We start from the raw sequence: 57,547 nt of genomic DNA, 5'->3' as shown, positions 1-57,547 counted from the left end.
TATCTCACCACCCTGCTGTATGCCGTCGGCCTGGCCCTGCGCGCCGAACCGGTGGCATTCCGCCGATACCCGGTCGACCATCGTGGCACGCTCGACGCAGCCGCCGCCGATGGCCTGGCATTCGTGCGTGCGCGGTTGGACAACGATCAGTTCAACGAAGCCGCTGAAACCGCAGGCCTGGAACAGCTGCTCAACGAAGCCCGGTAGATCCACGCCATGCGTGGATGGGCGGTACACGCGGTTGCCGGCCAGCGGCCGGCACTACCTATCGTCTGGTAGCGCCGGGCCATGCCCGGCGACCAGCCCTCAGCCCTTGTAGCCGTTGCTGATCGGGTAGCGGCGCTCACGCCCGAACGCGCGGCGCGAGACCTTCGGGCCCGGCGCGGCCTGGTGGCGCTTCCACTCGCTGATGCGCACCAGCCGCAGCACACGATCCACCACCGCTGGGTCATAGCCGGCAGCGACGATCTCCGTGCGCGATTGCTCCTGGTCGATGTAGCGATACAGGATGCCGTCCAGCACATCGTAGGCCGGCAGCGAGTCCTGGTCAGTCTGGTTCTCACGCAGTTCGGCCGATGGCGGGCGGCTGATCACCGCCGGCGGAATCACCGGCGCGCCGCCCACGGTATTGCGCCACTTGGACAGGCCAAACACTTCCGTCTTGTACAGATCCTTCAGCGGCGCGTAGCCGCCACACATGTCGCCGTAGATCGTGGCGTAGCCGACCGCGTACTCGCTCTTGTTGCCGGTGGTCAGCAGCAGGCCACCGAACTTGTTGGCCAGCGCCATCAGGATCACGCCACGGCTGCGCGACTGCAGGTTCTCCTCGGTCACATCCGGCGTGGTGCCCTCGAACATCGGTGCCAGCGCCTGCATCAGGCCCTGGAATGCCGGCTCGATGGAAACAGCTTCCAGCTTCACGCCCAGCGCTTCGCACTGCTCAGCGGCCAGGTCGTTGGACATGCCGGCGGTGTAGCGCGAAGGCAGGCGCACCGCGGTGACGTTCTCCGCACCCAGCGCATCAACCGCCATCGCCAGCACGATCGCCGAGTCGATGCCGCCGGACAGACCCAGCCACACCTTCTTGAAGCCGTTCTTGCTGCAGTAGTCCTGGATGCCGCGGGTCACCGCGCGCCAGGCCAGCGCGTCCATGCTCTCGTCGCCGTCGTCCAACCACACGTGCGGCATGAAGCGGCGCGTCGCGCCGTCGTACTCCACCACCAGCCACTGGTCGACGAAGGCAGCCGCGGCCGGATGCACCGTGCCATCGCCGTCGGCCACCACCGATGCACCATCGAACACCAGGGCATCCTGGCCGCCCACCACGTTGAGGTAGGCGATGGCCGCGCCACTTTCGCGGGTGCGTGCAGCCAGCACCGCATCGCGCTGGGCATGCTTGCCGCGCTCGTAGGGCGAAGCGTTGGGCACCACCACCAGCTGCGCACCGGCACGTACCGTATCGGCCAGCGGCTCGGCGAACCAGAGGTCTTCGCAGATCAGCAGGCCCACCGGAATGCCATCAACCTCGAATACGCAGCTGCCACCGTCGGGATCGACATCGAAGTAGCGACGCTCGTCGAACACCGCGTAATTGGGCAGCTCGCGCTTGCGGTAGGTCTGCTCCACCAGGCCATCGCGCAGCACGCTGGCCGCGTTGTAGACCACCGCACCGGCCGCCTGCGGCCAACCGACCACGGCGGTGATGCCACGGCACGCAGCCGCAATACGGGTCATCGCCTGCTCGCACTCGTACAGGAAGCCCGGGCGCAACAGCAGGTCTTCCGGCGGATAGCCGCTGACTGCCAGCTCGGGGAACATCACCAGCCCGGCGCCGTACTCGTCGCGCGCCTGGCCGATCATCTCGATGATGCGCTCGGTGTTGCCGGCGACGTCGCCAACCGGGAAGTCGAACTGCGCCATCGCGATGCGGATCGAAGCCATGAGGGTCCAGCCTGTGGTTGCAATGCCGCCATTGTAACGCCGGGGTCAGATCCCTTTTGCAGGGCAAAAGGGATCTGACCCCATTGCAGACGCAGAAAGGCCGCCCGGAGGCGGCCTTTCTGTTTGAAGCAGCCGAGCGTGGGCTCGGCTCTACAGAATCGTCTGCCAGAGGCAGTCGATCTTATTTCACCAGCTTGGCGATGGCAGCGCCCAGGTCGCCCGGCGAACGCACGGTGACGACGCCAGCAGCTTCCATGGCAGCAAACTTGCCTTCGGCAGTGCCCTTGCCGCCCGATGCGATCGCACCGGCGTGGCCCATGCGCTTGCCGGCCGGAGCCGAAGCACCGGCGATGAAACCGACGACCGGCTTCTTCACGTGGTTCTTGATGTACTCGGCACCGGCTTCTTCAGCGTCGCCGCCGATTTCGCCGACCATGATGATGCCTTCGGTCTGCGGGTCTTCGTTGAACAGCTTCAGGCAGTCGACGAAGTTCAGGCCGTTGATCGGGTCACCACCGATGCCGATGCAGGTGGACTGGCCCAGGCCGACTTCGGTGGTCTGCTTGACCGCTTCATAGGTCAGGGTGCCCGAACGCGACACGATGCCGATCTTGCCCGGCTTGTGGATGTGGCCCGGCATGATGCCGATCTTGCACTCGCCCGGGGTGATGACGCCCGGGCAGTTCGGCCCGATCAGCACGGTGTCCGGATGCGAACGGGTCAGCACGTTCTTGACGCGCAGCATGTCCAGCACCGGGATGCCTTCGGTGATGCAGACGATGACCTTGATGCCGGCAGCAGCGGCTTCCAGGATCGCGTCAGCCGCGTACGGCGGCGGCACGTAGATGACCGAAGCGTTGGCGCCGGTGCTCTGCACGGCGTCGGCAACGGTGTTGAAGACCGGCAGGTCGATGTGGGTGGTGCCACCCTTGCCCGGGGTCACGCCGCCAACAACCTGAGTGCCGTACTCGATCATCTGAGTGGCGTGGAAGGTGCCCTGCTGGCCGGTGAAGCCCTGCACGATCACCTTGGTGTTCTTATTGATCAAAACTGACATTGGATTTCCTTCGGTGTCGGATCAGGCGGCGTTCTTGACAGCTTCGACGACCTTCTTGGCACCGTCGTTGATGTTGTCGGCCGGGATGATGGCCATGCCGCTGTCACGCAGCAGCTGCTTGCCTTCTTCCACGTTGGTGCCTTCCAGACGCACCACGACCGGAACCTTGACGCCCACTTCCTTCACAGCGGCGATGATGCCTTCGGCAATCATGTCGCAGCGGACGATGCCGCCGAAGATGTTGACGAAGATGCCTTCGACCTTGTCCGAGGACAGGATCAGCTTGAACGCTTCGATGACGCGCTGCTTGTTGGCACCGCCGCCCACGTCCAGGAAGTTCGCCGGCTCGCCGCCGTTGAGCTTGATGACGTCCATGGTGGCCATGGCCAGGCCTGCGCCGTTGACCATGCAGCCGATGTTGCCGTCCATGGTGACGTAGTTGATGTCCAGCTCCGAAGCGATCACTTCGGTCGGATCTTCCTGGGTCTTGTCGCGCATGGCGACCAGCGCCTTCTGACGGAATGCGGCGTTGTCGTCGCTGTCGAACTTGCCGTCCAGCGCGTACAGGTTGCCGTCGTCCAGGATGGCCAGCGGGTTGATTTCAACCAGCGCCAGGTCCTTTTCATTGAACAAGCGGTACAGGTTCACCATGATGTTGGCGAACTGGCCGGCCTGCTTGGCGGTCAGGCCCAGCTTGAAGCCGAAATCACGACCGTGGTAACCCTGCACGCCTTCGACGAAGTCGACGTTCAGCGAGTGGATCAGCTCCGGGGTTTCAGCGGCGACCTGCTCGATCTCCACGCCGCCTTCCGAAGAAGCGATGTAGGTGATGGTCTTGGTGCCACGGTCAACCAGCACCGACAGGTACAGTTCCTTGACGATCTCGCCAGCGGTGGTCACCAGCACCAGGTTGACCGGCAGTTCAACGCCAGCGGTCTGGTAGGTGGCCATCTTGGTGCCGAGCATCTTGGCCGCAGCGGCCTTCACGTCGTCGGTGGTCTTGCAGAACTTGACGCCGCCAGCCTTGCCGCGGCCGCCAGCGTGGATCTGCGCCTTGACCATCCAGGGGCCCTGGCCCAGGGAGTTGGCAGCGGCAACAGCTTCGTCCGGGGTCGCAGCGACCTTGCCGGCCGGGACCGGGATGCCGTACTCGGCAAGCAGTTGTTTTGACTGGTATTCGTGGAAATTCATGCGTCACCGTGGGAATAGGAACGACCGCACGCAATTCCTCAGGGCCCCGGCGGGGCGCCGGCATGGACCGCGGCGGGCCCACTATTGTGGCCGAGCCAGCGCCGGGGCGCAAAGAAGTATGGACAAAAGGCCGGGACCGGCCAGATTTCCACGGTCATTCAGGCAGTTGCGGCACGGCCCGGCTCGCCGCCCCAAGGCGGGCACGGCCCGACTGCGCAGCCCAGCCCGCTACAGGCGCCCTATACTGGCCCCGTAAATTCGAGCCCACGGTGCCGGTAACCGGGCAGCGAGCAGATCCGACGATCGGGGGACGTCGGGCAGGTTCGGCCCACCGCCGTCATGATCCAGTTCCAGGCAGCCAGAAGGGGAGTTCCGGCGTGTCACCCAGTGCTTCATTGATCGACCGCATCGAATCGATACCGCGGCGAGAGCTGTATTTCTTCGCCCTGTACCGGGTGCTGATCGCCTCGGTCATCGCCGCGCTGCTGTACAGCCCGCTGTCGTCCATGGTCGGCGAAGCCCACCACCCTCGCCTGGCCTACAGCGTGGGGGCCGCCTACCTGCTGCTGTCCCTGTTGTGGCTGGTCATCGGCCGCAACGAGCGCTGGCTGCGGCAGATCGTGGTCGGCGGCGTGCTGCTGGACATCGTCGCCGCCAGCCTGCTGGCGCACGCCCTGCCCGGTGCGAGCGCCGGCATCTCGATGTCGCTGCTGTTCAACATCGCCGCCGCCGCCACCCTGCTGCCGCTGAGCTGGGGCCTGGTACTGGCGCTGGCCGCCAGCGTCGCCACGGCCGCCGAATACCTGTGGAAAGTGCTGGAAGGCGGCGATCCCACCCGCACCCTGGCCGAACTGGCGATGTTCGCCACCAGCTATCTGGCGCTGGCCTTCATCAGCTACCAGGTTGGCAACCGCGCACGCCGCAACCAGCAGCTGGCCAACCAGCGCGGCGACGAAGTGGCCAACCTGTTCCAGATCAACGAACTGATCATCCGCCGCATGCGCACCGGCGTGGTGGTGGTGGACGCCGACAACCGCATCACCCTGGCCAACGAAGCGGCCTCGATCCTGCTCGGCGACAGCGATGGCAACAGTGATTCGGGCCGCCTCGACCTGGCCAGTGTCGCCCCCGAACTTGCCCGCCGCCTGCAACGCTGGCGCAACGGCTGGGCACAGGATGAAATGCCGCTGCAGCTCAACCCCGACCAGCCGGAAGTGCAGCCACGCTTCGCCCGCCTGCTGGCCGGCAGCGACCTGGTGCTGGTGTTCCTGGATGACTCCAGCGTGGTCTCGCGTCGCGCCGAATCGCTCACCCTGTCGGCGATGGGGCGCTTCTCGGCCAGCCTCGCCCACGAGATCCGCAACCCGCTGGCGGCCATCAACTACGCCGTGCAGCTGCTCGAGGAAGGCACCGGCTTCAACGAGAGCGACCGCCGCCTGCTGCAGATCATCCACCAGCAGTGCCAACGCACCAACGGCATCGTTGAGAGCGTGCTGGGCCTGGCCCGGCGCGAACGCGCCAATCCGGAAAACGTCGACCTCGCCGCCTTCGTGCGCCGCTTCGTGCTGGAGTACAAGCAGGGGCAGACGCTGGAAACGGACAGCATCGAACCGATCATCAACGACACCTCGGTACCGGCCCAGGTCGACCCGCGCCACCTGTACCAGGTGCTGACCGTGCTGGTACACAACGCCCTGAAGTACGGCCGCATCGGCGAGCAGCCCGCGCGCGTGCGGCTGCGGGTCGCCCAGCACGAACGCAGTGCGGTGATCGACGTGATGGACCGTGGCCCCGGCATTCCCGAGACCGTCGCCGCACAGCTGTTCCGCCCCTTCTTCACCACCTCAGAGCACGGCACCGGCCTGGGCCTGTATATCGCCCGCGAGCTGTGTCGGGCCAACCAGGCCCGGCTGGATTACATCCCCGTCCCCGCCGGCGGCTCCTGCTTCCGCCTGGTTCTGCCTGGCCCGCACACCCTGCTTCCGCACTGATTCCACGCGCCAAACATTTGTCGCATCCCACCCCCTCGGCTATCTTTCCCTCCCATGAACGAAACCCGCAGCGCCCTCGTCGTCGACGATGAACGCGATATCCGCGAACTGCTGGTGTTGACCCTCGGCCGCATGGGCCTGCGCATCAGCACCGCCGCCAACCTCGCCGAAGCCCGCGAACTGCTGGCCAGCAACCCGTACGACCTGTGCATCACCGACATGCGCCTGCCCGACGGCAACGGCATCGAACTGGTCAGCGAGATCGCCCAGCACTACCCGCACACGCCGGTGGCGATGATCACCGCCTTCGGCAGCATGGACCTGGCCGTGGAAGCGCTGAAAGCCGGTGCCTTCGATTTCGTCAGCAAGCCGGTGGACATCACCGTGCTGCGCGGTCTGGTCAAGCATGCGCTGGAACTCAACAACAGCGAACGCCCCGTTGCCGGACCCGCCGCAGAACAGGCCGCGCGCCTGCTCGGCGAATCACCGGCCATGGACGTGCTGCGCGCCACCATCGGCAAGGTCGCGCGCAGCCAGGCGCCGGTCTACATCCTGGGCGAGTCCGGGGTGGGCAAGGAGCTGGTCGCACGCACCATCCATGCACAGGGCGCACGCGCGGCCGGGCCGTTCGTGCCGGTCAACTGTGGCGCCATCCCCACCGAGTTGATGGAGAGCGAGTTCTTCGGCCACCGCAAGGGCAGCTTCACCGGTGCCCATGCCGACAAGCCGGGGCTGTTCCAGGCCGCGCACGGCGGCACCTTGTTCCTGGATGAAGTGGCCGAACTGCCGCTGCAGATGCAGGTGAAGCTGCTGCGCGCGATCCAGGAGAAATCGGTGCGCGCGGTTGGCGCGCCCAGCGAAGAACCGGTGGACGTGCGCATCCTTTCGGCCACCCACAAGGACCTGGCCGAGCTGGTCGAAGACGGGCGTTTCCGCCACGACCTGTACTACCGCATCAACGTGATCGAACTGCGCGTGCCGCCGCTGCGCGAGCGCCGCCAGGACCTGCCGGCGCTGGCCGCATCGATCCTGGCACGGCTGGCCCGCAGCCACGGCCGCGCCACCCCGCTGCTGGCGCCCTCGGCGCTGGACGCGCTGGCCCAGTACGGCTTCCCCGGCAACGTGCGCGAGCTGGAGAACATCCTGGAACGCGCGCTGGCGCTGGCGGAAGAAGACCGTATCGGTGCCGACGACCTGCGCCTGCCGCAGCACGCGCCGCGTTCACCGGGCAGTGCTGCCCACGCTGAAGCCGTGGTGGATCTGCATCCGGGCAGTGCCGCCCTGCCCTCGTACATCGAGCAGCTCGAGCGCAGCGCCATCCAGCGCGCGCTGGAAGAAAACCGCTGGAACAAGACCCGTACCGCCGCGCAGCTGGGCATCACCTTCCGCGCACTGCGTTACAAGCTGAAGAAGCTGGGGATGGAGTAGGTAGTGCCGGCCGCTGGCCGGCAACCTCATGCGCCGTGCATCCACGCATGGCGTGGATCTACTGGACGTTGACCGCCATCCACGCACGGCGTGGATCTACTGCATCAATCCTTGGTGACGCGGTTGATCTCGGCCAGGCTGGTCACACCTGCAGCCGCCTTCTTCAACGCCGACTGCCGCAGATCGTTCACACCAATCGCCTGTGCAGCCTCGGCAATCTGCAGCGCGTTGCCACCCGCCAGCACGATGGTCGCGATCTCGTCGGTCATCGGCATCACCTGGTAGAGACCGGTACGGCCCTTGTAGCCCCCGGTGCATTCATCGCAGCCCACCGCTTCGTGCAACTGGATGCCCGCATCCAGCTGTGCCTGGGTGAAGCCTTCAGCCAGCAGCGCATGCGCCGGCAGATCTGTCGGCCGCTTGCAGTTCGAACACAGGCGACGCGCCAGGCGCTGGGCGATCACCAGCGTCACCGAACTGGTGATGTTGTACGGCGCGATGCCCATGTTCATCAGGCGCGCGATGGTCTGCGGTGCATCGTTGGTATGCAGCGTGGACAGCACCATGTGACCGGTCTGTGCGGCCTTGATGGCAATTTCCGCCGTTTCCAGGTCGCGGATTTCGCCGACCATGATGATGTCCGGATCCTGTCGCAGGAACGAGCGCAGGGCTGCGGCGAAGGTCATGCCGCGCTTGTTGTTCTGCTGCACCTGGTTGACGCCGGGCAGGCGGATTTCCACCGGATCTTCGGCGGTGGAAATGTTGCGGGTCTCGTCATTGAGGATGCCCAGCGCGGTGTACAGCGACACCGTCTTGCCCGAGCCAGTCGGGCCGGTCACCAGCACCATGCCGTAGGGCTTGTGGATCGCGTCCAGGAACAGCTTCTGCTGGTCCGGCTCGTAACCCAGCTTGTCGATGCCCAGCTTGGCCGCACTGCCATCGAGAATACGCAGCACCACCTTCTCGCCGAACAGCGTCGGAAGCGTGCTGACGCGGAAATCGATCTGCTTGGTCTTTGAAAGATTGAGCTTGATGCGGCCATCCTGCGGCACGCGCTTTTCCGCGATATCGAGCTGCGCCATCACCTTCAGGCGCGCGGCGATGCGCTGGTTGAGCTTGTTCGGCGCACGGGCGACCAACTTCAGCAGGCCGTCGATACGCAGGCGCACGCGGTAGTCGTCTTCGTAGGGCTCGAAGTGGATGTCCGAGGCGCCCTTGCGGATGGCGTCGATCAACACCTTGTTGATGAACTTGACCACCGGGGTGTCGTCGCCCTTGGCGTCGATGCCGCTATCGCCGCCGGCCATGTCCTCGTCGCCGCCGGACACGTCCAGATTGGCCAGCGCCTCGTCGTCGCCACCGAGCGAGTCGCCCAGCGTGTCGTGGCTGGAGTGCCACTGCTCCAGCGTGCGGCGGATCTGGTCTTCATCGACCAGGATCGGCTCGACCACCAGGTTGGTGTGGAACTTGATCTCGTCCAGCGAATGGGTCGGGTTGCTGGTGCCAACGAACAGCCGGCCACCGCGCTTGAACAGCGGCAGCACGTTGTGCTTGCGCAGCAGTTCCTCGCTGACCAGGCTCATCGCGTTCTGGCTGGCATCGAACACTGACGCGTCGAACAGCGGCATGCCGAATTCCACCGCATTGGCGGCGGCCAGCTGTGGCGGCGAGACCACCTTGTTCTGGGCGAACCAGGTGGGCAGCGGCTGACGGGCAGCGGCGGCCTTGGCCATGGCGTCGCGGGCACCTGCTTCATCCAGCGCGCCGTCCTGGACCAGGCGACGGGCCAGACCGGTGATGCCGACGAGATTGGCGGAGGTGACTGCGTTCATGGCGGCGGGCTTTGGAAGGGGTGATCAGTTTATAGACGCCCGAAGCGGGCATTACAAATGCAGATGCCCGCGATCTCTCGCGGGCATCTGTGGGAACCGCGTCCAGCACGTGGTGCTGGACGCTATGCCGCGATTACGGGGCAGCGGTCGACAGATCGTCGCACTTCTTGTTCTTGTAAGTAGCGGCGCTCGAGGCAGTGACCTTGCAGCTCCAGGTGATCGGAGTTGCGCCATCAGCATTGATGGTCGGGGTCAGCACCACGGTAGCAGTACCGTCGTTCGAGGTACCGGTCAGGATGCCGCCAGCAGCACACTTGCCCGGAGCCGCGCCGGTGCAGAGGTCTGCGATTTCAGAGGACTGGTTTTCACCAACCTTGATCTTCTCCCCAGCAACGCTGCCGACAGCCTGAGCGATCTTGGCGCGAGCGGTGTAGTTCTTGTACTGCGGCAGCGCGATGGCGGCCAGGATCGCGATGATCGCAACGACGATCATCAGTTCGATCAAGGTGAAGCCCTTCTGGTTCTTCATGATTACATCCCCAAGATAAGTGGTGGTTGAGTCAGCGCGCAGGAGCGGTCCGGCCATCGGCCGGTTGAGCGGGTCCTGCACCCTGCGGGTGGATCTACGCAGGTTGCGTGCCAACCCCGGCACGCCTCCCCCTGGATTTCCCCGCGCCCATGATGGCAGCAATTTCCATGATGTGAAGCCCCCGGTCATCATTCTGCGACGGACCCAGCAATGTGACGCAGTGCGTCACCTTTGGCCGGCAGCAGGCACGAATTCGCACTCCCGCCCCTCCCGGCTCTGCCAAGACGGCGGTGAACCCGCTACCATCGGCAGATGCCCGTCTGGGGATGGCGGGCCGGGGAGCCAAACATGTCTGTCAGTCGCAGTGCGATCAAGAAAGAGCCCGTGGCGCGAAGCACCATGGAGTTGCAGCCGTTTGTCTGGCAGGGGACCGACAAGCGGGGCGTGAAGATGAAGGGCGAGCAGCTGGCGAAGAACGCCAACCTGCTGCGCGCCGAGCTACGCCGGCAGGGGATCAACCCCGACCAGGTCAAGCCCAAGCCAAAGCCGCTGTTCGGTGCCGCCGGCAAGGCGATCAGCACCAAGGACATCTCGTTCTTCAGCCGGCAGATGGCCACGATGATGAAGTCCGGCGTGCCTATCGTGTCGGCGCTGGAGATCATCGGCAGCGGGCACAAGAACCCGCGCATGAAGAAGATGGTCGACGGCGTCCGCACCGACATCGAGGGCGGCTCGTCGCTGTACGAGTCAGTCAGCAAGTACCCGGTGCAGTTCGACGAGCTGTACCGCAACCTGGTACGTGCCGGCGAAGGCGCCGGCGTGCTGGAAACCGTGCTGGACACGGTGGCCACCTACAAGGAAAACATCGAAGCGCTGAAGGGCAAGATCAAGAAGGCCCTGTTCTACCCGGCAATGGTGGTTGCAGTGGCGCTGCTGGTCAGCGCGATTCTGCTGATCTACGTGGTGCCGCAGTTCGAGGACGTGTTCCAGAGCTTCGGCGCTGACCTGCCGGCCTTCACCCAGATCATCGTGAACTGTTCGCGCTTCATGGTGTCGTGGTGGTGGCTGATCGCCATCATCGTGATCGGCAGCATCGTCGGCTTCGTCATGGCCTACAAGCGTTCGCCCTCGATGCAGCATGCGATGGACCGCTTCATCCTGAAGGTGCCGGTGATCGGCCAGATCATGCACAACAGCGCGATCGCCCGCTTCGCCCGTACCACGGCGGTGACCTTCAAGGCAGGCGTGCCGCTGGTGGAGGCGCTGGGAATCGTCGCCGGCGCTACCGGCAACAAGGTCTACGAAGAGGCCGTGCTGCGCATGCGCGATGACGTGTCGGTCGGCTACCCGGTCAACATGGCGATGAAGCAGGCCAACCTGTTCCCGCACATGGTCATCCAGATGACCGGCATCGGCGAAGAGGCCGGTGCGCTGGATACCATGCTGTTCAAGGTGGCCGAGTATTATGAGCAGGAGGTCAACAATGCCGTTGACGCCTTGAGCAGCCTGCTCGAACCGATGATCATGGTGTTCATCGGTGTGGTCGTGGGCGGCATGGTCGTCGGCATGTACCTGCCGATCTTCAAGCTCGCCTCCGTCGTCGGATAACACATACATGGCTTTTCTCGACCAGCATCCCGGCCTCGGCTATCCCGCCGCGGCCGGCCTGGGACTGCTTCTGGGCAGCTTCCTGAACGTTGTCATCCTGCGCCTGCCCAAGCGGCTGGAATGGCAGTGGAAGCGCGATGCGCGCGAGGTTCTGGAAGAGCCGGACTTCTACGAGCCGCCCCCGCCGGGCATCGTGGTGGAGCCTTCGCACTGCCCGCACTGCAAGCACAAGCTGGCCTGGTACGAGAACATCCCGCTGTTCAGCTGGATGATCCAGGGCGGCAAGTGCCGCCACTGCAAGGCGCCCATCTCCATCCAGTACCCACTGGTGGAAGCGCTGACCGCGGTGATGGTGCTGGCCTGCGTGTGGCAGTTCGGCTTCGGCTGGCAGGGCTTCGGCGCGATCGTGCTGACCTGCTTCCTGATCGCCCTGTCCGGCATCGACCTGCGCACTCAGCTGCTACCGGATCAATTGACCCTGCCCCTGATGTGGCTGGGGCTGATAGGCAGCATCGACAACCTGTACATGCCCGCCAAACCGGCCCTGCTCGGCGCCCTGCTGGGCTACCTGTCGCTGTGGTCTGTGTGGTGGCTGTTCAAGCAGCTGACCGGCAAGGAAGGCATGGGCCACGGCGACTTCAAGCTGCTGGCCGCGCTGGGGGCCTGGTGCGGGATGAAGGGCATCCTGCCGATCATCCTGATGTCGTCAGTGCTGGGCGCCCTCATCGGCTCGATCTGGCTGTACAGCCGTGGCCGTGACCGGGCGACGCCGATCCCGTTCGGTCCCTACCTGGCGCTGGCCGGCTGGCTGTTCTTCATGTGGGGCGAGCCCCTGTTGAATCAGTACCTGGTGATGAGCGGGCTGCGCTGAGGGGAGTCCCCATGAGCCAGTATGTGGTTGGCCTGACCGGCGGCATCGCCTCGGGCAAGAGTGAGGTGACCCGGCGCTTCGAGGCGCTGGGGATTGTTGTGGCCGATGCCGACCTGGCCGCGCGCGCGGTGGTGGCAATCGGCAGCCCCGCCCTGTCCCTGATTGCCGAGCGCTTCGGCGCTGACATGCTGTTGGCCGATGGCAGCCTGGACCGGGCCCGCCTGCGCACCCACATCTTTGCAGACCCGGCCGAACGGGCGGCGCTGGAAGCGATCACCCACCCGGCCATCCGCCGGTTGATGCAGCAGCAGTGCGAGCAGGCCGCCAGCCCCTATGCGCTGGCGGCAATCCCGCTGTTGACCGAAGTGGGCGGTCGCCAGGCCTACCCGTGGCTGGACCGGGTACTGCTGGTGGATGCGCCCGAGGTCGTACAGCACGCCCGACTGATGCAGCGCGACGGCATCGACGCCGCACTGGCCGACCAGATGATCGCCGCCCAGGCCAGCCGCGCACAGCGCTTGGCGCTGGCTGATGACGTGGTGGTCAATGATGGGCATCCGGATGACCTGCAGGCGCAGGTGGAGCGGTTGCATGCTCAATATCTGGAGTTGGCTGTCGGGTAAACCGGCAGGTCTACCGGCTCCGACCGAACAGGCGTCCACGCATGGCGTGGATCTACTCCAACTGCTCACGCGCGTAGCGGGCCAGCTCGCGGGTGGCCAGCAGCAGGCCTTCCACTACGTCCGGCGGCAGTTGCTGGCCTGCACTGCCCTGCACCCGTGCCGCTTCGGCGGCGTGCAGCATCTGTATCAACGCATTGAGACCAGCCAGGGTGCGGCTGAGGCTGGCCAGGGTTACCGCTTGCGTCGGGGTGAGACCCGCGCCCTGCCTGGTCTGGCCATCGGCGTTGTCGCGGCCATCCATGCGTGCCATCAGTGCTGGCAGCAGGTCGCTGGGTTCGGCCAGCACGTCTTCGATGCGTTCGGCGATGTCGGCCGGCAACTGGTCGGCGGATTCGCCGACCAGGCGGCGCAGGTTCGGATAGGTGGTGCGTGCAGACATGGCAATGCTCCTCGCAGACGGCAAGGCCACCCGCGGATGCGAGGTGGCGGACGGTGCGGGTTGGCGTACCGGAGACCCAACAACTCAACAGCAAGGAAAAAGACTCCAGCGGACTCTTGCGAGTCCCCACGCACCGCCCGCCGAAGCAAGAGCATGCGGTGCATTTTCCATGATGGCCTGGGCGCATCAGGAGCTGTTGAATTGTCGGGTTTATTCAGGACGCCAATCCCGGCCAGGGCGATGGCCCCAGCCATGCCATCTCGCCAGCTGCATGCAATGCGGTCATGAGGCGAAAACGCCATGTGGGCCAACCGTCTGCGGATCCGTGCGGTGTGACACGCTCAGCGCGCGGACTGCATCACGCAGGTGTCGTGCCGGGCCAGTGACGCCGCCTCTTCGCGAAAACTGCATTGGCGCTGCATGCGACATTTCGCGCCGAGCGGGAGATTTCGACGACGGATGGATTCGTGCCGACCAAGGTCGGCACCTGCCAAAGCAGGAGCCGGAACGGGTTACAACGGCTTCGGCGAGAACGTCAGGGTGGCGATCACGCCCCGGGCGCCGCCTGGACGCACGCTCACCTGCCAGCCGTACAGATCGCACAGGCGGCTGACGATCGACAGGCCAATGCCGCCGCCCTGCGAGTGACCAGCATGGGTACCGCGATAGCCGCGCTGGAACAGCTTGGCGGCATCTTCCTCGCTCAGGCCCGGCCCGCTGTCGGTCACCGATACGGCGTTGGCGCCGACGTGCACGCGCACCTCGCCGTCCTGCGAATACTTCACCGCATTGCCGATCAGATTGCCCAGCGCCACAGACAACGCCGCTTCGGGCGCATCGATAACCAGGTCGCGCTCGCCATCCAGGTGCAGCTCCAGCGGCTTGCCACCCAACTGCGCGCGATGCGCATCCAGCAGCTGTTCGGCCACACGCGCCACATTGCTGCTGCCCTGCCCGCGCTCGTTGCGCGACAGCAGCAACAGCGCGCCGATCAGATCGCTGCACTGTTGCTCGGCACGTTGGATGCGCTGCAGGCGCTGCAGCACCTTCTCGTCCAGGCCCGGGCGGGTCAGCAGCAGCTCGGTAGCGCCACGGATCACCGCCAACGGTGTACGCAGCTCATGGCTGACGTCCGCATTGAACTCACGGTCGCGCTGCACCACTTCAGTCAGCCGCGAAGAATAGTCATCCAGCGCCTGCGCCAGCTGCCCCACTTCGTCATCGGGGAAGCGCGGCGCCAAAGGTTCAGGCTCACTGGTACCGCCACGATACGCACGCAAGCGTGCGGCCAGATCCGAGACCGGCTTCATCACCTTGGAGGCCGACCACCAGCCCAGCACCAGCGACAGCAGGCTGAATACCAGCACCGACAGGAACAACGCGCGGTTGAGCTGCTGCCCACCGCGAACGCTGTCGGTCATGTCGTAGGCCAGGAACGCCCAGGCATCGGGGGTCTTGCGCACGGCCAGCTTGTAGGAATAGCGCTCGCCGCGCTCGTCCACACCGCCCATGTTGTACAGGCCGTCCTTGAACTCGTACCAGTCCGGCTCTTCCTCGCGCAGCGCCTCGAACTTGTCCGGCTTGATCAGGCGCGCGCGCATCTGCTGCACCGGCAGGTCGGGGTTGCGGTCCGGGCTTTCGTAGTAGCGCCGCACGTACTCGCTGATGTTGCGGTTCATCACGTCTTCCACCAGCTGGTTTTCCACCCGCATGCGGGCCCAGTTGGTGGCGAACGCGAACAGTGTCGTCAGGCAGAAGCCCAACAACACGAACGAGACGATGATGCGGCTGCGCAGGCGCCGCCGATAAGGCGTGCGCCGGCGCTCCCCCTTGCTTGCCACAGAATCAGGCTTCCGGCGTGGCGATGCGGTATCCGATGCCATGGCGGGTCTGGATCATCGGCACTTCAAAGGGCTTGTCCACCACGGCGCGCAGGCCATGGATGTGCACGCGCAGCGAATCGGAGTCCGGCAGCTCTTCGCCCCAGACACGGGTTTCCAGTTCCTGCCGGGTGACCACGGCCGGGGCCGCTTCCATCAACGCCTGCAGGATCTTCAGTGCGGTCGGGTTGAGCTGCAGCAGCTTGCCCTGGCGACGCACTTCCAGCGTGTCCAGGTTGTACTCCAGGTCACCGGTTTCCAGCACGCGCGTCTGCACGCCCTTGCCGCGACGCGACAGGGCGTTCAGACGTACTTCCACTTCCTGCAGCGCGAACGGCTTGATCAGGTAGTCGTCGGCACCGGAATCGAAGCCGGCCAGCTTGTTGTCCAGCGAATCGCGCGCAGTCAACATCAGCACCGGGGTCTGCTTGCGCGCTTCGTTGCGAAGCTTGCGGCAGACCTCGATACCGTCCATGCCGGGCAGGTTGAGGTCCAGGACAATCGCGTCGAACTCGTGCACGACAGCCAGATGCAATCCGGTCACTCCGTCGGCAGCGAAGTCCACGGTGTGGCCCCGGTCCTCCAGGTAGTCACCCAGATTGGCCGCAATGTCGCTGTTGTCTTCGATTACCAGGATTCTCACTGTCACCTCTAATTGACGAATTTACCGACGCGCTGGGCCTGGCCCATGTCGCGCTGTGCCTTGTCCTTCTGCCGAGCACGCTCGGCGACGGTCATGCATTGCGTGGACGACATGTTGGAGCCAATGGTCTTCTCACGTCGGCATATTAGACGACTATCTTCACGCGCCTGTGTCAAAACGGTGTTCACGACCTGCTGATCGTTGAAAACCTCAGTTCGAACCGATTCAGGCATCGCGTCCTTGGTCGGATACTGCTCGGCGGCGGCGCGGATGCGAACCAGGGTCTCGCGGACCTTGCCGCGCTCTTCCTGGCGCAGCTCGGAATAGGTTTCGCCGTCGTTGAGCTCGATCTCGATGCGCTCTACCTGCTGCAGCAGCGGCTTGCCCGGCAGGAAGACCTCTTCGGCACTCTTGGCCCCTGCCGAGGCAGCGACCAGGGCCAATGCCGAAACCAGAACCGCCGATATCACTGGATGCTTCATACAAACGAATCCCTGTCTGAGGTGAACGCCGACTGTATGCGGATGCGCGCTCTGCCAGCAAGTGCTGGCCGGCAGGGTGCAGGTGGCCTTAAAGCTTGGAATCCGGGTTCACGTTGCTGTAGGTGCGCTGGTCGTTGAGCAGGGCCTTGCCCTTCTCTTCGATACGGCGCCGTTCGGCCACGGTCATGCAGCGGCTCTTGGGCATGTTGCTGCCCGTGGTGCGCTGGTATGAGCAGATCTGGCGACTGTCGTCGTGGGCGCGCGTCAGGATGCTGTTGACCCGCTCCTGATCGTTGAAGACGTCATTCTGTACCTGGGGTGGCAGCTCCTGGACAGTCTGGCGGTCGCCCATCCGCTGGGTGATCCGCGCCAGTGCCTGCTGGACCTGGCTGCGGTCCTCGGAGGAGATTTCGTTGTAATCGCCCTGCTGCAGGGCTTTTTCGACCTGGCGGACCTGCTCGGCCACCGGGCTCTGGCGGTCCATCTGCACAGCCGCCTTTTCCGGCTTGGCCAGTGCAACGCCAGGCAGGCACAACAACAGCACGATCATCGTGGTGCGGTACATCGCCAACCTCCCGATCCTTCGGAACGAAGGCCCAACTCTACGAGTGTCCCTACGCGGCCACAAGGGACTCTTGGCAGGGGGCGCGGGCATAAAAAAGACCCAGGCGGTGCACCCGCCTGGGCCTGAAGTTGTATCCCGATACCGATCCTGCTGAGAGGCAGAGCTGCGGTTCGTTGAAGGCTACGCCCGGGGCGATTAAAGCGGTGTTAAACCCGCCAACTCCGCCTGAACCAAATTTCAAATCATTGAAATATCAGGATTTTTTGATTTTTTCGACATGCTCGATGATGCGTGCGGCCACATCCACTCCGCAGGCCGCCTCGATCCCTTCCAGACCCGGGGTGGAGTTCACCTCCAGCACCAGCGGGCCGCGCTCGGAGCGGATCAGGTCCACCCCGCAGACCCCCAGCCCCAGCGCCTTGGCCGAACGCACCGCCACCTGCTGCTCGGCCCGGCTGGCCTTGGACGCCACCGCGGTACCGCCGGCATGCAGGTTCGAGCGGAAATCCCCTTCCGGGGCCTGGCGCTGCATCGACGCCACCACCTGGTCACCGACCACGAAGCAGCGGAGGTCGGCGCCCTTGGCCTCGCCGATGAACTCCTGCATCAGGAAGTTGGCATACAGCCCACGCAAGGCTTCGACGATGCCGCGCGAGGCGCTGGCCTTCTCGGTGAGGATCACACCGCGGCCCTGGGTGCCTTCATTGAGCTTCACCACGTGCGGCGGCGGGCCGAGCATGGACAACAGGTCGACGGTGTCGTCCGGGTTGTCGCCAAAAACCGTAACCGGCATGTCGATGCCCTTTGCTGCCAGCAGCTGGTGCGCCCGCAGCTTGTCGCGCGAACGCAGGATCGCGTCGGACGGATTGGGCGTGCGCGCCCCCATCAGCTCGAACTGGCGCAGCACGGCGGTGCCGTAGCGGGTGACCGACGCGCCGATGCGCGGGATGACCGCGTCCACGCCGGTCATCGGCCGGCCCTTGTAGTGCATGGAAAAGCCGTCCGCGGCGATGCGCATGTAGCAGCGCAGCGGATCCAGGATGCGTACGGTATGGCCGCGCGCGCGCGCGGCCTCGACCAGCCGACGGGTGGAGTACAGCCGGGTGTTGCGGGACAGGATGGCGAGCTTCATCGCAGTGGGATCGGTCGGCAGGCGCGCAGCATAGCGTGGCGACGTTGCGTCTGGATGATGCTGCGCCACGGCCCGGCTGCGTGCCCAGCGCGCACCTCATTCCGTGGCGGGAAGCGGCTGCCGATAGCCGCGCGCGGCTTCGCCCAACGCGCCGATGCAGGCCATCTGCAGGGTCGAGCCGCTGAAGGCGTCACGGTAGATCAGGCTGAGCAGCGCTCCGGCTTTCGGACCGCCGGCACGCCCCAGCGCGCGAACCGCTTCGATCTGCTTGGCCGAACCGGTGCCGGCGGAAAGGAATATCTGATGCAGTGTGGTAACGACGTCATCCCTGCAATCCATGCCTGTGTGCTCCGTTGAGGAAATAACCCCACACTAGCGAAGACCTCGACAGACGCGAATGCGGATTGTTTGAATCTCTCCCGAGTGTTTTCCACCGTGACGAATGATGGATGAGAGCCCTGCCGCTAGAATCGCGCCCAACTCTCTCCCTGCGGCGCATCGTGTCTTTTAAAAGCCAGCTGATCGATTGCCTGCCCCTGTGGAAGGCCCTGCCCAAAACCAATGCCACGCCCCGGCGCCCGCTGCGGTTGAGCGATTGGCAGGCGGACTGGGAGGGGAACCTCGCGCAGCTGTCTCGCCACGTGCGTCGCGATGATCGGCTAGACGTACTGCAGGCAGACGGCCATCTGGCACTGGAGCACGCATTGACGTGGGAAGCGGCCGCACAGGCCAGCAGCAATCTGCTGCTGAAGGGCATCGATCGCGGGTTCGACGGGGCGGTGCTGCGCCAGATTTACATCGAAGTGGCGGCGCTGTGGCTGGACCATGCGCACTTGCTGGCCGCAGCCCAGCACACATTGCAGCAACAAGGATCCGCCATTGCCGTGGGCGCCTCGTTACAGCCGCGTACGGCACAGCACTACGAGTACGCGCTGCAGCTGCTTGCCTTGGGCCCGGTGTTGGGCGCACAGGACCTGTTGCCCGCGCTGGTGGAAAAAGTGCTCTGCTTCGATACCGACCGCGTACTCGACTACGTCAGCGCCCCCGCTCTGGGCTTGGTCGAGGCCAGCGACGAGATCTTCCACGCTCGGCCATTCGCGAGCCTGTTCGCACCCTTGCGCGAGGGCGAAGCATTCGATCCTTCCCTGCTGACCGGCTATCTGCAGACGCAGTACCGCGACTTTTTCCAGCTTGCTCCGAAGGCACAAAAGCGGAGCCGGCGACTCATCGGTCCAAACGCCTGGGGCTACTGGGCATTGGAGGTGGCTGCGATGGTGGTCGTTTACGGTGGCGACGATGCCGTGCTGCGCACCTGCCCGCACTATCCAGCCGATCTGGTCGACTACGCGCGGCGCTGATGCACGCAACCTGATGAGCTGAAGAGGAAACCGCCGCCGGAGGGCCGGGGCCGGAGACATGGAGCGGGCGAAGGGAATCGAACCCTCGTCAGTAGCTTGGGAAGCTACAGCTCTACCATTGAGCTACGCCCGCGTTGCCCGACAAGTCTATGCGGGGCACGTGTTCAAACGCAACGGGCAGGCCCTTGCAGCCTGCCCGTCGAGTAGACAGCAGGCCCGCAGGCCCGCCGTCGTGTGCATCAGAAGCTGCCGCTGAAGTTGGCAAACAACGTCGCGTCCTGCGCACGCTTCTGCAGGGTGGTGGCGCTCAGGCCGATGTTGCTCTGCAGGCCGAACAGTTCCATGCGCGCGCCCAGGATGGCGGTCGCATAGTTCTTGTCGAAATCCATGCCCGGCACGCGGTACATGCCCACGTCCGGCAGGCTCTGCACCCAGGCGCTGGCCTGCTTGGTGTCTTCGAACTCGTGGTCGTAGGTCACCTGCACGTACGGCTTGACGGTGCCGCCATCGAAGCGGGCCTGCCAACCGATACGGCCCACGGTGGAATCGACATCCTGCTTGCCATAGCCCAGCGCGGTAGCCAGGGTGCCGGCATCGGCGCTTTCGGTATAACCGTCGATCTTGACCTGCTGCCAGATCACCGAGGCGATCGGGCCGTGGCGGAAGCCGCCTTCGGTACCGAACTCGTAACCGGCGTTCAGGGCGGCGGTCAGGTTGCTGCCGTCCGGCGAGCCGCTGTGCTCACGGGTTGCCGGGCCGAGCTGGACCTTGCGGTTCACGTCATAGGACAGCCAGGTGTAGCTGACCTGGCCATTGACCCAGATGCGGTCGCCGTACCAGCCAGCGAACAGACCTGCGGTAGTGTCCTTCTGGGTGAAGTCGCCACGGCTGTTGCCGAAGTCGGCATTCAGACGGCCAAAGCCGGCGAAGCCGCCGAAGACCATGCCGTCACGCGCCCAATCGATACCGAACAGGCCGGCCGGAGCCAGACCGTCGTACAGATCGGCGTGGTCGTAGCGCTGCATGTCGCCGCGCACGCCGCCCCACCACGACAGGCCGTCAGCCGGGCGACCCGCCTGGTGCAGGCTGACCTGGTCGGCACGCGAGCGGCCGATGGTCTGTGCCGAATGGCTCAGCACCTGCTGCAGGCGCGGACCTTCGAGGATCGACACCGCGTACTGGCCCAGCAACGCATGACCGGCGGTGGTCGGGTGTACGCCGTCGGCGAACAGGTAGGCGGTGGCCGCATCCGGGCTGACGTAGCTGGTCGGGTTGCAGGTCAGGATGCTGGTGGTGGTGTCAGCAGGGTTGATCCTGCAACCGGTGTCGGTGACGTTGCGGAAGCCGTACATGGCCGGGTTGGCCGCCACTTCACGCAGCACGGTGAAGGTATCGAGCGGGATGAACTCGATGCCGGCCTGCTTCAGGCCCCCATACAGGGCCTTGTTGTAGCCAGCCGCCAGCGCGGTGGCCTGCGCGGCACCGGCCTGACCCAGCGAGCGGAACTGCGGGGCAATGCCGACGTCCGGCAGGTTGGGGACGAGCACGTACTCGGCACCGGCCTGCTTCAGGGCGCCCACCAGGGCAACCTGGTCGGTGACGGCCGCGCCGATGATGGCCTGCGCCTGGGCCGGCGCACGCGCTGCGGCGAACAGGTCGTTGGCACCGCCCCAGACAGTGTACAGGGCATTGGCGTCAGCCTTGCCGCCGTTGGCGGCCAGGTAGCGGGCCGTCTGGCTCTTCAGCGACGGGATCGTGCCCAGGGCACTGGCCACGTCCACGCCGACACGGGCACCGCCGACCGCGTAGTTGTCGCCGTTCTGGCCGTTGCCGTTGGCAGCGCCATTGAGGCCGTAGTAATTGGCCACCTGCTGTGCCCACACCCAACCCGGGTTGGTGGTGAACTGACCGGTGACCGGGCGCACGTCGGCCGGCAGCAGCGGACGGAAGTAGCCGGCGTCGGTGAGGCTGTCACCGAAGAAGACCGCATGGCTGTAAGGGGATTCGCCTGCCATGGCCGGCAGCGCGGCCAGCGCGATCGCGGCCGCCATGAGGGAGCGGATCGGGCGTTTGCTGAGCAGCATGTAAAAACTCCTGTGGGGATATCGTTGGGGATCCGACGCACGTACGCCGGCGCACGGTGAATGGTTTCACTGCGCCGCCAATTGCTCACGCTGCGCCGCCGCATGGATTGTCGCCCGAGGCAGGCCCGGCGGGCTTTGCTGGTACGGGTGTAGTGCACAACTTGCAACGGTTCCGATGCGAACCGGCGATCAGCGACAATGGCCGCATGAACATCCAGCTCAATGGCGAACCCCGCACCCTGCCCGCTTTGGCGACCCTCCTGGACCTGCTCGCGGCCGAGCAGCTGCTGCAACGCCGGGTGGCGGTGGAGGTCAACGGCGAGATCGTCAGCCGCAGCCGTCATGCCGAGCATGTACTGGCCGAGGGCGATGTGGTGGAGATCGTGCATGCGCTTGGCGGTGGTTGAGACAGCGGGGGTCAGAGCCCTTTGCCTGTGGCAAAAGGATCCGACCCCGCCGTCTGCGACGACCCCATCTTCAGGCGGATAAGCGATAATCGCGCCATGAACGCTCATGTCTCCCCCGATTCGCTGGTGATCGCCGGCAAGACCTACAGCTCGCGGCTGCTCACCGGCACCGGCAAGTTCAAGGATCTGGAAGAAACCCGCCTGGCCACCGAGGCCGCAGGCGCCCGGATCGTCACCGTGGCCATCCGCCGCACCAACATCGGCCAGAACCCGGGCGAACCGAATCTGCTCGACGTGCTGCCGCCGGACCGTTACACCATTCTGCCCAACACCGCCGGCTGCTACACCGCCGAGGATGCCGTGCGCACCTGCCGCCTGGCCCGCGAACTGCTGGACGGCCACAACCTGACCAAGCTGGAAGTGCTGGGCGACCAGAAGTCGCTGTACCCGGACGTGGTGCAGACTCTCAAGGCCGCCGAGCAGCTGGTCAAGGACGGTTTCGAGGTGATGGTCTATACCTCCGACGACCCGATCCTGGCCAAGCGCCTGGAAGAGATCGGCTGCGCTGCGGTGATGCCGCTGGCCGCGCCGATCGGCTCGGGCCTGGGCATCCAGAACAAGTACAACCTGCTGCAGATCATCGAAGACGCCAAGGTGCCGATCATCGTCGACGCCGGCGTCGGCACAGCTTCGGACGCGGCGATCGCGATGGAGCTGGGCTGCGACGGCGTGCTGATGAACACCGCCATCGCCGGTGCGCGCCACCCGGTGCTGATGGCCAGCGCGATGCGCAAGGCCGTGGAAGCAGGCCGCGAGGCATTCCTGGCCGGCCGCATTCCGCGCAAGCGCTACGCCAGTGCGTCCTCGCCGATCGATGGGTTGATCGGCTGATGACCAATCCATTCGACAGCGCCGGTTCGAAGGCGCCGCCCAAGCCGTTCACGGTCAATGAAGGCCGCCGTGAAGTGCGCAGCTTCGTGCTGCGCCAGGGCCGTTTCACCCCCGCCCAGCAGCGCGCGTTCGACGAGCGCTGGCCGCGTTTCGGCCTGGATTTCAGCGGTGAACCGCGTGATCTGGATGCCACCTTCGGCCGCGATGCGCGCAAGGTGCTGGAAATCGGTTTCGGCAACGGTGCCGCGCTTCGCTTTGCTGCACAGCACGACCCGAGCCGCGACTACATCGGCCTGGAAGTGCACGCGCCCGGCGTCGGCCGCCTGCTGAACGCGCTGGCCGAGGACAACGCCGACCACGTGCGCCTGTACCACCACGACGCGGTGGAAGTGCTGGAAAAGGAAATCGCCGATGGCGCGCTGGACGAAGTGCGCATCTATTTCCCCGACCCGTGGCACAAGAAGCGCCACAACAAGCGTCGCCTGATCCAGCCCGGCTTTGCCGAGCTGCTGGTGCGCAAGCTGCGCTCTGGTGGCCGTCTGCACTGCGCCACCGACTGGGAGGATTACGCCGAGCAGATGTGGGACGTGCTGGATGCCACCCCCGGGCTGGTCAACCGCGCCGGCCCGCGTGGCAGCGTGCCGCGTCCGGACTGGCGCCCGCAGACCCACTTCGAGACCCGCGGCCAGAAGCTCGGCCATGGTGTCTGGGACCTGTTGTACGACCGCACCTGATGAACGCCTGAGGACGCCGCGCCCCACATGGATACCGCGCTGACGCTGACCACTGACATGAAGCTCGTGCTCGGGCTGGTCGGCTTCACAATGGCGATGTTCCTGTTCGAGCGCATCCGCGCCGACGTGGTCGCGCTGGTGGTGCTGGTGGTGCTGGGCGTGACCGGCCTGATCGCGCCGGAGGAGATCTTCGGCGGTTTCTCCGGCAACGCGGTGATGAGCATCATCGCCACCACCATCCTCGGCGCCGGGCTGGACCGCACCGGCGCGTTGAACCGCCTTGCGGCCTGGCTGCTGCGGCGCGGGCATGGCGTGGAGCAGCGTCTGCTGATGATGACCACGGCCATCGCCGGCCTGAACTCGTCCTTCATGCAGAACCCATCGGTGATGGCGTTGTACCTGCCGGTCGCCTCGCGCCTGGCCGCGCGCACCGGGCTGACCATGCAGCGCCTGCTGCTGCCGATCTCGGCGGCGATCGTGATGGGCGGCGCGCTGACCATGGTCGGCAACTCGCCGCTGATCCTGCTGAACGATCTGCTGGCCTCGGCCAACAACAACCTGCCCTCCGGCCTGGCCACCATCGAGCCGCTGCGCATGTTTGCGCCGCTGCCGATCGGCATCGCCCTGTTGATCGCCTCGCTGCTGTATTTCCGCTATTACGGCGACCGCAAGCTGGTGGAAGAGGAAAGCCTGGTCAATGACGGCACCACGCCGGCCCGCACCGAGAGCTACTTCGCCAAGACCTACGGTATCGAAGGGGATGTGTTCGAGCTGGTGGTCACCGCCGAGAGTCCGCTGGTCGGCATGACCCTGGGCGAAGCGGAGAATCTGCACGATTCACCGCTGCTGCTGGCGCTGAAGACCGGTAACGACACCCGCCTGGCGCCGCCAGCGGAAATGCGTATCTGGGTGGGCAGCGTGCTGGGGGCAATGGGCCCGCGCGAACAGATCCACGATTTCGCGCAGAACCAGTTCCTGCGCATGTCCTCGCGCCTGAAACACCTGGGTGACCTGTTCAATCCCAGCCGCGCCGGCATTTCCGAAGCGGTGGTGCCGCCGACCTCGAACGTGATCGGCAAGAGCGCTGCCGACCTGCGCCTGCGCAAGGAACGCGGCATCAGCCTGCTGGCGATCAACCGCGACAAGCAGGTGATCCGCGAGGATGTGCGCGATGTGCAGCTGCGCGCCGGCGACATGCTGGTCTTCCACAGCATCTGGACCGACCTGGCGCAGGCCGCCAAGAGCCGCGACTTCGTGGTGGTGACCGACTACCCCACCGGCGAACAGCGCCCGCACAAGTTCAAGATCGCCATGGCGATCTTCGCCCTGACCATCCTGATCGCGCTCACCAGCAAGCTGCCGGTAGCACTGACCCTGATGACCGGTGTGGCCGGCATGCTGCTGACCGGCGTGCTGCGCATGGACGAGGCCTATGCCTCGATCAACTGGAAGACGGTGTTCATGATGGCCGGGCTGATTCCGCTCGGCTGGGCGATGGATTCCAGCGGCGCGGCGGCATGGGTGGCCGGCCATACCATCGACAAGCTGCCCACCGGCATTCCGATCTGGGTGCTGGAGCTGGCGCTGGCGCTGCTGACCACGGTGTTCTCGCTGGTGATCAGCCATGTGGGGGCGACCATCGTGATGGTGCCGATCGCGGTGAACCTGGCGCTCGCGGCAGGCGGCAACCCGACCGCGTTCGCGCTGATCGTGGCGCTGTCGGCGTCCAACAACCTGATGACGGCGTCGAACCCGGTGATTTCGATGATCACCGGCCCGGCCAACTACACCCCGCGCGAGATGTGGCGGGTCGGCGGCCCGCTGTCGCTGATCTATACCTGCGTGGTGGTGGTGATGATCAACCTGATGTTCTGAGGGTTGGGGTTTGTTGGCAGGGCTGCGCCCTGCACCCGCCGAGGCAACGGCAACGGCAACGGCAACAGCCGAAGCAACAGCAACAGCCTGCTATCCGTGGGATGGCGGGGTAGGTCCGGTGGCAGGGGACGCTGCAAGTACGTCCCTGTAAGCTCGGTCGCGCCATCCATGGCGCTCACGCCCCCGCCATCGGACCCACCCCGCCTTCGACGGATCGCTGCAATCTGCCTGAACGGCGTCGTGCACCGTTTTGGTAGGCGTCGACCTTGGTCGACACGGTAGATCCACGCCATGCGTGGATGGATCTGGATACCTGTTGATCTGGTGGGTGCGGACCGTTGGTCCGCACTCCGATGCATCAGGCCAGGTAGACCTGCCCATCTCGCACATCCACCGGCACGGCGCGCAGGCGGTCGCCCTTGCAGGGGCCGGCGATGCAGTCGCCGCTGTCCAGCGCGAACGAGGCGCCGTGGGCGGCGCAGACCAGGTGGCCTTCGCGGCTCTTCAGGAATTGGCCGGGTGCCCAATCCAGGCGGCGGCCCGCGTGCGGGCAGATGTTCAGGAACGCGCGCACCTGCCCACCGTCGCGATACAGAAGCAGCGATTCGGCATCGCCATCGACCACCGCTTCAACCTCGGCAAACGCGCCATCGGCAATGGCATCAAGGGTGATCAGGGCAACAGCGGCAGTCATGGCGAAGGCTCGGACGGGGTGGCGCATTGTCGCATGCCTGGTCATGTGACTAGCTGCGACATGAACACAAGTCATTGATCCGTAATAAGCCAAGGCTATATTTAACGAGTTTTTCACTCAATGACAGTGGCAGCTGCCGATACTCATGGCTCGCTGATTTCCAGCCTATCGAGCCACCATGTTCAATCGCGATTTCGCCTTCAACCAGTTCCGCACCCTGTTTGCCCCGCGCAAGCCGCGCCATCCGCTGGTGCGCGTTGCCGTAGGCCTGCTCGGCCTGGCGATCCTGGCCGCGATGGTGTTCATCGGCGTATTTGTCGGTGCGGCCATGATCCTGGTGGGCCTGGCGTGGAAGCTGCTGGCTTCGCGCAAGCCCGGCCCGAGCCGCCCGGCCGACCCGAACGTGGTCGAGGGCGAGTACCACGTGGTGCGCAAGTCGGCGTTGCCGGCGTCGCGTTGATCGACGCTGCCCGCTGACGGCGGGCCTTGCTGCGTTCTAGACTGCGGGCACTCCCTTCCTGGATGCCCGCATGTCCGATGTCTCCGATGTGATCCCTGCTGCAGCCACGCCGCGTGTCCCGGTCGTTGGCGGCGGCAGTTTTCCTGTGCACCGCATTTACTGTGTCGGCCGCAACTTCGCCGACCATGCGCGTGAGATGGGCGCTGCCGTACCTGCAACAGATGATCGCGGCCGCCCGATGTTCTTCACCAAGCCGGCCGACGCCATCGTGGTCGGCCACGACGATGTGATCCCCTACCCGCCCGCCACCCGCAACCTGCACCACGAGGTGGAACTGGTGGTGGCGATCGGCCGTGACGCGCCCGCTGGTGAACTGGCCGTGGGCGATGCCGAGGCACTGGTGTATGGCTATGCCGTGGGCCTGGACCTGACCCGCCGCGACCTGCAGGCCGCCGCCAAGGAAAAGGGCCACCCGTGGGATTCAGCCAAGGGCTTCGATGCCTCCGCGCCGATCAGCGAGATCGTGCATGCCGGTGAAGTCGGCGACCTGGCTGCGCTCAACCTGTCGCTGGAGATCAACGGCGAAGTGCGCCAGCAATCCCTGCTCGATCAGATGATCTGGAACGTGCCGGAGATCCTGCATGAGCTGTCCAAGCTGTGGCAGCTGCGTGCCGGCGACCTGGTATTCATGGGTACGCCATCCGGCGTAGCCGCGCTCAACCCCGGCGACCGTTTCAGCGCACGCCTTGAGAACGTGGCCGAGCGCCACGGCGTGATCGCCGGCTGACATCACCTGCGCTACCCTGCGCGCTGTCCCCCCTCGCCCTCAGGAGAAAAACAACAATGGGAATGCTCACCGAATTCAAGGAATTCGCGATGCGCGGCAACGTCATCGACCTCGCCGTCGGCGTGGTGATCGGCGCGGCCTTCGGCAAGATCGTCACCGCGTTGGTGGAGAAGATCATCATGCCGCCGCTGGGCTATCTGATCGGCCGGGTGGATTTCTCGCATCTGGCGTGGACGCTGTCGCCGGCCAGCATCGGGCCGGATGGCAAGGAGATCCCGGCGGTGGTGATCGGCTACGGTGATTTCATCAACACGCTGATCCAGTTCGTGATCGTGGCCTTCGCCATCTTCCTGGTGATCAAGGTGATCAACCGCCTGTCGCGCAAGAAGGAAGCGGCACCGGCAGCACCGGCCGAGGAAGTGGTGCTGCTGCGCGAGATCCGCGACAGCCTGAAGAAATAGGGTGTCGGGCGCCGTTGGCGCCCCCGCCGCCTGTAGAGCCGAGCCCACGCTCGGCTGATCTGGAAACGGCAGCCGAGCATGGGCTCGGCTCTACATGACATGCGAAAGCCCCGCTCCGGTGGGGCTTTCGCTTTGCTGCATCTGGCGGAAAACAGCATCCGCAGCGGCCATGACCTCCCGCCCATGCGCGGCGCTGAACGACTGTTAAGCTCCAAGGCTTACACCCTTCCCGGAGCTGTCCATGCGTCGCCGCGTCCTTGCCATCGCATCCTCCCTCGCCCTGCTGGCCGCGCCGGCCTTCGCGGCGCCGCATGCCACCACCCTGCCACCGGCCTCGCTGGCCACCGCCGCACAGCTGCGTGACCAGGCGCTGGCCGATGACACCGGCTGGAAGGTGGTCGAATCGCTGACCACCGAGATCGGCCCGCGCATTGCCGGCAGCGAAGCCGACGCCCGTGCCGTAGCCTGGGCCGAAGCCAAGTTCAAGGCCCTGGGCTTTGACAAGGTATGGAAGGAACCGGTGACCTTCCCGAAGTGGGAGCGCCGCAGTGAACACGCCGCCGTGACCGGCAGGAACCCGCAGCCCCTGCAGATCACTGCGCTGGGTGGCAGCCCGGGCGGCACGGTGGAAGCCGAGGTGGTGCGCTTCGCCGATCTGGCCGCGCTGCAGGCCGCACCGGCTGGTTCGCTGAAGGGCAAGATCGCCTTCGTCGATTACCAGATGCTGCCGTTCCGCGATGGCCGCGACTACGGCCGTGGCGGCGCGATCCGCAGCAAGGGCCCGTCCGAGGCCATCCGCAAGGGCGCCGTAGGCTTCCTGATGCGCTCGGCCGGTACCGATTCGCACCGCGTGCCGCACACCGGCATCACCCGTTTCGATGACGGCCTGGCGCCGGTACCGTCGGCGGCGCTGTCAGTACCCGACGCCGACCAGCTGGCACGCCTGCTCGCCCGTGGCGCAACCACGGTGAAGGTGGCGCTGGACTGCGGCTGGGACGGTACCGCGACCTCGTACAACGTGATCGGTGAAATCACCGGCCGCACGCTGCCGAAGGAAGTAGTTGTCATCGGCGGCCATCTGGATTCGTGGGACCTGGGCACCGGCGCGGTCGATGACGGCGCAGGCGTGGGCATCACCATGGCCGCCGGCCATCTGATCGGCCAGCTCAAGCAGGCACCTAAGCGCACCATCCGCGTGATCGCCTTCGCCAACGAAGAACAAGGCCTGTACGGCGGCAAGGCCTACGCCGAGGCGCATGCCAAGGACGTGGCCCTGCACCAGCTGGCCGCCGAGAGCGATTTCGGTGCTGGCCGCATCTACGCCTTCAACACCGGTTCGCCGAACCCGGAAGGCTCGCGCGAGGCGACGAAGCAGATTGCCGAGGTGATGAAGCCGCTGGGCATCGAGTACCAGGCCGACAAGGGTGGCCCGGGACCGGATGTCGGCCCGCTGGCGGCCAAGGGCGGTGCATGGGCGTGGCTGGCGCAGGATGGCTCGGACTATTTCCACCTGCACCACACCGCCGACGACACGCTCGACAAGATCGACCCGAAGGCGCTGGCGCAGAACGTGGCGGCCTACACCGTGTTTGCCTATCTGGCCGCCGAAGCCGATGGCAGTTTCGGCAGTGAAGCGAAGGCCACCACGCCGCCGAACGAGTGAAGCCGCATCCACGCATGACGTGGATCAACGCTTGACCAGGTAGCGCCGGGCCATCCCGGCGCTACCTGCCTGGGCACTTACTCCGCCCACACGCTGGTATTGCGAACCCCCAGCAGCTTCGGATTGAACAACGGATCACGCCCGTGACGCCGGTGGTTTTCGTAATCGCGCAGTGCTGCCAGCGCGGGCCTCTGCAGCAGCAGGATGGCGATGATGTTCAGCCAGCTCATCATGCCTACGCCGATATCGCCCAGCGCCCACGCGACTGTCGCACTCTTCATCGCCGAGTAGCCCGTAGCAGCCAGGAACAGCAGCTGGAAGGCACCCATCACCCACTGTCGGGGACGATCCCGGCAGAGGTAACTGACGTTGGTCTCGGCCATGTAGTACAGGGCCAGGATGGTGGTGAAGGCGAATGGCAGGATCGCCAGCGCGACAAATGACTTGCCGAAGCCGGGCAAGGCCGACTCCACCGCGTGCTGCACGAAGCGTGGCCCTGCTTCCACGCCTGGAAGGTTGCCCAGCAGCAGGCGGGCCTCATCCGGCACACCATTCACCGCCGGGTCGTAGACGTTGTAGAGCCCTGTGGAGAGAATCAGGAAGGCCGTCGCGCTGCACACGACCATGGTGTCGATGTACACCGAGAACGACTGCACCAGGCCCTGCTTCACCGGGTGCGACACTTCCGCGGCGGCGGCAGGATGCGCGCCGCTGCCCATGCCCGCTTCGTTGGACAGCACGCCACGACGCACCCCCCATTGGATCGCGGTGCCGATCATCGCGCCGAATGCGGCATCGACACCGAACGCGCTGCGCAGTACCAGGGCGATGACCTCAGGCACTCGCTCGACATTGAGCACCATCACCACCGCAGTGACCAGCAGATAGGCCACCGCCATCACCGGCACCACCCATTCGGCGACGCGCGCGATGCGACGTACGCCGCCGAGCAGGATCGCCGCCAACACCACCAGCAGCACACCGGTGGTGACCATTACCGGAACATCCCATGCTTCGTTCACCGCACTGGTGATGGCGTTCGACTGCGTGCCCGCCAGCATCGCCCCCGCCAGCACCGTGACCAGCGCGAACAGCACGGCGTACCAGCGCTGGCCCAACCCCTTTTCGATGTAGTACGCCGGACCACCGCGATACTGCCCCTTGGCATCGCGATCCTTGTAGATCTGCGCCAGGGTGGACTCGATGAACGCGCTTGAGGCACCGAGGAAGGCGACCACCCACATCCAGAAGATGGCGCCGGGACCGCCGAAGGCGATGGCCATGGCGACGCCGGCGATGTTGCCCACGCCCACCCGGCTGGACAGCGACAGCGACAACGCCTGGAACGGCGAGACACCGGCATCGGAGCGCTCGTGACGGAACATCAGACGCAGCATGTCCGGCAGCGCGCGCAACTGGATGAAGCGGGTGCGCACGCTGAAGTACAGGCCCGTCGCCAGGCACAGCACCACCAGGTAAGGGCTCCAGACAACGGCAAGAACGGCATTGACGATCGATTCGACATTCATCGCAGGGCCTCCATCAGAAGAACATGCCCAGGGCGACCTGGGGACTGACGGTGCGGCCGGTATTGCGACCGGCAGCGGTGAATTCGACGCCGGCAATCACCCCCAGCGACGGACTGAAGTGGTACTCGATCGCCGGCGCGAAAGTCAGGTTGCGGCTGGCAGGCCGGGCCTCATCGATGCGCTGGGGCGTACCGGCCACGTCCGGTGCGAAGCCGGTCAGCCGCTGGCCGCTTTCACGGCTGGCGGCCATTTCCATGACAGCCACCCAGCGTTCGTTGAAGCTGTACTCGGCGCCCACCGAAAGACCCAGCACCGAACCGCGCGCGATATGTCCCTGGAAGCCGTCATCGGTGCCATACACGCTGCCACCGGAAATCGCCGTGCGTGAGGGCGATGGCCCGGCACTGAGCTGCGCGCGCCAGCGCAGCGGGCGATCGTTCGCCAGCCACACCACCTGCTGCACCGCCAGTGCGGCCACGGTGCGCTGCGTGCCGTCACCCTGTGCGTCGAGCGGGTTGCCGGTGATCCGGTCGTGACTGCCGGTGCTGAAGCGCTGTACCAGTGCAACTGACACCGCCGGGGTGGTGCCGTCGGCACTGGGAGGTTGCAGCAGGTATTGCAGGCGCGCGGTGGTGTCGCCGGCGCGGAAACCACTACTGCGCGCGTTGCCTGATTCTGCACGCGAAGCACTGAGGTTGACCTGGGCGGTCACCCGCTCGCTGAACCCGTAGGCGATGGGCACCACCATCGCCCACGCGCCGCTGCGCTCGTCGCTGCGTTGACGGTCGCCGTTGTGGTCGAAGGATGAGGAACTGTCGATCCGCACCAGATAGGGTTCGACGTACCAGCGACCTGCCGGCATACCGGCAGGATTGGGCGTGATCAGCGGGCCGGTGAAGTTGACGCCGTCGAGCGTGCGCTCGTTGGCCTGCGCGGATACGGCCGCAAGCGCACTGAATGCCAGTACCAGGCAGACACGCACCGAACTGCGGGGAGGATGATGCATGGGGACCACTCCTGTACGACGTTGGATGGACTTCCACCCTGCGTCGCCGGGAACGGCACACCAATAAGGAAACTTTCAATTCGTCATGCATGCTTTGCGCATTGCACGGTCAGGAAATCAGCCGGGCGTTGCCCGGCGCTACCGGTGAGCCGTGCACGCCTTGCGTAGTGCAACGCAGGAGGCACCTTCCCGGCACGAGGAAATCCCGCACGACGTGGATCTGCTCCGATCCGCGGGCACCGGTTTTATCCGGCGCCCGCAGACCCGCCCATCAGCCGCGCTGACTGACCCACTGCGCCAGCAGCACGGCCGTGGCGGAAGCGACATTCAGGCTTTCCACCGCGCCACTGCCGGGAATCGACAGCTGCTGGTCACACCGGCTGGCCAGGCCGCGATCCATGCCCTCACTTTCCGCGCCCATCACGTAGACCAGGCGGGCCGGCAACGATGCGCGGAACACGTCGTCGCCACCTTCGACCAGGGTCGCGGCAAGGCCGAAACCAGCCGCGCGCAGCTGCGCCATCGCTTCTGCGTCTTCAGGCAGCTGCACCAGCGGCACCGACTCTGCACCGCCCTCGGCCACGCGTGCGGCCGCGCCGGACAGGGCCAGCGTGCTGCTGGCAGGCAGCAGCAGCGCCTTGGCCCCGAAGTGCGCGGCCGAGCGCAGGATCGCACCGAAGTTGTGCGGATTGCCGACGCCATCCAGCCACAGTGCCAGCGCCGGGCCTTCGCCCAGTTCGGCCAGCCACTGCGCCAGCGGCACCACCGGCGCGCGCAGCACGTCGGCCACCAAGCCTTCGTGATGGGTGGTGGCGGCCAGCTTGTTGAGGTCGCCCTCTTCCACCACGCGATAGCCGACGCGGTTGGCCACGCACCACTTCAGCACCGGCTGCATGCGCGGAATCAGCGACTCCACCAGGTACAACTTGCGCAGCGCCTGCGGACGCTTGGCGAACAGGGCCTGCACCGCGTTCCAGCCATACAGGCGCAGTTCGTCGTTGCCCCGCCCCGGCGGTGGCGGGGTGCCGCCCTCACGCGGTGGCAGCGGGGTGGCCCGCGGCGGTCGCGACGACGGGCGGCGGGCATTCTTCCAGGGATCATTCACTACGGGACAACTCCAGCTTGCGTTGACGCCAGAAATCGGCGTTCTTGATGCCCAGGGCATCGGGGTCGAAGATCGGATCGAGGCCGAGCTTCTTCTGTCGTTCGTAATCGCGCAGGGCCAGCATCGCCGGCTTCTGCACGATGAGGATGGCGATGATGTTCAGCCAGGCCATCAGGCCTACACCGATGTCACCCAGCGCCCAGGCCAGGGTGGCGTTGTGGAAGGCACCGAACACCACCATGCCGATGATGCCCAGGCGCAGCAGCAGCACGGTGAGCGGCCGCTTCCTGTTGTGGTTGACGTAGGTCAGGTTGGTTTCGGCCATGTAGTAATAGGCCATGATCGTGGTGAAAGCGAAGAAGAAGATCGCGATGGACACGAAGGCCGAACCCCAGCCCGGCAGCACCGCTTCCACACCCGCCTGCGCGTAGCCAGCACCTTCGGGAATGCCGGCCAGGCCCTGGAAGATCGGCTCGGCGCCGGCCACCGGCGAATACACGTTGTAGGTGCCGCTGGCCAGGATCAGGAACGCGGTGGCGGTGCACACCATCATGGTGTCGAAGTAGATGGCGAAGGCCTGCACGTAACCCTGCTTGGCCGGGTGCGAGACCTCCGAAGCCGCCGCAGCGTGCGGACCCGAGCCCTGGCCGGCCTCGTTGGCGTAGATGCCGCGCTTGATGCCCCACTCCACTGCCAGGCCCATCATCGCGCCGAACGCGGCGTGGGTACCGAAGGCACTCTTGAAGATGATGCCGAACATTTCCGGCACGCGGTCGTAGTTGATGATCATGATGACGATGGCCATCAGGATGAAGCCGGCCGCCATGAAAGGCACCACCACTTCGGCGAAGTTGGCGATGCGCTTGACGCCACCGAAGATCACCACGCCCAGCAGCAGGGCGACGACGATGCCGATGCCCAGCTTCAGCGCCTGCGCCGATTCCATGCCGAAGGCCTGGCCATCGAGCGGACCGCACAGCGCGGTACCACGGCAGGCATTGATGACGCTGTCGGCGATCGCGTTGGCCTGCACACCCGGCATCAGGAAGCCGGCGGCGATGATCGTGGCGATGGCGAAGGCCATGGCATACCACTTCAGGCCCATCGCTTTCTCGATGTAGTAGGCCGGGCCACCGCGGTAGCGGCCTTCGGCATCCTTGGTCTTGTAGATCTGCGCCAGGGTGCATTCCACGTACGAGGTGGATGCGCCGAGGAAGCCCATCACCCACATCCAGAAGATCGCGCCGGGGCCGCCGAAGGCGATGGCGGTGGCCACGCCGGCGATGTTGCCGATGCCCATGCGGCCAGCCATCGACATGGCCAGGGCCTGGAACGAGGACACGCCGGCGTCGGATTTCTCGCCGGACACGGTGAGGCGGCACATCTCGACGAAACCACGGATCTGCATGAAGCGGGTGCGCAGGCTGAAGAACAGGCCGGCGGCCAGGCACATGAAGATCAGCGCCTTGCTCCAGATGATGCTGTTGATGAAATGTACGGTAGCTTCCACGCGCGCTCTCTCCAGTCGGCGGGTTGTGAGGACGTCCCGTCGGCTGGAAGGGACCGGTCGATTCTCCCTGATCGACGGTCGCTGCGATAGCGCTGTTTTGTAGAGCCGAGCCCATGCTCGGCTGCCGTCAGGGACCCAAGCCGAGCATGGGCTCGGCTCTACAGCGGCCAGCCCGCGTGTTCAGGGCAGCTGCGTGCGCACCCGGGCGAAGCGGCGCAGGTCATGCAGGACGCCGCGCTTGTAGACGGCGCAGCGCTCCACGCCCTCTTCCTGGAAACCGTTCTTTTCCAGAACCCGGGCCGAGCCCAGGTTGAAGTCGACCACCGTGGCCTGCAGCCTGAACAGGCCAAGCTCGTCCATCACCCAGGGCGCGAACAGACCGACCACACCGGTCATCAGGCCCCGCCCCCAATGGGCCTGGCCAAGCCAGTAGCCCAGTTCAGCGGTATGCCCGCGCTCGGCGACGCCTTGCTGGGCACCCACGCTGCCGCAGGCCTGGCCGTCGATCTCGATGGCCAGGTTCAAGGTGCCGGGGGCCAGCACGCGCCCGCCCAGGAACGCTTCGCCATCCTCGCGGGTGTACGGGTACGGGAAGCGGTCACGCAGCCCACGCGAGACGTCCGCGTCGTTGGCGTGGCGCAGCAGCGACGCCAGGTCATCGCTGCGCCAGGGCCGCAGGAGGAAGCCTTCGCCCTGCAGAATGCGCGCCGGCTCAGGCATGACCACCGACCGACGGCGAGTCGGCCTCCTGCTTCTCCAGCTCGCGCTTCACCGCCTCTGGCGAGCGGGTATACGGGGCCAGCCGCGCGTAGAACGCCGGCACCACGAACAACGACAGGAAGGTGGACAGGGTGACGCCGAAGATGATCACGATGCCGATGGTGCCACGGCTGGCCGAACCCGGGCCACCGGCCACCACCAGCGGGATGGCACCGACCACGGTGGCGATCGAGGTCATCAGGATCGGACGCAGGCGCACCATCGCCGATTCGATGATCGCTTCGCGCACGGTTCGCCCGTCGTCGCGCAGCTGGTTGGCGAATTCGACGATCAGGATGCCGTTCTTGGCCGCCAGGCCGACCAGCATGACGATGCCGATCTGGCTGAACAGGTTCACCGTGCCGCCACTCAGCCACAGGCCAACCAGCGCACCGAGCACGCCCAGCGGCACGGTCAGCATGATCGTCAGCGGGTGGATGAAGCTCTCGAACTGTGCGGCCAGCACCAGGTACACCACCAGCAGGGCCATGGCGAAGGTCAGCAGCACCGCGCCACCCGCGCTCTGGTACTCGCGCGATTCGCCCTTCCAGTTCACCTGCGCATACTGCGGCAGCTCTTCGCGGGTCACCTGCTGCGCCCAGGCGATGGCCTCGCCCAGCGGGTAGCCAGGCGCCAGGCCGGCGCTGATGGTGATCGAGCGCAGCCGGTTGAAGCGGTTCAAGGTGCCCGCTTCAGCCACTTCGCTCAGCGTGACCAGGTTGGACAACGGCACCAGTTCGCCGGAGGTCGCACGCACGCGGATCGCGGCGAGGTCGGCCGGGCTGGCGCGGCCATCACGGCCGGCCTGGACCAGCACGTCGTACTCCTCGCCGTTGTCGACGAAGGTGGTCACGCGGCGCGAGCCCATCATCGTTTCCAGCGCCGAACCGATCGCGGTGACCGGCACGCCGAGGTCGGCCGCACGCTGGCGGTCGATGTTCACCCGCATCTGCGGACGGGTTTCCTTGTAATCCGAGTCAGGGCCGACCAGGCCGGGGTTGTCGGCCATGCGCAGCAGGATGCGGTCGCGCCACTGCGCGATCTCGGCATATTCCGGGCCACCCAGCACGATCTGGAACGGCTGCCCGCCACTGCGCACCAGGCCGCCACCGACCTGGGTACGCACGCGCACGCCACGGATGGTGTCCAGTTCCTTCTGCAGCTCGTTGGCTACCTCCGGCGTGCCTTCGCTGCGCTGGCGCCACGGCTGCAGGAACACGCTGACGCGGCCGGTGTGCATTTCCTCGCTTGCGCCGAAGCCGCCGGGCACGCGCGGATTGGCGCGCACGATCGGCTTGTCCGCGCCCACATGCGGTGCCAGCAGCGCTTCCACCTGCTGCACCTGCTGCACGGTGTAGTCGTAGCCGGCGCCTTCCGGACCATCGATCATGATCTGGAACGAACCACGGTCTTCGGCCGGGGCCAGTTCCGAGGGCAGAACTTTGATCAGCAGCCAGCTGGCCGCCAGCGCTGCGACCATCACCAGCAGATAGATCCACGTGCGATCCACATGATGATCGAGCACGCGACCGTAAGCGCCGGCCAGGCGTTCCAGATTGCGGTTGATGAAACCGTGCAGCCCGCGCGGTGCCTGCCCGGTATGCGGCTTGAGCAGCTTGGAGGCCATCATCGGAGTCAGCGTCAGCGCGACGAACGCGGACAGCGCGACCGCTGCGGCCAGGGCCACCGCCAGTTCACGGAACAGGCGTCCGGTGTTGCCTTCCAGGAAACCGACCGGCAGGAACACCGCCACCAGTACGGCGGTGGTGGCAATCACCGCGAACGCCACCTGTGCTGTACCGCGCTTGGACGCTACCAGTGGCGGTTCGCCGAGGTCGATGCGGCGCTGCACGTTCTCCACCACCACGATCGCGTCATCCACCACCAGGCCGATGCACAGCACCAGCGCCAGCAGGGTCAGCAGATTGATCGAGAAGTCGAACGCATACAGCGCGATGAACGCCGCCACCAGGCACACCGGCACCGTCACTGCGGGAATCAACGCCGCGCGGAAACTGCCGAGGAACAGCCAGATCACCGCCAGCACCAGGATCATCGCCTCCACCAGCGTGGCGTACACGCGGTCGACAGCGGCCTCGATGAAGGTGGTGTTGTCGAAGGCAACGAAGATCTGCGTGCCCTTGGGCAGGGTCAGCGCAACACGTTCGGCCTCGGCGCGCGCGGTGCGCGCCACGTCCAGCGAGTTGGCAGTGGAGGTCTTGACGATGCCCAGGCCGATGCCGGGCTCGCCGTTGCTGCGGTAGTAGGCGCGACGCTCGGCCGAGGCCAGCTCGATCTTCGCCACATCGCCCATGCGCACCACGTAGCCGTCACTACCCTTGCCCAGCGGGATGGTCGCGAAGTCTTCGGGCTTGATGTAGTTGCGCTCCACGCGCAGGGTGAAATCGCGGTCGGTGGATTCGATACGGCCGGCCGGCAGCTCCACGTTCTCGTTGCGCAGCGCGGTTTCGATGTCGCCGGTGGTCAGGCCGCGTGCGGCCAGCTGGTCACGGTCCAGCCAGATGCGCATCGCATAGCGCTGGCGGCCACCGATGCGGACCTGGGCCACGCCATCGAGGCTGGAAAAGCGGTCGACCACGTAGCGGTCGGCGTAGTCGCTCAGTTCCAGCGTATCCATGGTCGAGGACACCATGTTGAACCAGATGATCGGATCGGCATCGCTCTCGACCTTGGCGATCTCCGGTGGCCGCGCCTCTTCGGGCATGCGGTCGGCCACGCGGCTGACCGCATCGCGCACGTCGTTGGCCGCCGCTTCGATGTCCCGGTTGGAGGTGAACTCGATGCTGACCTGCGAACGGCCGTTGGTGCTGCGTGCGTTGATCGTATCGATGCCTTCGATGCCGGCCAGCGCGTCTTCCAACACCTGGGTGATCCGGCTTTCGATGACCGCTGCCGAGGCGCCGGTGTAGTCCACCGACACCGAAACGATCGGCGGGTCGATGGCCGGCAGTTCGCGCAGGGTCAAGCGGGTGAAGGACATCACGCCCAACACCAGCAACAGCAGGCTCATCACCACGGCAAACACAGGCCGCTGGATGGAGATGTCAGACAGCTTCATCCGCCGTGACCCTCGGCAGCGACCGGTGCTTCCACCGTCGCCGGCTGCGCGCCACTGGCGGGCGCGGCGTCGCTGGCCGCCACCTTCAGGCCTGCACGCAGCTTGCCGGTGCCGTCCACCACGATGCGCTGGCCTGCCTGCAGGCCCTGCTTGATCTCGACCACGCCAGCGCGACGCGCGCCGGTGACCACGTCCACGCGTTCGACGGTGTCATCGGCCTTGATGCGGTACATGAAGCTATCGCGACCGACCTGCACCACGGCGATTTCCGGCACCACCAGTGCGGGTCGATCAGGATGGAACAGGCGCACGTCGAGCAGCATGCCCGGACGCAGTGCATGGTCGCTGTTGGCGAAGTCGGCCCGCACGGTCACCGCGCGGGTGGCCGGGTCGATGCGTGCATCGATGGTGCTGACCTCGCCTTCGAAGGTGCGGCCCGGCCAGGCCACGCTGGTGGCCTGCACCCTGTCGCCGATGGTCAGCGCGGCCAGCTCCACTTCCGGCACCTGGAAATCGATGTGCATGCGCTCGACGTCGTCGAGGGTGGCGATCACCGTGGTCGGCGTCAGCAGCGTGCCCGGGCTGATCTGGCGGATGCCGAGGACGCCGGCGAACGGCGCGCGCACACGGCGGTCGCCGATGTCCGACTGCATCTGCGCCACGCGTGCTTCGGCGGCATCGCGGATCGACTTCTGCGTATCCAGGGTCGCGCTGGACACCAACCGCTGCGCCGCCAGTTCGCGCTGGCGCTTGTACAACTGGTCGGCTTCGCGGAAGGTCGCCTGCGCCTGCACCAGTGCGGCTTCCTGGGCCTGCCCGCGCAGGGTCACCAAGGGCGCACCGGCGGCGACCTGCTGGCCACTTTCGAAATGCACGCGCTCGACGATCTCGCTCACCTTGGCGGTCACGCTGATCGACTCGCGCGCCTTGGCCGTACCCAGCGCCTGCAGCGTGTCGTTCCACTGCATCGCCTGCACGACCTGCGCGGTGACCGGCACGGCTTCGCCCTGCCGACGCGCGGCGGCCTCCTGTTTGCCTGCGCACCCGGCCAGCACGGCCAGGCTGAGGCCAAGGGCCAGGGTCGAAGCGATACGAGCCAACATGAACAATCCTGAGCGATCCACGGCCGCCGAGTGTAGGCAAGGCCCCGCAAAAGCGGTATGTGCCAAGCGTTTACCGGCGTGGAACGGGTACTGCGATAGCGCTGTGCGCCCATTCCATGCAAGGGTCTGCCGCACGGTGTCGGTGTATGTCGGGATGTATCCCGGTGCGCCATGAGCGGCGACGCCGTCGTAGAGTCGGGAGGCCCGGCCGAGGGCGCCGGGCGGGGTCGGAACCTGGCGGGGATCCGACCCCGTTTTCTTTCCACGCAGGCCTTCTTTGCCCGGCGCATGGGTAGCGCCGGGCCATGCCCGGCGGATCAGTATCGGTAGTTCACCTTCATCCACAGGCTGCGGCCGGGCTCGTTGATGCGCACCGGATCGGCCGGGAAGCCGAAATCGGCGCTGCCGGCCAGATTCAGATGCTCGCTGTAGGCGCGGTCGAACAGATTGTCGACACCGGCGCTGAGCTGCAGCTGCGAACTGAAACGATAGGCCGCATTGAGCGCCAGCGTGGCAAAGCCGCTGCTCGGCCCGAGGTCCTGCGCCACCACGTTGCCCTGCCCGTCCGCGACCCGATGCTGATGGGTGACCGCGCGTACCAGCGCGCCGGCACTCCAGCGCTGGCCTTCCCAGTCAGCACTCAGGCGCGCTTCCAGCGGCGGCATCTGCGGCAACGGGCGATGCTGGTCGCGGTTCTCGCCCCAGGCATAGGCCAGGGTGCCACCCAGCTTCCACTGCGCGTCGAGCTGCAGCTGCACGCCGGCCTCGGCACCGGCGATGCGCGCCTGCACGTTGTCGGCCTGGCTCATGCCCATCATGCCGCTGCCGCGATAGGTGAACAGGATGTAGTCCTGGATCTGCCCCGCATAGGCGGCGACCCAGGCCTGCACGCGCGGGCCCTTGTATTGCAGGCCGACGTCGAGCTGGGTGGTGCGTTCGGGCTGGATGCCAGCGAACGCGTTCACCGCACCTGCCGGCCCATGATCGGGCGAGAACAGTTCCCAGTAGTCGGGCATGCGCTGGCTGTGGCCAAGGCCGGCATACCAGGTCAGGCCGTCGGCGAGATCCTGTTCGTAGCGCAGGAAACCACTGCCCAGCCATTCCCTGCGGCGCTGGCCGGCGGTGGGATTGGGCATGGCCATCATCATGCCGCCGATGTCGGCGCGCTCATCGCGCACGCTGGCACGATCGAGGCGCAGGCCGCTGATCCAGCGCTGGTTGGTGCCGGCGCCGAGGGTCAGTTCAGTGAACGCACCGTAGCGACGGAAGTTGGCGTCGGTGTTCCAGTCCGCTTGCTTGTAAGTGTTGCGCCCCATGCCCATGCGGCCGCGATGTCGGCTGTCCTCGCCGTCGACGCCGGCCACCAGTTGCACGTCCTGCCAGCGCCATTCGGAGCTGATGCGCCCCCCCTGCGTGCGGCGATCCACGTTCGACGCCATCGACATCGGCATCATGCTGTGCGGGTTCGGCTCGCGCAGCGTGTAGTTGTCCATCACGTGGTCGGCTTCGTTGTAGTACACGTTGGCCTGCAGCGTGTCCCATGCCCCGGGCAGGTTGCGCTTCTCGAAGCGCGCGGCGTAGCTGGTGCGCTCGAACGCGGCACCGTCCATGCCGCGACCGGCGTAGCGCGCGATCGCATCGCCGGCACCGGCGGATACTTCAAGCAGGGTATCCGCATCAGGCGTCCAGCCAACGGCTACGTCGCCATTCCACTTGCGCCATTTCGACGGAACCACATCACCGTTGCCGTCCTTGTAGTCATCGGCTTCGGAGCGGTTGCCGCTGGCGCGCACATAGCCCATCGGATTGCCCAGGGTGAGGTCCAACACCTGGTCATTGCGGTTGCGCGAACCGACCAGCGTGCTGGCATCGGCACGCAGCCCGGGCTCGTTGAAACGCGGGGTATCACGCTCAAAACGCACGGTGCCCGCAGACGCACCCGCGCCCCAACGCACGCTCTGCGGGCCCTTGATGATGGTCAGCCGGTCAAAGCTCTCCGGCGAGATATAGGACAACGGGTTGTCCATGCGCGAGGGACACGCACCAATCAGATTGCCATCGTTGCTGAGGATGTTCAGCCGCGAACCGAACATGCCACGCAGCACCGGGTCGCCGTTGGTGCCGCCGTTGCGGATGGCGGAAAAGCCGGGAACGGTCTTCAGGTAATCGGCGCCATCGCTGGCCGGCACCGGCTGCCGCGGCAGGCGTGGGTCGGTCACCCAGTGCAATGGCGAGGACGGTGCAGCGGCGGTGACCACCAGCGTATCCAGCGTCCGCGCATCTTCAGCGGGTGCGGCATGGGCGAAGGGGGCGGTCAAGGCAACACCAAGCGCAAACGGCAGGCGCGCACGGGCGCCCGCGCCGGGGAAAGTCATTTTCATGGGAACAGCTCCAAGGTACGCACGCGCGCACGACGCCCTTGCAGGCATCGTGCGACGGATTCGATAGGGAAATCAGCGGACGTTGGAGACCAGCGGCGGGCCACGCGCGGCATGTGCGGGCCAATGCAGCAGCGGCAGTCGCGGTGGTGACCACGGGAACACCAGCGTCGGCCGCCACAGCAGTGGCAGCAGCAGCACCAGCACTGCCAGCCACGGCAGCAGGCGCATGGCCAGCACGCAGTACTCGCAGGCCTCGCCATGCATGGCGTGCGGATCGGCGGGCGGGGTCGGATCCCTTTGCCCCGGCAAAGGGCTCTGACCCTCAGTCATATCGCCGTGATGCATGTGGGCATGGTCCATGCCGCCATGCGTTGTGGATGGGGTCAGAGCCCTTCCCTGTGGTGAAGGGATCTGACCCTGAGGCGCCTGCAGCGCGCGGCTGACCAGCGGCGCGAGCACCATCAGCAGCGTCGCGATGAAGGCGAGCTGGAGCAGGGTTCGATGCAGGCGGAAGGCACGGATCACCGCGCTAGTGTAGAGGTGCCCCCCGGGAGGGCCGTGCGACGAACCGTCGCAGGAGAGGGGTATCGGCAGGGCTGCGCCCTGCACCCGCTACCAGCCGGAGCCGGAGCCGGAGCAACAGCAGAAGCTGGCATTCCGTGGGATGGCAGGGCGGTGTCGGATTGCGGGGACGCCGTAAACCCATCCATGGGGGCTTGGCCGCGGCATCCATGCCGCGGACACCCCGCAATCCGACACCGCCCCGCCTTCGACAGATTTCCGCGATCTGTTGGAAGGGCTCTTGGGGTCAGATTGATTTCGATATCTGAAAGAGATTCATCTACGCATGGCGTGGATCTACCGTGTCGACCAAGGTCGACACCTACCAACAGCCGTCGGAATCTGTCAGAGGCGGGGCGGTGTGGGCAGGCAGGACCGTTGGCGCCATGGATGGCGCCATCGAGCCCCCAGGGATGGGTTTACGGCGTGTCCTGCATGCCCACACCGCCCCGCCACCCCACGGAAGCTAGCCGTTGCCGTTGCTGTTGCTTCGGCTTTTGCCGTTGATTCGGCGGGTGCAGGGCGCAGCCCTGCTCGACCAACCCTCAGACTGTGATCGTCTGCGTCAACGATTCCCAGGTCGGCGGCACCGGCCAGGCCGCAGCCTGGTTGCCATCCAGCACCCGCCGCAGGTCGCGCGGATCGATCTGCGGGGCCAGCACATGCACCAGCTCCAGCGCGTAATCACGCAGCACCCGGTCGCGCGGCAACACCGCCCAGGCGATGCACTCGGTGATCGGCGCCGGCGCCGGCCATACCCGCAGGTCTTCATCGTTGGCGCTGATCGCCATCTCGGCCAGCAGCCCCACCCCCAGACCGGTACGCACATAGGTCTTGATCAGGTCCGCATCCAGCGCCGTCAGCGCCAGATCGGGCACCAGGTTCTGCGCGGCAAAGGCGCGCTGCAGCGAGGAGTTGGGCCGGGTCGAGGATTCGTAGCTGATCAACGGCTGGCGTGACAATGCCGCCAGGTCCGGTGCGCGGCCGGCGCGGTCCAACGGATGCCCCTTGGGCACCACCACCAGCCGGCGCCAGCGGAACAGCGGCACGGCGATGCCATCGGTGGGCTCACTGCCGGCGGTACTGATGATCGCGATATCGGCATCGCCCTGGTTCAGCCGGTCCAGCGCATCGGCCTCACCGGCCTGCTGCAGGTGCACGCTGACCTGTGGATAGGCCTGCTTGATGCGCGACACCGCCGGCGGCAGCACGAAGCGCGCCTGGGTGTGGGTGGTGGTCAGGATCAGCTGGCCCTGGCTCTCGCGGCGCTGGTTGGCCGCGTAGGTGCGGATGTTGTTGGCTTCGGACAGCACTGCGCGGGCGCGGCTGATCACTTCGGTGCCGGCCGGCGTGACCGACTCCAGACTGCGCCCCTTGCGTACGAACAGCAGGAAGCCCAGTTCGTCCTCCAGCTGCTTGAGCTGCTTGGACAGGCCAGGCTGGGTGGCATGCACCCGCGAGGCGGCGAGCGTGATGTTCAGCTCGGCGTCGGCGATGGCAACCAGATAGCGCAGCTGGGTCAGCGTCATGGCAGGCGGGCGGTGTGGGGGCGGAGGTCCACTCTAGGGTCAATTGCCGTCACCAGCTTATAACCAAAGGTTGTTTAAGAAAGGTATCTGGTCATTTCCGGGCGTCATATGCCGGCGCTACGGTCAGCCGGCAGCCGCTGGCCTGAACAGCCAGCCCTTTTCCTTCCGCCCGCCCAACAAGGCGCGGCCTGTTCCTGGAGCGCTCCCATGGCCCTGTACGACTCCATCCTCGACACCATCGGCAACACCCCTATCGTCAAGCTGCAGCGACTGGCGCCGCAGGGCGTGACCGTGTATGCCAAGGTCGAATCCTTCAACCCGGGTGGCTCGGTGAAGGATCGCCTGGCGCTGGCGATCATCCTCGATGCCGAACAGCGTGGCCTGCTCAAGCCGGGCGACACCATCGTCGAAGCCACCTCGGGCAACACCGGCGTCGCCCTGGCGATGGTGGCCGCTGCACGCGGTTACAAGTTCGTGGCGACGATGGTCGAGACCTTCTCTGTGGAACGCCGCAAGCTGATGCGCGCCTACGGTGCGAAGGTCATCCTGACCCCCGCCGCCGAGCGCGGCAGCGGCATGGTGCGCAGGGCGCGCGAGCTGGCCGAGGAGCACGGCTGGTTCCTGGCCAGCCAGTTCGCCAACCCGGCCAACCCGGCCTACCACCGCAACACCACCGCCGCGGAGATCCTGCGTGATTTCGCCGGCAAGCGGCTGGACTATTTCGTCAGTGGCTGGGGGACCGGCGGCACCTTGACGGGCGTCGGCGAAGTGCTGAAGGTCGCCCGCCCCGACACCCGCATCATCGCCACCGAACCGGCAGGTGCCGCATTGCTGAAGGGCGACGACTGGAAGCCGCACAAGATCCAGGGCTGGACCCCGGACTTCGTGCCCGATGTGCTCAACCGCAATGTGGTGGACGAACTGGTGACGGTGGAAGATGACCGCGCGATCGCCACCGCCCGCCGGCTGGCGGCAGAGGAAGGCATCTTCGTCGGCATCTCCGCCGGTGCCACCGTGGCCAGCGCTTTGGACGTGGCAGATCGCGCTGAACCGGGCGCGGTGATCCTGGCGATGCTGCCGGACACCGGTGAACGCTACTTCTCCACGCCGCTGTTCGCCGACGTCAATGAAGGTTCCGACGACGACTGGCTGGCCGGTCTGCCCTGATCGCCGCGTTGTCGATGACAGCAGGACGACGCCCACCCTCGCGGTGGGCGTTTCCATTTGGGCAATCCTGACTGGGCATTGCTGTTGCAAGCGGACCGTTTTCCCAGGAAATCAGAAGCAATCCACTTCAGGAACTTTCGTTCCGCCTGCGTGCGGCGCTCGCTTCAGCCTGCGTGAAGGCACTGCCGGCCATCGTGCATGAACAGGGCAGATCGCAGTGCGTGAGACGGTCATGACGCAGCATCGATGCCCTGTCCCGCAAGATGCGGGTGCAGCCAGCGTGGGCATGGCGCGCAACAACTACAGGCAGGAGACGGACGCATGAAGATCGAAGTGTGGCAGGGCGACATCACGGCCCTGGCGGTGGATGCGATCGTCAACGCGGCCAATGAATCACTGCTCGGTGGCGGCGGTGTCGACGGCGCGATCCATCGTGCGGCCGGCCCCGGCCTGCTGGCCGAGTGCGAGCGTCTGCCGGAGCTGCGCCCCGGTGTGCGCTGCCCGACCGGTGAGGTGCGCGCAACCGATGCCTATGCGCTTCCGGCACGGCACGTACTGCACACCGTCGGCCCGGTCTGGCACGACGGCCAGCGCGACGAGCCGGCACTGCTGGCGAACTGCTACTGGAAGTCGCTGCAGCTGGCCGAATCGCTGAACCTGCAGTCGATCGCGTTCCCGGCCATCAGCTGCGGGGTGTATGGCTATCCGCTGTACCAGGCCGCGCAGATCGCGGTGACCGAAACACTGGCCTGGCAGCGCAGCCACGCCCAGCCGATGCGGATCGTGCTGGTGGCGTTCAATACGGCGACCGCCAAGGCCTACCAGCAGGCGCTGACGGCCGCAGGTCAGGTCGCCGACAGTGGGCGCGGGTCGCTGCTGCCGCCACTGGGCGATACCGGATTCATGCCGGCGCATTGAAACAGGCAATGCGGGACGTGAAAGAAAAAAAGGCCGGGCAACGCCCGGCCTTTTCGTTTACATCCGTCGCGACAACGTCAGTTCGTCACTTCTGCGGCAGCGTCGGCCGCCGCCGTAGCAGCAGCTGATGCAGCGGCGGCAGCAGCGCCGTCGACCTGCACGCGCACTTCCACCATGCCCGCTTCGTCGCTCAGGCTGGACACGTCCACGGTGTAGTGGCCGGCCGGCAGCGATTCTTCCAGGCGCGCGTTGGTGCCATTGCCCCCATCGTCATCGGCCAGTTCCACGTCGCCGCCGACCACGCGCAGCACCGTATCCACCTCGCTGGACACCGCATCCAGGCGCACATTGGCCGGACGCGGCAGACTCAGCAGGAAGCGGCGGCGGCCTTCGCCATCAAGCATGGCGAACACGCTGCCGGATGTCGGCAGGGTGGTGCCATCGCGCATGACCATGTTGGCCGGCAACTCGGCGCGCTTGGCAGTCAGCGTGAAGGCGCCGGTAGCGTCTTCGCCGAGGCTGCGCACGCGCAGGGTGTACTTGCCCGGCTCCAGCGGCATGCGAAGCTGCGAATTGGTGCCATCGCCATCATCGTCGTTCTCCGCCTGCGCGCCGTTTCCGTCCAGCTTCAGCACGGTGTCGAACGCTTCCGATTCCAGGCGGATCTCGTACATGCCCGCTTTTTCCACCTGCAGGGTGTAATCCTGCGACTTGGAGACCAGCAGGTCGCCGATCTCGCCTTCGCCCACCATCGGCTTGCCGTCATACGGCACCAGCTTCTCGGCGCGCACGCGGTACGGGCCGAAGGCGGAGGGGCCGTCGGCGTTGATCGCCACCTGGTAGCTGCCAGCACCATTGGCACGGAACGCCAGCGAAGCGTCGTTGCCGCGCTCATAGGCCGGGCTGCTGCTGGACACCAGGACGCCATTGTTGAACACGGCGATCGAGCCACGCAGCGCGCCGGTCAACTTGATGCCGACCAGTTGCTTGTCTTCCAGCTTCAGCTGGTACAGCTGATGGTGGCTGCCATCATTGAAATTGACGCCGCTGCGCGAGGTGATTTCGCCGGACACCGGCTTGTCGAACTCCAGCGAGGGGGCCTTGCCCACGTCCGTGCTGCCACCCATCCGGTTGCAGCCGCCGACAGCCAGCACGGTGGCCACGGCCAGCGTGATTGCGGTAATACGCATGTTTTTTCTCCTTGGCCTTCCATGTATGCCCCACGCACTGGCCTGGCGTGCGGGAGGCGGCAACGATACCGGCAAAAGCAAACGCCGGCGTGATGCCGGCGCTGCCTTGTTCAGTTCATGCTGCGAAACGACGGATCAGCCGTTCCACTTGCCCAGCGCGGCCTGGCCGTTTTCCTTGGCACGCTCGTAGACGGTCTTCTGCGCGGCGGCGTAGTTGCCCTTCATGTCCTTGCCCCACAGCTTCAGTGCCGCCTGCTGCATGGCACGGCCATAGGAGAAGCTCAGCGGCCACGGCAGGTTGCCCATCTGGTTCATGGCGTTGAGGTGGGCGGTGGACTGCTCATCGCTCTGGCCGCCGGACAGGAACACCACGCCCGGCAGGATCGCCGGCACGGTGCTCTTCAGGCACATCACGGTCGACTCGGCCACTTCCTCGACGTCGGCCTGCTCATCACAGCCCTTGCCGGAGATGACCATCGAGGCCTTCAGGATGGTGCCTTCCAGCAGCACGTTCTGCTGGTACAGCGCGTCGAACAGCGAGCGCAGGGTGGCTTCGGTGACTTCGTAGCAGGTCTCGATGTCGTGCTCGCCGTCCATGATCACTTCCGGCTCGACCATCGGCACCAGGCCGCATTCCTGGCACAGCGCGGCATAGCGGGCCAGCGCATGCGCGTTGGACTCGATGCAGGTGCCCGACGGAATGCTTTCGCCGATGTTGATGACCGCACGCCACTTGGCGAAGCGCGCGCCCAGCTTGTAGTACTCCTGCAGGCGCTCGCGCAGGCCGTCCAGGCCTTCGGTGACCAGCTCGCCCGGGCAGCCGGCCAGCGGGTGCGCACCCTTGTCCACCTTGATGCCCGGGATCATGCCGTGGTCGGTCATGTACTTGGCGAACGGCACGCCGTCCTTGGTCGACTGGCGGATGGTCTCGTCGTACAGGATGGCGCCGGAGATGTGCTCGTTGAGCTTCGGCGTGGTCAGCAGCAGTTCGCGGTAGGCGCGACGGTTCTCTTCGGTGTTCTCGATGCCGACGCTGGCAAAGCGCTTGGCGATGGTACCGGTGGATTCGTCGATCGCGATGATGCCCTTGCCCGGGGCAACCATGGCCTGGGCGGTTTCAGCCAGCTGTTCGATGCTCATGTACTTCCTGTGGCGGGTGCGGGAAAAACGTAAGTATAGCCCCGCCACCCCGTTACCTCGACGTGGAGGCCAGGGTGGAAACGATTCCACGTCCGCACGGGACAGGAAATGTCCTGCACGGCCTGGGGTCAGAGCTCCTTCGGGGATCTGACCCCCGGGTCGGATCCGCGCAGCGGCTCCGACCCGACGCGATACGTCTTACAGGTCGCCGAGACCGCTGGCGCGGCCGTCGTCGCCCACTTCCAGCAGCCGCAGGGTGTTGGTCGCGCCGTGGGTTTCCATGTGCTCACCGCTGGTGAACACCACGCGGTCGCCGGCCTGCAGCATGCCGCCTTCCACCAGCAGGCGGATGCTGCCGCGTGCGGCTTCGCGCGGGGTGAAGCCACGGCTGTCGAAGTTGATCGGGAACACATCGCGCATCAGCGCCATCTGCCGGCGTGCGCCGTCGTGGCGGGTGACCGCGAACACCGGTGCCGAAGCACGGAAGCGCGACAGGTAGCGGGCGGTACCACCGGATTCGGTCATCGCCACGATCGCGCGCACGCCCACGTGCTGGGACAGGAACATGGTGGCCATGGCAATGGCCTGGTCGGCACGTTCCAGGTTGCGCGGCGAGGCGCCGAAGTCGGTCTCGGTCTGGAACTGGCGCTCGGCGCCCAGGCAGATGCGCGCCATCGCTTCGACCGCCTTGACCGGATACGCACCGGCGGCGGTTTCGGCCGACAGCATCACCGCATCGGTACCGTCGATGACCGAGTTAGCCACGTCCAGCACTTCGGCGCGGGTCGGAATCGGGCTTTCGACCATCGACTGCAGCATCTGCGTGGCGGTGATCACCACCTTGTTCTGCGCCAGCGAGGCCTTGATGATCTTCTTCTGCAGGCCCGGCAGCTCGGCATCGCCGATTTCCACGCCCAGGTCACCACGCGCCACCATCACCACGTCGCTGGCGTCGACGATCTCTTCCAGGTTCTCGATGGCTTCGGTGCGCTCGATCTTGGACACCAGCGCGGCGTAGCAGCCGTGCGATTCGGCGATCTCGCGCGCATCGTTCATGTCCTGCGCATTGCGGCAGAACGACACGGCAATGAAGTCCACGCCGATCTTGGCGACGATGCCGATCAGTTCCTTGTCGCGCTCGGTCAGCGCGCCCAGCGACAGGCCACCGCCCTGCTTGTTCAGGCCCTTGCGATCGGACAACGGGCCGTCATTGAGCACGGTGTTGATGATGCGCTCGCCCTGCACTTCCACCACCTGCAGCTGCATCAGGCCATCGTCGAGCAGCAGCACGTCACCGGCGGTCACGTCCTGCGGCAGGCCGAGGTAGCTCACGCCCACCTGGGTGGCATCGCCGGGGCCGGCATCGGTGCTGGCGATCAGGTCGAAACGGTCGCCGGCCTTGAGATGCACCTTGCCCTCGGCGAAGCGCTCGATGCGGATCTTCGGGCCCGGCAGGTCGGCCAGGATGCCCACTTCCACGCCCACACGCTGCGCGGCGGCGCGCACATCGGCGGCACGCTTGGCCTGGCCCGACGGGTCACCGTGGCTGAAGTTGAGGCGCACCACGTTGACGCCGGCGCGGAACAGATCCTCCAGCACGCCCGGCGGATCGGTAGCCGGACCGAGGGTGGCAAGGATCTTGGTGCGACGCTGACGCTCGAACATGATGGATGGGCCTCTCCCGTTAAAGGACGGAAATTAGCACATCCTTCACGTCCCATGTATACGGTTACAGCCTTGTGCTGCCTGACTCTGCGGGACATCGCACGGACATGTTCCGGACATACGCTGGTCGATGGTGGCGGAAACGCCGCCGGGCAAGGCCCGGCGCGCGCCATCGTCTACCTCAGGCCAGCAATGCCAGCAGCTGCGCCGGCTCACGGGCCAGCTGCCCGGCACCGGCCTCGGTCAGCTCCTGCTCGCCACCAAAGCCCCACAGCACGCCCACGCTGCGCAGGCCGTGGTGACGGGCACCCTCGATGTCCATGCGGCGGTCGCCGATCATCCAGCAGGTTTCCGGCGCCAGCTGCAGGCGATGCAGCGCCTCGCCCACCAGCTGCGGCTTGCTGCTGCGCGAACCATCCGGCGTGGAACCGATCACGTCCTCGAACAGCTCGCCGAACGGCAGATGCTCGACGATGCGGCGGGCATGCGGCTCGTTCTTGGCGGTGACCACCGCAAGACGATGGCCGCGTTCGTGCAGTGCGCGCACCACCGCTTCGATGTCCGGATAGATCGTGTGCTCGCGCCAGCCTTCCACGTCGAAGCGCTCGCGATAGAAGGCCACGGCCTGCTCGACCCGTTCGGCATCGCCGAACAGCGGCGCGAACGTGGTGCGCAGCGACGGACCAATCCAGCCCAGCAGCGTTTCCTGCGACGGCACCGGATGGTCCATCTTCTGCAGCGCATAGGCGATGCAGGTGGTGATGCCCACTTCCGAATCGATCAGCGTGCCGTCCATGTCGAAGAAGAGCGTTGCACGCTCTTCTCCATCCACCCGCAGGTCGTCGCTCATGCGCCGCGCGCGGCCAGGGCGGCCACCGCCGGCAGCGTCTTGCCTTCCAGGAATTCCAGGAATGCGCCGCCACCGGTGGAGATGTAGCTGACCTGCTGGGCGATATCGAACTTGTCGACCGCAGCCAGGGTATCGCCACCACCGGCGATGGAGAACGCCGGCGAAGTGGCGATGGCGCGGGCCAGCGCTTCGGTGCCCTTGCTGAAGGCTTCGAACTCGAACACGCCGACCGGACCGTTCCAGACCACGGTGCCAGCCTTCTGGATCAGCTCTGCGTACTGCGCGGCGGTCTGCGGGCCGATGTCCAGGATCAGATCATCCTCGGCCACCGCATCGACGGCCTTCACTTCGGCAGCCGCGTCGGGCAGGAACTGCTTGGCGGTGACCACGTCCACCGGCAGCGGGATGTCCGCACCGCGCGCCTTGGCGTCGGCCACGATCTTCTTCGCGGTATCCAGCAGGTCCGGCTCGTACAGCGACTTGCCGACCTTGTAGCCGGCCGCCGCGATGAAGGTGTTGGCGATGCCACCACCGACGATCAGCTGGTCGACTTTGCCGACCAGGTTGGCCAGCAGCTCCAGTTTGGTGCTGACCTTGCTGCCGGCGACGATGGCCAGCAGCGGCTTGGCCGGTGCGTCCAAGGCCTTGGCCAGCGCATCCAGCTCGGCCATCAGCAGCGGGCCACCGGCCGCGACCGGGGCGAAACGGATCACGCCATGGGTGGACGCCTGCGCGCGGTGCGCGGTACCGAACGCATCCATCACGAACACATCGCAGAGGGCGGCGTACTTCTTCGACAGGGCTTCATCGTCCTTGCCCTCGCCGACGTTCATGCGGCAGTTTTCCAGCAGCACCAGCTGCCCCGGCTGCACGTCGACGCCGTCGACCCAGTCACGCACCAGCGGCACTTCGCGGCCCAGCAGCACCGACAGGCGCTGCGCAACCGGCGCCAGCGAATCGGCTTCGCTCCACACGCCTTCCTTCGGGCGGCCCAGGTGCGAGGTGACCATCACCGCCGCGCCCTGCTCCAGCGCGCGCTTGAGCGTCGGCAGGGAAGCGGTGATGCGCTGTTCGGAGGTGATGCGGCCATTCTCGATCGGCACGTTCAGATCCTGGCGGATCAGCACGCGCTTGCCGGAGAGGTCGAGGTCGGTCATGCGGACGATGGACATGGGCAACTCTTTGGCTCTGGAGATGGGATGCCGGTTTGCGGCAGAAGGTCATTGTATCGGGTGCGGCTGGCGGCCGCGCCGCTGCCTGCGGCAGGCTTCGAAGCAACGGCAACGGCCGAAGCGCTGGCGCTTCGTGGTGCTGTGGGTGGGCCGGGGTGGTGTGGGCCCGCGGGGACGCCGTGAATCCATCCCTGGAGGCTCGGGCGCGCCATCCATGGCGCTTACGCCCCCGCGAGCCCACACCACCCCGGCCTCGACAGGTTCATGAGACGGGGCGGATGGCAAAGGCAAGAGCGGTTTGTGATGTCGGATGGAGAAGGAATGTAGAGCCGAGCCCATGCTCGGCTGGAGGTTTCGCGGCGAGCAGCCGAGCGTGGGCTCGGCTCTACAAAAAGCGCCCAGCGAAGCTGCTCTTGCTCTTCTTTTTTCTCTTCCGTGGGTGGACGCACACGGAAATTGTCAGAGGGCGGGCGGGTGGGCTGGGCAGGGGTGTCAGCCGCATGGATGCGGCTGCCAAGCCTCCAGGGACGGATTCACGGCGTCCCCTGCCCAGCCCACCCGCCCGGCCAAGCGCGGCTTTTGCTCTACGCAACCAACCGACCACCCACGAGGGGCTGCGCCGTTCGCTGCAAACTACGCCGAAGGCGACGGCTTCTGCTTCAGCAGGCTCAACGCCAATCCGCCGACAACCAGCACCCCCAACCCCAGCAACGCCCACAGCAGCCACGCCTTCCAGTCGTGCTGCGGCTTCAGCGCCGCATCACCGGCCAGCGTCTCCCGACTGCCTTCCAAGCGTGCCAGCGTCGGCTGCCACGACGGATCGTTGCGCTGGCGCAGCTCCTCGATCAGCACCGTGATCGGCGCCTCCGCGCGGCGCGCGGTGGTACTGCCCACGGCCAGCGCGTAGGGCGCTGCGCCCTGGCTGAGGAACACCATCACTTCCGGTTGATAGCCCAGGCGCAGGGTCGGGGCACTGGTGGTCTCCACCGGACTCGCGACCAGCTTCCAGTAGCGGTCGCGGTACATGCCACCCAACGGCTGTGCCGCCGATTGCTGGCGCTGGCCCGGTGCGCCCTGCTGCAGCTGATACGCGATCCACGGCGCGCTGCGGCGCTGCCATTCGGCGCTTTCGTCGTCGCGGCTGAACAGGGTCCACTGCACCAGGCTGTTGTCGGTGCTGGCCACGTCGGCGCGGGCCACCGGGAATCGACCGTCCAGTTCAAAGGTGAATTCGCCCTTGCCCTGCGCTGTCGGTGTCAGCGACAGCCACTCCCAGGGCACCGTTGCCGGCGCCGGCGGCAGTTCCGCCAGGACGCTGCGCAGCTCCGGCAGGCGCGCTTCACCCCGCGGCAGGATCCGCAGGTAGCGCACGTTGCTGTCGACCTGCAGGCGGCGCTGCAGCAGGCGCTTGCCCGCGCGCTGCAGGTCCACCAGGGGGACATCGCGGGCGATCGACTGCCAGTGCTGCAGATCGTCGCTGGCATCGAGCTGCACCTGCGCCTGCAGCGGCTGGCCACTTTCGGCCCAGTCCAGCACCAGTGCCGCCAGCGGTTGCTGGCCGAGCACGCTGGCATCGATCAACCAACCGCCCTGCCCGTTCGCTACCGCACCACCGCCACCGCCACCGAGCCGAGCCTCGACCCGGCGCACACGGCCGTCGGTATCACGCTCGGTCAGCAGCTGCAGGTCATTGCGCTGGGCCTCGGCCAGCGGCGGTAGCGCGAACCACGGCAGCTCGCGCTGCACCGGCGGCTGCGCCAATGGCTGGTCCGGCGCCAGCAGCGCCGACGGCAACGCTTGGCCGGCGGCGTTGAACACCTGCAGGTCGCCCAGGTCGGCTGCGCCTGCGCCGCGATAGATCGCCGGCTCCAGCACCACCCGGTAGGCGCCGGACTGCGCGCTGGACAGGCTCAGCGGCCATTGTTCGGCGTACTGCGCGCGGTAGTCCGTGGCCTGCGCGGCGACCGCACCGGCCACGCCGAACAATACCGGCAGCAACGCTCGGCTCCACTTTCTCATTGGTTTTCCTCCACGGTTGGCGGCGCGCTCGGCGGCGCGGGCGCCAGGTAGCCCACCACGGTGCACAGCAGGCCGTAGGCGATGAACGATGCGATTCCCAGCAGGTTGCCCAGGTGTTGGCGATCGATCAGCACCAGCTTGGCCAGCACCACGGCCATCAACACCGCACCGACCATCCACAGCACACGCTGGCCGCGACGCGAGCCCCATACCCAGGCAATCACGCCGAGCACGCTCCACAACACGGTCAGGCTGGTCTGGGCCAGGCTGAAGCGGGCCATCGTCGGATCCCATACCACCCCGCCCCAGTGATGCACGCCATGCAGCACGGTGCTGGTCAACGCGATGAAACCGGCCACGGCCAGCACCGGCACACGCAACCGCTGCAGCGGCGCCGGGCCCTGCGCGTCATACAGCCAGCGCGCGATCAGCAACAGGCTGACCCACTGCGCCAGTTCGGCAGGATTGAGCAGCGGCAACCACGGCAACGGCGTGGCGTCACCCGCCAGGGTCAGGCCGAACAACCAGGCCAACGCCAGCACCGCGAAAATCACGCTCTGCAGCGGCAGGCGCACCGGATCAAACGCAGCACCCAGCGGCCAGCGCAGCACGTTCCAGCGCCACAGCGACAGCGCCGCCAGCAGCAACCACGGCAGGGTCACCAGCAACGCGGTCCAGCCCTGCGCCAGGCGCGCGTCGCCGCCGCCCCACAGGGCCAGCAGCGAAAGCAGCGATGGCCACAGCAGCCACCACAGGAACTGGGCGATACGGGCCACGCCGCCACTGCCCTGACGCAGGCACAGCAGGCTGCGCACGCCGAGCACAGCGAACACTGCCCACGCCAATGCGCCGTAGCCGGCAAACGGCTGCTGGTGCGCGTCGCTCTGCAGCAGCGCCAACGGGAAGCCCGCTGCCAGCATCACCAGCGCGGTCACGCCCAGCGCACGTGCCGGCATGCGGCGCTGCACTTCCGACGCCAACCAGGCGGTGACGGCGGCCAGCACCAGCACGGCATCGGCCTGCGTCGAATGCTGGAAGAAGCGGCCGATTTCATGCACCAGACCACCCAACCACCACAGCAGGCCCCACAGGTAATACGCCAGGGCGATGTCATGGCGCTGCCTGCGCTGGTAGCTCCACGCCGCCGCGAAACCCGCCACGGCCAGCAGCAGCGCGCCGATCGCGGTCGGGTTGAGCAGGAAACGCTGGTCCTGATGCCAATGATCGGCACCCACCACGAACGCGAATGCGGCGGCGAGCTGCAGCAGCGCACCGGTCACCTGCGGCAACCAGCGCTTCTGGCGCAACCCCAGCCAGGCCAGGCCGGCACCTTCCAGCGCGAATACCGCGCCAGTGGCCCGCGCCGAGAATGCCAACGGCACCGCCAGCGTCGCAAAGCCCACGGCCAGTACTGCATGCGACTGCGCCAGCACCGTGTACGACGCGCGCGCAATCAGCGCCCGTGCCAGCAGTGCATAGATCGCGGCCAGGCCCAGTGCACACAGGGCCAGCGTCATCGGCTGTTCGTGCAGCATGCCGGCCTGCAGCGAGAAGGCGATCAGCGGCGTGCCGAATACCAGGCTGCCGTCGACCAGATCGCGACGCCCGGCCGGCTGCCGGCGCGCATACAACAGCGGAATCAGCAGATAGAAGGCAAAGAACAGCAGCAGGAACGGCTCGGTGCTGGCGAACTTGGTCGCGTCGTACTGCAGCACGCCCCAGAAGGTGCCGATGCCGAAGGTGAACGCGAAACCAAGCAGGTTCAGCACACGCCACGGGCGATACCAGGCGATGGCGAAAATGCCTGCGTTGAGCACGGCGTAGTAGCTGAACAGCCCGACGTGGTTGCCACTGCCGGTGGACAGCCACAGCGGCGCCATGAAGCCTGCCAGGATGCCCAGCACCGCCAACGTGCGCGAGTTCTGCACCACCGCCAGCACGCACAGCCCAGCCACCAGCGCGATCGAGCTGGCAAAGGCGAAGCCGGGCGCGAGCAGATCGAAACGCTTGAAGGCAGCGAAGATCGTCAGCAGCAGCACGCCGATGGCGCCGCCCTGCAAGGCCAGCGCGAACATCCGCCGGCGCTCGCGCTGGTGCCAGCCGAAGGCCAGCAGGCCCAGCGCACCGACGGTGATGCCCGCCAGCCTCAGTTCGACCGGCACCACCAGCCAGCCCTGGTCGCTGACGTACTTGAGCAGCGCGGCGACACCCGCCAGCAGCACCAGCATGCCGATCTTCACCGGCACGTTGCCCTGGGTGAACCAGTGTTTGACGGCACCGATCGCGCGCTCGACCAGGTTCGGCGGGGCCGGTTCGGCCGGCAGCGGCGGCAATGTCGGCTCCGGTGGCAACGGTGGTGGCGGCAGCGGACGCGCGGGCTGGGCCGGCAGCGGCAACTCTTCGCGGGCGGCGACCGGCGCTGATGCCGGGGTTGCCGTGGGCCGCAGGAACGAGGGCTCGCTGCTGGGCTCGCGTGTTGCCGCAGGGGCGCGCGGCGGCTCGGCTACGGCAGAGGGCGCACGGCCTACCGTCCCTGCCGGAGTGGGTGCGACCTGCACGGTCTGTGCGGCCTCCAGCGCGGCGACCCGCCGGCGCAGGCCGGCAATCATCACCAGCGCCACCACCAGCAGCAGCGGTATCGCCAGCAGGACCAGTACTGCCAGGACCAAGAGTGCTTCCATTCCTCGCCTTCCAATGCGATCCCGCGCGCCACGATGGCGGCGGTCGACGGGCCCATGCTACGTCAGGCCGGGCCCCTTAAACGACGAACCCCGGCCAGGCCGGGGTTCGCGCGACGATCTTCGCAGGCCTTACTTCGCTGCGACGACCTTGGCCATTTCCAGGCACTTGTTGGAGTAACCCCACTCGTTGTCGTACCACGACACGAGCTTGACGAAGGTGCCGTCCAGGGCGATGCCGGCGTCGGCATCGAACACCGAGGTGTGGGTTTCACCGCGGAAATCGGTGGCCACCACCTTGTCTTCGGTGTAGCCCAGGATGCCCTTCAGCGCGCCTTCGCTCTGTGCCTTCACTTCGGCGCAGATCTCGGCGTAGGTGGCTTCCTTCTCCAGTTCGACGGTCAGGTCGACCACCGACACGTCGGAGGTCGGCACGCGGAAGCTCATGCCGGTCAGCTTCTTGTTCAGTTCCGGAATGACCACGCCGACGGCCTTGGCCGCACCAGTGGAGGACGGAATGATGTTCTCCAGGATGCCGCGGCCGCCGCGCCAGTCCTTGT

At 66.2% G+C, this 57,547-nt stretch carries 49 protein-coding genes and 1 tRNA gene (2 of these 50 running past the window's edge); 17 read left to right on the top strand and 33 right to left on the bottom strand.

From position 1 onward, the window contains the following. On the top strand, positions 1-207 hold the final stretch of the coding sequence (locus tag MRBLST15_RS12315) for a lipase family protein (protein WP_367786017.1). Its footprint begins 993 nt before the window's first position; only the last 207 of its 1,200 coding nucleotides appear in the window; its start codon lies off the left edge, out of view; it ends in the stop codon at positions 205-207. A gap of 99 nt (positions 208-306) precedes the next feature. On the opposite strand, the gene MRBLST15_RS12310 is transcribed toward MRBLST15_RS12315, so the two are convergent. The 3 genes from MRBLST15_RS12310 to sucC form a co-directional block, all read right to left on the bottom strand. Next, entirely contained in the window at positions 307-1,941 is a 1,635-nt protein-coding gene (locus tag MRBLST15_RS12310) for an NAD+ synthase (protein WP_367786016.1), read from the bottom strand. A 181-nt stretch (positions 1,942-2,122) separates the two neighbouring features. Then, positions 2,123-2,998 (bottom strand): succinate--CoA ligase subunit alpha, encoded by an 876-nt coding sequence (gene sucD / locus MRBLST15_RS12305; RefSeq protein WP_017356169.1) that lies wholly within the window; start codon positions 2,996-2,998, stop codon positions 2,123-2,125. 21 nt (positions 2,999-3,019) lie between these two features. Next, positions 3,020-4,189, bottom strand: coding sequence for an ADP-forming succinate--CoA ligase subunit beta (gene sucC / locus MRBLST15_RS12300; protein WP_025874298.1), 1,170 nt, complete (start codon positions 4,187-4,189; stop codon positions 3,020-3,022). A gap of 377 nt (positions 4,190-4,566) precedes the next feature. Here sucC and MRBLST15_RS12295 point away from each other — a divergent pair, with 377 nt between their 5' ends. Continuing rightward, positions 4,567-6,180, top strand: a complete 1,614-nt coding sequence (locus MRBLST15_RS12295; RefSeq protein ID WP_367786015.1) for a sensor histidine kinase — start codon at positions 4,567-4,569, stop codon at positions 6,178-6,180. 54 nt (positions 6,181-6,234) lie between these two features. Further along, the gene (locus MRBLST15_RS12290) at positions 6,235-7,608 is read left to right on the top strand and encodes a sigma-54-dependent transcriptional regulator (protein ID WP_132824363.1); all 1,374 of its coding nucleotides are present in this window, start codon (positions 6,235-6,237) and stop codon (positions 7,606-7,608) included. Between the two features lie 104 nt (positions 7,609-7,712). On the opposite strand, the gene pilB is transcribed toward MRBLST15_RS12290, so the two are convergent. Further along, on the bottom strand, positions 7,713-9,440 hold the full coding sequence (pilB, locus tag MRBLST15_RS12285; RefSeq protein WP_312705560.1) for a type IV-A pilus assembly ATPase PilB: 1,728 nt from the start codon (positions 9,438-9,440) through the stop codon (positions 7,713-7,715). 133 nt (positions 9,441-9,573) lie between these two features. Continuing rightward, entirely contained in the window at positions 9,574-9,969 is a 396-nt protein-coding gene (locus tag MRBLST15_RS12280; RefSeq protein WP_140227830.1) for a prepilin-type N-terminal cleavage/methylation domain-containing protein, read from the bottom strand. 348 nt (positions 9,970-10,317) lie between these two features. Between MRBLST15_RS12280 and MRBLST15_RS12275 the strand changes: the two genes are divergently transcribed. Genes MRBLST15_RS12275 through coaE form a run of 3 tightly spaced genes read left to right on the top strand, consistent with a single transcriptional unit; the run spans position 10,318 to position 13,071 of the window. Then, positions 10,318-11,577 carry a type II secretion system F family protein gene (locus tag MRBLST15_RS12275; RefSeq protein WP_312705559.1) on the top strand — a complete coding sequence of 420 codons (1,260 nt, stop codon included), beginning with the start codon at positions 10,318-10,320 and terminating at the stop codon, positions 11,575-11,577. A 7-nt stretch (positions 11,578-11,584) separates the two neighbouring features. After that, the gene (locus MRBLST15_RS12270; RefSeq protein WP_025874291.1) at positions 11,585-12,448 is read left to right on the top strand and encodes a prepilin peptidase; all 864 of its coding nucleotides are present in this window, start codon (positions 11,585-11,587) and stop codon (positions 12,446-12,448) included. 11 nt (positions 12,449-12,459) lie between these two features. Further along, entirely contained in the window at positions 12,460-13,071 is a 612-nt protein-coding gene (gene coaE, locus MRBLST15_RS12265; protein ID WP_367786014.1) for a dephospho-CoA kinase, read from the top strand. Positions 13,072-13,123: 52 nt separating this feature from the next. Here coaE and MRBLST15_RS12260 read toward each other — a convergent pair whose 3' ends face one another. From MRBLST15_RS12260 to MRBLST15_RS12230, 7 genes are all read right to left on the bottom strand, one after another. Further along, on the bottom strand, positions 13,124-13,510 hold the full coding sequence (locus MRBLST15_RS12260) for a hypothetical protein (protein WP_367786013.1): 387 nt from the start codon (positions 13,508-13,510) through the stop codon (positions 13,124-13,126). 512 nt (positions 13,511-14,022) lie between these two features. Beyond that, on the bottom strand, positions 14,023-15,393 hold the full coding sequence (locus tag MRBLST15_RS12255) for a sensor histidine kinase (RefSeq protein WP_088101008.1): 1,371 nt from the start codon (positions 15,391-15,393) through the stop codon (positions 14,023-14,025). Continuing rightward, positions 15,356-16,033: a response regulator transcription factor gene (locus MRBLST15_RS12250; RefSeq protein ID WP_025874286.1), complete on the bottom strand. Its 678-nt coding sequence runs from the start codon at positions 16,031-16,033 to the stop codon at positions 15,356-15,358. The genes MRBLST15_RS12255 and MRBLST15_RS12250 overlap by 38 nt, the downstream gene beginning before the upstream one ends. Positions 16,034-16,041: 8 nt before the next feature. Further along, positions 16,042-16,515 (bottom strand): hypothetical protein, encoded by a 474-nt coding sequence (locus MRBLST15_RS12245; protein WP_025874285.1) that lies wholly within the window; start codon positions 16,513-16,515, stop codon positions 16,042-16,044. Positions 16,516-16,603: 88 nt separating this feature from the next. Continuing rightward, positions 16,604-17,080 (bottom strand): hypothetical protein, encoded by a 477-nt coding sequence (locus MRBLST15_RS12240; RefSeq protein WP_312705554.1) that lies wholly within the window; start codon positions 17,078-17,080, stop codon positions 16,604-16,606. A gap of 253 nt (positions 17,081-17,333) precedes the next feature. Beyond that, positions 17,334-18,212, bottom strand: coding sequence for a 30S ribosomal protein S6--L-glutamate ligase (gene rimK, locus MRBLST15_RS12235; protein WP_025874283.1), 879 nt, complete (start codon positions 18,210-18,212; stop codon positions 17,334-17,336). Positions 18,213-18,308: 96 nt separating this feature from the next. Further along, entirely contained in the window at positions 18,309-18,551 is a 243-nt protein-coding gene (locus MRBLST15_RS12230; RefSeq protein WP_049463884.1) for a hypothetical protein, read from the bottom strand. Between the two features lie 110 nt (positions 18,552-18,661). On the opposite strand from MRBLST15_RS12230, the gene MRBLST15_RS12225 reads away from it, so the two are divergent. Further along, positions 18,662-19,570: a PoNe immunity protein domain-containing protein gene (locus tag MRBLST15_RS12225; protein ID WP_312705553.1), complete on the top strand. Its 909-nt coding sequence runs from the start codon at positions 18,662-18,664 to the stop codon at positions 19,568-19,570. Positions 19,571-19,629: 59 nt separating this feature from the next. Here MRBLST15_RS12225 and MRBLST15_RS12220 read toward each other — a convergent pair. After that, positions 19,630-19,703, bottom strand: a tRNA-Gly gene (locus tag MRBLST15_RS12220). Between the two features lie 106 nt (positions 19,704-19,809). Beyond that, complete coding sequence (locus tag MRBLST15_RS12215; RefSeq protein WP_367786012.1) at positions 19,810-21,654, bottom strand: autotransporter outer membrane beta-barrel domain-containing protein; 1,845 nt, start codon at positions 21,652-21,654, stop codon at positions 19,810-19,812. A gap of 206 nt (positions 21,655-21,860) precedes the next feature. On the opposite strand from MRBLST15_RS12215, the gene thiS reads away from it, so the two are divergent. From thiS to MRBLST15_RS12195, 4 genes are all read left to right on the top strand, one after another. Beyond that, positions 21,861-22,061, top strand: coding sequence for a sulfur carrier protein ThiS (gene thiS / locus MRBLST15_RS12210; protein ID WP_265951427.1), 201 nt, complete (start codon positions 21,861-21,863; stop codon positions 22,059-22,061). Between the two features lie 96 nt (positions 22,062-22,157). Continuing rightward, complete coding sequence (locus MRBLST15_RS12205; RefSeq protein ID WP_089236612.1) at positions 22,158-22,952, top strand: thiazole synthase; 795 nt, start codon at positions 22,158-22,160, stop codon at positions 22,950-22,952. Beyond that, positions 22,952-23,686 carry a tRNA (guanosine(46)-N7)-methyltransferase TrmB gene (trmB, locus tag MRBLST15_RS12200; RefSeq protein ID WP_265951428.1) on the top strand — a complete coding sequence of 245 codons (735 nt, stop codon included), beginning with the start codon at positions 22,952-22,954 and terminating at the stop codon, positions 23,684-23,686. Before MRBLST15_RS12205 ends, trmB begins: the two co-directional genes overlap by 1 nt. Before the next feature lie 27 nt (positions 23,687-23,713). Next, positions 23,714-25,561, top strand: coding sequence for an SLC13 family permease (locus tag MRBLST15_RS12195; protein ID WP_089236614.1), 1,848 nt, complete (start codon positions 23,714-23,716; stop codon positions 25,559-25,561). A gap of 358 nt (positions 25,562-25,919) precedes the next feature. On the opposite strand, the gene MRBLST15_RS12190 is transcribed toward MRBLST15_RS12195, so the two are convergent. Beyond that, entirely contained in the window at positions 25,920-26,255 is a 336-nt protein-coding gene (locus MRBLST15_RS12190) for a Rieske (2Fe-2S) protein (protein ID WP_251476721.1), read from the bottom strand. 178 nt (positions 26,256-26,433) lie between these two features. Here MRBLST15_RS12190 and MRBLST15_RS12185 point away from each other — a divergent pair, with 178 nt between their 5' ends. From MRBLST15_RS12185 to MRBLST15_RS12170, 4 genes are all read left to right on the top strand, one after another. Beyond that, the gene (locus tag MRBLST15_RS12185) at positions 26,434-26,715 is read left to right on the top strand and encodes a hypothetical protein (RefSeq protein WP_089236615.1); all 282 of its coding nucleotides are present in this window, start codon (positions 26,434-26,436) and stop codon (positions 26,713-26,715) included. Positions 26,716-26,785: 70 nt separating this feature from the next. Next, positions 26,786-27,502 carry a fumarylacetoacetate hydrolase family protein gene (locus tag MRBLST15_RS12180; protein ID WP_367786011.1) on the top strand — a complete coding sequence of 239 codons (717 nt, stop codon included), beginning with the start codon at positions 26,786-26,788 and terminating at the stop codon, positions 27,500-27,502. A gap of 56 nt (positions 27,503-27,558) precedes the next feature. After that, the gene (gene mscL, locus MRBLST15_RS12175; protein WP_033831860.1) at positions 27,559-27,963 is read left to right on the top strand and encodes a large-conductance mechanosensitive channel protein MscL; all 405 of its coding nucleotides are present in this window, start codon (positions 27,559-27,561) and stop codon (positions 27,961-27,963) included. A gap of 241 nt (positions 27,964-28,204) precedes the next feature. After that, positions 28,205-29,626: a M28 family peptidase gene (locus tag MRBLST15_RS12170; RefSeq protein ID WP_312705551.1), complete on the top strand. Its 1,422-nt coding sequence runs from the start codon at positions 28,205-28,207 to the stop codon at positions 29,624-29,626. A gap of 77 nt (positions 29,627-29,703) precedes the next feature. Here MRBLST15_RS12170 and MRBLST15_RS12165 read toward each other — a convergent pair whose 3' ends face one another. The 10 genes from MRBLST15_RS12165 to MRBLST15_RS12120 form a co-directional block, all read right to left on the bottom strand. Then, entirely contained in the window at positions 29,704-31,155 is a 1,452-nt protein-coding gene (locus MRBLST15_RS12165) for an alanine/glycine:cation symporter family protein (RefSeq protein ID WP_346559827.1), read from the bottom strand. Between the two features lie 13 nt (positions 31,156-31,168). Beyond that, positions 31,169-32,161, bottom strand: a complete 993-nt coding sequence (locus tag MRBLST15_RS12160) for a hypothetical protein (protein ID WP_367786010.1) — start codon at positions 32,159-32,161, stop codon at positions 31,169-31,171. Positions 32,162-32,432: 271 nt separating this feature from the next. Continuing rightward, a complete protein-coding gene (locus MRBLST15_RS12155) occupies positions 32,433-33,266 on the bottom strand; it encodes a TrmH family RNA methyltransferase (protein WP_340572079.1) in 834 nt (277 codons plus the stop codon). Then, complete coding sequence (locus MRBLST15_RS12150; protein ID WP_205406416.1) at positions 33,259-34,776, bottom strand: alanine/glycine:cation symporter family protein; 1,518 nt, start codon at positions 34,774-34,776, stop codon at positions 33,259-33,261. The genes MRBLST15_RS12155 and MRBLST15_RS12150 overlap by 8 nt, the downstream gene beginning before the upstream one ends. Positions 34,777-34,956: 180 nt before the next feature. Beyond that, positions 34,957-35,496 carry a GNAT family N-acetyltransferase gene (locus MRBLST15_RS12145; RefSeq protein WP_265951434.1) on the bottom strand — a complete coding sequence of 180 codons (540 nt, stop codon included), beginning with the start codon at positions 35,494-35,496 and terminating at the stop codon, positions 34,957-34,959. Next, positions 35,489-38,614 (bottom strand): efflux RND transporter permease subunit, encoded by a 3,126-nt coding sequence (locus MRBLST15_RS12140; protein ID WP_100553416.1) that lies wholly within the window; start codon positions 38,612-38,614, stop codon positions 35,489-35,491. The genes MRBLST15_RS12145 and MRBLST15_RS12140 overlap by 8 nt, the downstream gene beginning before the upstream one ends. Further along, the gene (locus tag MRBLST15_RS12135) at positions 38,611-39,717 is read right to left on the bottom strand and encodes an efflux RND transporter periplasmic adaptor subunit (protein WP_367786009.1); all 1,107 of its coding nucleotides are present in this window, start codon (positions 39,715-39,717) and stop codon (positions 38,611-38,613) included. Before MRBLST15_RS12135 ends, MRBLST15_RS12140 begins: the two co-directional genes overlap by 4 nt. 317 nt (positions 39,718-40,034) lie before the next feature. Next, positions 40,035-42,098: a TonB-dependent copper receptor gene (locus MRBLST15_RS12130; RefSeq protein WP_367786008.1), complete on the bottom strand. Its 2,064-nt coding sequence runs from the start codon at positions 42,096-42,098 to the stop codon at positions 40,035-40,037. A gap of 72 nt (positions 42,099-42,170) precedes the next feature. Beyond that, the gene (locus MRBLST15_RS12125) at positions 42,171-42,623 is read right to left on the bottom strand and encodes a DUF2946 family protein (protein ID WP_414716135.1); all 453 of its coding nucleotides are present in this window, start codon (positions 42,621-42,623) and stop codon (positions 42,171-42,173) included. Between the two features lie 581 nt (positions 42,624-43,204). Then, positions 43,205-44,188, bottom strand: coding sequence for a LysR family transcriptional regulator (locus MRBLST15_RS12120; protein WP_265955384.1), 984 nt, complete (start codon positions 44,186-44,188; stop codon positions 43,205-43,207). Between the two features lie 207 nt (positions 44,189-44,395). On the opposite strand from MRBLST15_RS12120, the gene cysK reads away from it, so the two are divergent. Together cysK and MRBLST15_RS12110 are read left to right on the top strand one after the other, a co-directional pair. After that, a complete protein-coding gene (gene cysK / locus MRBLST15_RS12115) occupies positions 44,396-45,355 on the top strand; it encodes a cysteine synthase A (protein WP_099820853.1) in 960 nt (319 codons plus the stop codon). Between the two features lie 321 nt (positions 45,356-45,676). Next, the gene (locus tag MRBLST15_RS12110; RefSeq protein ID WP_265955386.1) at positions 45,677-46,273 is read left to right on the top strand and encodes an O-acetyl-ADP-ribose deacetylase; all 597 of its coding nucleotides are present in this window, start codon (positions 45,677-45,679) and stop codon (positions 46,271-46,273) included. A 77-nt stretch (positions 46,274-46,350) separates the two neighbouring features. Here the strand turns inward: MRBLST15_RS12110 and MRBLST15_RS12105 are convergent, their stop codons facing one another. The 8 genes from MRBLST15_RS12105 to gap form a co-directional block, all read right to left on the bottom strand. Then, positions 46,351-47,463, bottom strand: a complete 1,113-nt coding sequence (locus MRBLST15_RS12105) for an ABC transporter substrate-binding protein (protein ID WP_265955388.1) — start codon at positions 47,461-47,463, stop codon at positions 46,351-46,353. Between the two features lie 135 nt (positions 47,464-47,598). Beyond that, on the bottom strand, positions 47,599-48,603 hold the full coding sequence (locus MRBLST15_RS12100; RefSeq protein WP_099820850.1) for a class I fructose-bisphosphate aldolase: 1,005 nt from the start codon (positions 48,601-48,603) through the stop codon (positions 47,599-47,601). Positions 48,604-48,801: 198 nt separating this feature from the next. Continuing rightward, on the bottom strand, positions 48,802-50,268 hold the full coding sequence (pyk, locus tag MRBLST15_RS12095) for a pyruvate kinase (RefSeq protein ID WP_025874257.1): 1,467 nt from the start codon (positions 50,266-50,268) through the stop codon (positions 48,802-48,804). 181 nt (positions 50,269-50,449) lie between these two features. Next, positions 50,450-51,118, bottom strand: a complete 669-nt coding sequence (locus MRBLST15_RS12090; protein WP_367786007.1) for an HAD hydrolase-like protein — start codon at positions 51,116-51,118, stop codon at positions 50,450-50,452. Beyond that, positions 51,115-52,290, bottom strand: a complete 1,176-nt coding sequence (locus tag MRBLST15_RS12085; protein ID WP_367786006.1) for a phosphoglycerate kinase — start codon at positions 52,288-52,290, stop codon at positions 51,115-51,117. Before MRBLST15_RS12085 ends, MRBLST15_RS12090 begins: the two co-directional genes overlap by 4 nt. Positions 52,291-52,923: 633 nt before the next feature. Then, complete coding sequence (locus MRBLST15_RS12080; RefSeq protein ID WP_367786005.1) at positions 52,924-54,309, bottom strand: DUF3999 domain-containing protein; 1,386 nt, start codon at positions 54,307-54,309, stop codon at positions 52,924-52,926. Then, the gene (locus MRBLST15_RS12075) at positions 54,306-56,990 is read right to left on the bottom strand and encodes a DUF2339 domain-containing protein (RefSeq protein WP_367786004.1); all 2,685 of its coding nucleotides are present in this window, start codon (positions 56,988-56,990) and stop codon (positions 54,306-54,308) included. The genes MRBLST15_RS12080 and MRBLST15_RS12075 overlap by 4 nt, the downstream gene beginning before the upstream one ends. A gap of 129 nt (positions 56,991-57,119) precedes the next feature. Then, positions 57,120-57,547 carry the final stretch of a type I glyceraldehyde-3-phosphate dehydrogenase gene (gene gap, locus MRBLST15_RS12070; RefSeq protein ID WP_025874252.1) on the bottom strand. The gene runs 577 nt beyond the window's last position, so the window shows 428 of its 1,005 coding nt (coding positions 578-1,005); the start codon falls outside the window, past its right edge; its stop codon occupies positions 57,120-57,122.

It is taken from the genome of Stenotrophomonas sp. LST15-1-1.1 (assembly GCF_040815575.1).
Lineage (GTDB): Bacteria > Pseudomonadota > Gammaproteobacteria > Xanthomonadales > Xanthomonadaceae > Stenotrophomonas > Stenotrophomonas lactitubi_B.
Note: the sequence above shows the minus strand (reverse complement) of the source record. Positions and strands in the feature narration are given on the sequence as shown.

Excerpts from the sequence above, each read along its gene's own strand:
- MRBLST15_RS12130 (WP_367786008.1), bottom strand. The coding sequence starts at position 42,098 with ATGAAAATGACTTTCCCCGGCGCGGGCGCCCGTGCGCGCCTGCCGTTT.
- MRBLST15_RS12085 (WP_367786006.1), bottom strand. The coding sequence starts at position 52,290 with ATGTCCATCGTCCGCATGACCGACCTCGACCTCTCCGGCAAGCGCGTG.
- MRBLST15_RS12145 (WP_265951434.1), bottom strand. The coding sequence starts at position 35,496 with ATGCCTGAGCCGGCGCGCATTCTGCAGGGCGAAGGCTTCCTCCTGCGG.
- MRBLST15_RS12110 (WP_265955386.1), top strand. The coding sequence starts at position 45,677 with ATGAAGATCGAAGTGTGGCAGGGCGACATCACGGCCCTGGCGGTGGAT.
- MRBLST15_RS12165 (WP_346559827.1), bottom strand. The coding sequence starts at position 31,155 with ATGAATGTCGAATCGATCGTCAATGCCGTTCTTGCCGTTGTCTGGAGC.
- MRBLST15_RS12120 (WP_265955384.1), bottom strand. The coding sequence starts at position 44,188 with ATGACGCTGACCCAGCTGCGCTATCTGGTTGCCATCGCCGACGCCGAG.
- MRBLST15_RS12075 (WP_367786004.1), bottom strand. The coding sequence starts at position 56,990 with ATGGAAGCACTCTTGGTCCTGGCAGTACTGGTCCTGCTGGCGATACCG.
- MRBLST15_RS12170 (WP_312705551.1), top strand. The coding sequence starts at position 28,205 with ATGCGTCGCCGCGTCCTTGCCATCGCATCCTCCCTCGCCCTGCTGGCC.
- MRBLST15_RS12290 (WP_132824363.1), top strand. The coding sequence starts at position 6,235 with ATGAACGAAACCCGCAGCGCCCTCGTCGTCGACGATGAACGCGATATC.
- sucD (WP_017356169.1), bottom strand. The coding sequence starts at position 2,998 with ATGTCAGTTTTGATCAATAAGAACACCAAGGTGATCGTGCAGGGCTTC.
- MRBLST15_RS12080 (WP_367786005.1), bottom strand. The coding sequence starts at position 54,309 with ATGAGAAAGTGGAGCCGAGCGTTGCTGCCGGTATTGTTCGGCGTGGCC.
- pyk (WP_025874257.1), bottom strand. The coding sequence starts at position 50,268 with ATGTTCGAGCGTCAGCGTCGCACCAAGATCCTTGCCACCCTCGGTCCG.
- MRBLST15_RS12180 (WP_367786011.1), top strand. The coding sequence starts at position 26,786 with ATGTCCGATGTCTCCGATGTGATCCCTGCTGCAGCCACGCCGCGTGTC.
- MRBLST15_RS12140 (WP_100553416.1), bottom strand. The coding sequence starts at position 38,614 with ATGAAGCTGTCTGACATCTCCATCCAGCGGCCTGTGTTTGCCGTGGTG.
- MRBLST15_RS12310 (WP_367786016.1), bottom strand. The coding sequence starts at position 1,941 with ATGGCTTCGATCCGCATCGCGATGGCGCAGTTCGACTTCCCGGTTGGC.
- sucC (WP_025874298.1), bottom strand. The coding sequence starts at position 4,189 with ATGAATTTCCACGAATACCAGTCAAAACAACTGCTTGCCGAGTACGGC.
- MRBLST15_RS12135 (WP_367786009.1), bottom strand. The coding sequence starts at position 39,717 with ATGTTGGCTCGTATCGCTTCGACCCTGGCCCTTGGCCTCAGCCTGGCC.
- MRBLST15_RS12190 (WP_251476721.1), bottom strand. The coding sequence starts at position 26,255 with ATGACTGCCGCTGTTGCCCTGATCACCCTTGATGCCATTGCCGATGGC.
- MRBLST15_RS12100 (WP_099820850.1), bottom strand. The coding sequence starts at position 48,603 with ATGAGCATCGAACAGCTGGCTGAAACCGCCCAGGCCATGGTTGCCCCG.
- cysK (WP_099820853.1), top strand. The coding sequence starts at position 44,396 with ATGGCCCTGTACGACTCCATCCTCGACACCATCGGCAACACCCCTATC.
- MRBLST15_RS12185 (WP_089236615.1), top strand. The coding sequence starts at position 26,434 with ATGTTCAATCGCGATTTCGCCTTCAACCAGTTCCGCACCCTGTTTGCC.
- rimK (WP_025874283.1), bottom strand. The coding sequence starts at position 18,212 with ATGAAGCTCGCCATCCTGTCCCGCAACACCCGGCTGTACTCCACCCGT.
- MRBLST15_RS12240 (WP_312705554.1), bottom strand. The coding sequence starts at position 17,080 with ATGTACCGCACCACGATGATCGTGCTGTTGTTGTGCCTGCCTGGCGTT.
- MRBLST15_RS12225 (WP_312705553.1), top strand. The coding sequence starts at position 18,662 with ATGAGAGCCCTGCCGCTAGAATCGCGCCCAACTCTCTCCCTGCGGCGC.
- MRBLST15_RS12205 (WP_089236612.1), top strand. The coding sequence starts at position 22,158 with ATGAACGCTCATGTCTCCCCCGATTCGCTGGTGATCGCCGGCAAGACC.
- MRBLST15_RS12260 (WP_367786013.1), bottom strand. The coding sequence starts at position 13,510 with ATGTCTGCACGCACCACCTATCCGAACCTGCGCCGCCTGGTCGGCGAA.
- MRBLST15_RS12255 (WP_088101008.1), bottom strand. The coding sequence starts at position 15,393 with ATGGCATCGGATACCGCATCGCCACGCCGGAAGCCTGATTCTGTGGCA.
- MRBLST15_RS12270 (WP_025874291.1), top strand. The coding sequence starts at position 11,585 with ATGGCTTTTCTCGACCAGCATCCCGGCCTCGGCTATCCCGCCGCGGCC.
- MRBLST15_RS12090 (WP_367786007.1), bottom strand. The coding sequence starts at position 51,118 with ATGAGCGACGACCTGCGGGTGGATGGAGAAGAGCGTGCAACGCTCTTC.
- mscL (WP_033831860.1), top strand. The coding sequence starts at position 27,559 with ATGGGAATGCTCACCGAATTCAAGGAATTCGCGATGCGCGGCAACGTC.
- trmB (WP_265951428.1), top strand. The coding sequence starts at position 22,952 with ATGACCAATCCATTCGACAGCGCCGGTTCGAAGGCGCCGCCCAAGCCG.
- MRBLST15_RS12275 (WP_312705559.1), top strand. The coding sequence starts at position 10,318 with ATGTCTGTCAGTCGCAGTGCGATCAAGAAAGAGCCCGTGGCGCGAAGC.
- MRBLST15_RS12105 (WP_265955388.1), bottom strand. The coding sequence starts at position 47,463 with ATGCGTATTACCGCAATCACGCTGGCCGTGGCCACCGTGCTGGCTGTC.
- MRBLST15_RS12160 (WP_367786010.1), bottom strand. The coding sequence starts at position 32,161 with ATGCATCATCCTCCCCGCAGTTCGGTGCGTGTCTGCCTGGTACTGGCA.
- MRBLST15_RS12280 (WP_140227830.1), bottom strand. The coding sequence starts at position 9,969 with ATGAAGAACCAGAAGGGCTTCACCTTGATCGAACTGATGATCGTCGTT.
- MRBLST15_RS12245 (WP_025874285.1), bottom strand. The coding sequence starts at position 16,515 with ATGAAGCATCCAGTGATATCGGCGGTTCTGGTTTCGGCATTGGCCCTG.
- MRBLST15_RS12230 (WP_049463884.1), bottom strand. The coding sequence starts at position 18,551 with ATGGATTGCAGGGATGACGTCGTTACCACACTGCATCAGATATTCCTT.
- MRBLST15_RS12215 (WP_367786012.1), bottom strand. The coding sequence starts at position 21,654 with ATGCTGCTCAGCAAACGCCCGATCCGCTCCCTCATGGCGGCCGCGATC.
- pilB (WP_312705560.1), bottom strand. The coding sequence starts at position 9,440 with ATGAACGCAGTCACCTCCGCCAATCTCGTCGGCATCACCGGTCTGGCC.
- thiS (WP_265951427.1), top strand. The coding sequence starts at position 21,861 with ATGAACATCCAGCTCAATGGCGAACCCCGCACCCTGCCCGCTTTGGCG.
- coaE (WP_367786014.1), top strand. The coding sequence starts at position 12,460 with ATGAGCCAGTATGTGGTTGGCCTGACCGGCGGCATCGCCTCGGGCAAG.
- MRBLST15_RS12195 (WP_089236614.1), top strand. The coding sequence starts at position 23,714 with ATGGATACCGCGCTGACGCTGACCACTGACATGAAGCTCGTGCTCGGG.